Source organism: Microbacterium sp. K27 (genome assembly GCF_004794435.1).
Classification (GTDB): Bacteria; Actinomycetota; Actinomycetes; order Actinomycetales; family Microbacteriaceae; genus Microbacterium; species Microbacterium maritypicum_A.
Window position 1 is genome coordinate 56033 of sequence record NZ_SSDK01000026.1, and the last position, 48269, is coordinate 104301.

A 48269-nucleotide genomic window follows, 5' to 3' on the forward strand; every position below is an offset into this window, starting at 1 on the left:
CCGGATGTAGTCGATGGTCTTGTCGGCCAGATCGGGCATCAGGTGGTACCCCTCGTCCGTCGGCGGCTCGACCGCGGTGACTCCGTCGACGAGGGCCGGCGTCCACTGGTTCGTCTCACCGCCGATGAAACCGTAGAACCTCTCGAAGCCCGAGAAGGCAGGCCAGTGGTCGAACGGTCCCGTGGGGCCTGTCTCCCACACCGGCACCTCGTGGCACTTTCCGAACTGCGCGGTGTTGTAGCCGTTCTGGCGCAGGATCTCGGGCAGCGGGACGGCAGAGTTCGGACGCGTGGAACGGTAGCCGGGGGAAGGGGTCGCGGTCTCGGTGATGTGGCCCATGCCGACGGCGTGGTGGTTGCGTCCGGAGAGCAGCGCGGCACGGGTGGGGGAGCACAGCGCGGTCGTGTGGAATCGGGTGTACTTCAGCCCGGCGTTCCCGAGGCGTTCGGCCGTGGGCGTGTGGATCGGGCCGCCGAATGCGCTCGACGCGCCGAAGCCCACATCGTCGAGGAGGATCACCAGGACGTTCGGTGCGCTCTTGGGCGGGCGCTTGGCGACGAGGGGAGGGAAGTCGGCCTCCGACTTCTTCGCGTCGAAGACGACGGGCCCCTGATACTCACGGTCAGGAAGCGGCAGGATCGATCCGGGCAGTTCCGCGGCCATGGAAGTTCCTTCTTCTCATACATGGGGTGTATCGCGAGTACCTGGGGGTGTATCGCGAGCTGGACACCGAGCGCGGCGGGTCGGGCGGAGCCGGCCGTCGTGCTCGGTGTCCGCGTGGATCGACTACTGGGCGCCGCCGAGGTCGTGGATGAGCTCCTTCTCGTCCTCGGCGGAGAGGGAGGTCTGGACGACCGTGCCGTGGAACGGCGCGAGCGCGGCGGCGAACTTGTCCTCGGTGATCTTCGTCGCGTATACGACGACGGCGGACTTGCCGGCGGAGACCGTGCTCTTCACCCGGTCGCGGAACTCCGCATCGATCCCGGTCTTGTCGAGGCCGGCGAACAGCGCGCCGAAGAGGCCGCCGAAGAGCAGTCCGGCGATCGGCACGAAGAACAGGAGGCCGATGAGCATGCCGAAGAGTGCACCGCCTGCGGCTCCGACACCGACGTTGCCGGCAGCGCCCGGATACTCGACCTTGGTCTTGCCCTTCTCGTCGACCTTCACGAGCGCGAGGCCCGCGAGCTCGACGACCAGGTCGTTCTGCAACGACAGGATCTCGTCGTAGGCGCCTTCCGCCTGGGGCTCGGAGTCGAAGGAGATGACGATCAGTTCGGCCATGGGTGAGTTCCCTTGTTCAGGGCTGAGTCGACCACCCTCAGCCGTTGACGACAGGAGGCCACTCCGCGGTGGCTCCCGCTCGAGGCCAGGCTAACCGTGCTGCACCCGCGAAACGCGGGCGTCATCGCGAATTCACCCGGGGGACCTTCGGCGATGACAGGGGATACGCAGGGAACTGATCACGCTCTGTAATGATTGCCCGCCGTCGTGGGAGGTCGGTCGAAAAATACTGGGCACACCGAAGCGAAAGGTGTTCCCCGTGTCCGCTCCTGCTCCTCCTGTCGTATCCCCGTCCGCTCCGTCCGCCCGCCGCACGATCCTCGACATGCTCAGCCGGTGGATGTGCGAACAACCGCTGGCCGTCGCGGCACGGCACGCAGGGCGGGAGCTGACATACGGAGAGCTCGATCAGCTGTCCGGCATGCTGGCGGCGGATCTCCGACGGAGAGGCGTCGGGAGAGGTGATCGGATCGGGATCTTCGTGGAGCGCGGATTCGAGATGGTGGTCGCCATCGTGGCCGCACTGCGGCTCGGGGCGGCGTACGTGCCCGTGGATCCGCGAATCGCCACCGAGGTCCATATGGCGCATGTGGTCGCCGTGACGGGCATGCGTGTCGTGCTCACCCAGGCGCGGTTCGCGGACCGCGTGACGTCGGCGACGGGCATCCTGGTCGTGCCGATCGAGCGCGCCCGCACCGCGGACGCGGATGCCTCTTCGCAGGAGACCGTCGCGCCACGCGCCGGAGATGAATGCGTGATCATCTTCACGTCCGGAACGACGGGTACGCCCAACGGCGTGCGGGTGACCCACCGCAACCTCGAGAACTTCCTGTTCGGAGGGCCCGGAGCGCTCGGCATGAAGCCCGGGACCGTGGTCGCCCAGATCCTCAACATCGCTTTCGACATGGCGGTCTGGGAGATCCTCGGCGCGCTCACCCACGGTGCCACGCTGCACATCCGCGGACGGGACTTCGCCGAGGCTCTGCGTGCCGCAGACGTCGTGATCGCGACCCCGTCGATCCTCACCCCGCACGACCCGCGACGGCTGGGCCGGTTCACCGCCGTGGCCGTCGCCGGGGAACGGTGCCCTCGTGCCCTCGCCAACCGCTGGGCTGCCGTGACGGATTTCTACAACTCGTGCGGTCCGACCGAGATCACGATCGTGAACACGATGCATCTGTGCACCCCCGATGAGGCGGATCCGCCGATCGGGCGTCCGATCCCGGGAACGACCGCCTACATCCTGGATGAGGGTGGCGCTCCGGTCGCCGACGGCGAGGTCGGGGAGATGTGGGTCGGGGGAGCGGGGGTCACCGCCGGGTACCTGGGAAACCCGCGTCTGACCCGCGACCGTTACCGACTCGACCCGTTCTCCGACGACGGCAGTCTCATGTTCCGCACCCGCGACCTCGCCCGATGGAATGCGGACGGAGATCTCGAGCACCTCGGACGCACGGACGACCAGGTCAAGATCCGGGGCTTCAGAGTCGAACCCGACGCCGTGAGCGCACTGCTCGAGCGGGAAGACTCCGTGCAGCACGCGGCCGTCCTCCCCACCGATGACCGCACCGCGCTGGTCGCTTTCGTGACTCCGGAGGACGCCGACGTGGAGGCTGCGCTCGCCCATGTGCGCAAAGCGCTGCCGTACTACTGCGTCCCCAAGATCGTCCATCTCGAACCGACTCTTCCGATGACGACGCGCGGCAAGGTCGACCAGACGGTGCTGAGGAGCCACGCATGGCGAGCAGCGTGACTCCCGAGACTCACGTGCGCCCCGCGGCGCTCACCGGGTGGCGGCTTCTTCTCACGCGTCCTGCACTGATGCCCTATAACAGGCTGGTGGTGCTGGTTCTCGCGCTCAACGCCGTCGTCGCCGGGATCATCGCCACGACCTCGGCCTCGATGTCGTCCGACGACGCCGCCACCCTCCTCATCACCATGAGCGGCGTGAACCTCACGGCCGCGGTGCTGATCCGCCAGCAGTACGTGATCAACCTCCTGTTCCGGCTCGCGACGAGCGTGCCGAAATCGGCGCCGCTGGCGGTCCGTCGACGTCTCGCGAAGGTCTACCACTTCGGTGGGATCCACGTCGGAGCCGCGGTCGCGGCCGTGGGCTGGTTCCTGGGGGGAGCCGCCACCGTCGTCTTCAGCGATTCCTTCTCCGTGTTCTCGAAGAGCGTGGCCGTCGCCCTCGTCGCGTGCCTGGTCGGAATCCTCGTACCGGCGCTGCCTCCGATCCGCCAACGCCGCCATGACCTGTTCGAGATGACCCATCGCTTCGGAGGATGGTCCGCTCTCACCCTCTTCACCGTACTCACCGTGGCGCTCGCCGCCGATGCCGCCGACTCCGCCGGCGCTGCGGGGATCGGACGAGTCCTCGCCGCGTCGCCGTCGTTCTGGCTGCTGCTGGTCATCGTGCTCAGCGTCGTCGCACCGTGGCTGCGGCTGAGGAAAGTGCCTGTCCGCATCGCGACGCCGTCGTCTCACGTCGCACTCGCGGACTTCGATCACGGCGTGCGTCCCTTCGCCGGTTCGTCCACCACCCTGGCGCGGCATCCGCTCGGCCAGTGGCACTCGTTCGCGAATGTCGTCACCCGCGACGAGACCGGTTTCCGGCTCACCATCTCGCGGGCGGGGGACTGGACCGGAAGACTCATCGACGACGCGCCCTCGCATGTGTGGACACGAGGGATTCCGACGGCGGGCGTGGGAAACGTGGACAAGCTCTTCGAGCGCGTCGTGTGGGTCGCGACCGGAAGCGGGATCGGCCCGTGCCTGCCGCACCTCTTCGCCGACACCACGCCCTCGAAGCTCGTGTGGGCAACCAGAGAACCGGAAGCCACCTACGGCGACGATCTCGTCGAGTCCATCCGTGCCTCGCACCCCGATGCCGTGATCTGGAACACCAGCGAACAGGGGCGCCCCGACCTCGTGGCACTGGCGCTCGAAGAGTTCACCTCGTTCGACGCCGAAGCGGTGATCTGCATCTCCAACCAATCGACCACCCGCCGGGTCGTCTCCGCGCTGGAAGCCCTCGGTGTCCCCGCGTACGGGGCGATCTGGGACTCCTGAAAGGCCTTACCGTGTCCACACTGCTCATCAGCTCCGAGGGGACCACCCTCACCGTCACCCTCGACCGCCCCGCTCAGCTCAACGCCATGGGCATCGACGAGCTCGATGCCATCCGGCAGGTGTTCACAGAGCTCGCCGAGACGGCGCCCGCGGATCGCCCCCGCGCCGTGGTCGTGCGTTCGACCGGAACACGCGCGTTCGTGGCCGGGGCCGACATCGCCGAGATGGCGGCCGCATCGTCCGACTCCGGTGAGCGCATCAGCCGCGCCGGACAGGCGGCCATGGACAGCATCGCCGCCTGCCCCGTGCCGGTCATCGCCGCCGTCGACGGTCACGCGCTCGGAGGTGGGTGCGAACTCGCGGCCGCCTGCGACCTCGTGTACGCCACGGCGAACTCGCTCTTCGCGCTGCCCGAGGTCGGGTTGGGCCTGATCCCGTGCTTCGGCGGCACGTATCGTGTTGCCGCCCGGATCGGCGACGGCCGGGCGCGACGCATGGCCCTGACGGGCGAGCGGGTGACGGCCGCGACGGCGGAGGAGTGGGGTCTCATCGACGCCGTGCTTCCCGACGCCGATGGGCTCGCCGCTGCGGTGGGCGGTCAGGCGCTCGCGTTCAGCCGTGCGTCGAGGAGCGCGCTCGCCGCCGTGAAGGCCGCTTTCGCGATGCCCGCGCCGCTGCGTGCGGTGGCGGAGCGCACACTGTTCCGGGACGCTCTGGCACACGCGGACGGCCAGGAGGGCATGGCGGCGTTCCTGTCGAAGCGCGCCCCGTCGTTCCGCTGAGAGTGCAGGACTCTGTCGGCAACGACGACGTATCTTCGGAAGGTGCGCAGAACCGTGGAAGTGCAGTTGGCCGACCTCGCGAACGGCCGGGTGCTGGTCGTCGAGGACGATGAGGAGCTGCGCAGCATCCTCGTGGCCTATCTGCGTCGTGCCGGGTTCTCCGTCGAAGCGGTCGCCGACGGCTTCGCGGCGTTGGAAGCCGCGACGCTCAGTCCTCCGGATGTGGTGCTCCTCGACCGTATGATCCCCGGCGTCGACGGCGTGGAGATCTGCCGTCGTCTGCGCACCACGTCGAACGCTCCGATTCTCCTGCTCACGGCGATGGGGCAGCCGCATGAACGCATCGACGGCCTGGAAGCCGGCGCGGATGACTACGTCGTCAAGCCCGTCGCACCGCGCGAGATCGTGCTCCGCGTGATCCGGCTGTTGCAGCGGACCGCGCACCAGGGCGCCGGCGAGTCGCCGATCACCCTCGGACGGTTCCGCTTGACGCCGGCGATGCGGGTGATCCAGAGCGATGGCGTCGACCTGGAGCTGACAGTCCGGGAGTTCGAGCTGTTCGCTTTCCTCCTCCGCCACCCCGATCGGGTGCACTCGCGCGAGGAGATCGCCGGTGGAGCGTGGGGATGGGAGGCCGGGGACACCTCGGCTGTGGCCGTCAACATCCGTCGCCTCCGCCTGAAGGTCGAGTCCGATGCCTCCCGGCCGGTCGTCATCCGCTCGGTGTGGGGGCACGGCTATCTGCTCGACAGCGAAGCGACGAGATGAACGCGATGCTCCTCGAAACGCTCGGAGTCGTCGTGGCGGCGGTGATCCTGACCGGAGTCTTCGGGGCGGTCGCGCTTCGGCTGACCCGCAGGTACTCGATGCGCTGTCAGATGATGATCGTCGTGATGACGGTGGTCGTGGGGATGTCGGCATCCTTCGCCTTCGCGGCCTCGCGGATGCAGATCGAGGAGGACGATCTGCCGCTCATCCTCGGAGCGACGATCCTCGCCGGCTCGGGCACGATGCTGCTGGCGTGGCGCCTGGGAAACCGGCTGGTCGAGGAGAGCAGACGGATAAGCCTGCACACCCGGCAACTGGCATCGGGTCGTCCCCTCGACGACCACACGGTGGTGTCGAACTGGGAGTATCGGCAGATCGATCGAGAGCTCCACAACGCTGCGCGCGCGCTCCACGAGGCTCGGGAGACGAATCTCCGGCAGGAGGAGGCGAGACGGCACCTCATCACCGGGATCTCCCATGATCTGAGGACACCGTTGGCCGCCATCGACGCGATCATCCGCGCTCACGAGGACGGGATCATCGAGGACCGTGTCGAGTTCACGACGAGGCTTCGCGCGCAGAGCAGCCGTCTCGGGGCGCTGGTCGAGGACTTCTTCGCGTTCTCGCTCATCGAGATCGATCGGGTGCCGCTGAGCCCGGAGCACCTCGATGTCGCCGATCTGGTCGGCGATGCCGTGGGAACAGCCCGTAATCTCGGCGCGACGGTGCACCTGGAAGTCGACGAGTCAGGCGACGTCACGGCCTTCGCCGATCCTCTCAGCATCGAGCGCATCTTGATGAACCTGCTCGCCAATGCGGTGCAGCACACCCCTGAGGGGACCGCGGCGACGGTCTTCCTGGAGGCCGATGCCGACGCGGTCAGGATCAGCGTGGAGGACCACGGCTCCGGCATGACCCCTGAGGCTCTCGAGCAGGCGTTCGATGCCGGATGGCGTGGCGACCTCGCCCGCACCCGGAGCATGGCCCCCTTGGCGACGAGCGGAGCCGGGCTGGGGTTGGCGATCGCGCGCGGACTCGCGGTGGCGAACGGCGGAACGCTGGAAGGTCGTTCGCCGAGTGGGGCCGGCTGCAGGTTCACCCTCACGCTGCCGCAGCGAAACCGTCCACATGGATGATCCGCCTCCGTCGGGTCGGTCGTCGTACGCGCAGGTCGTGACTCCTCACTCCTTGCGCTGCGGTGCCGGTGTCTCGGTCTTCACCTGCGGACGGGCGGGCGCGGAGGCGAGCACCGTCGAGGGGCCGCTCAGCGCCCGCAGCGCGTACAGGATCGTCGCGAGATCGACGAGCTCCTGGACGAGTGCTCCGACCACCGCGGGGATGAGGCCGGTCATCGCGACGATCATGAGCCCGACGCTCAAGCCGATCCCGATCCAGATCGCGGTCAGGGCGACCCGCAGAGTGTGGCGACCGATCGACACCGCATCGACGAGCTTCGCCAGCGAGTCGACGAGGATCACGACATCAGCGGCATCGCCGGCAGCGGTCGCTCCCTTCGCGCCCATGGCGACGCCGATATCGGCGGCGGCGAGCACAGGGGCGTCGTTCACGCCGTCGCCGACCATCATGATCGGCCGCGGTTGGAGTTCGCCGGCGAGAGCGACCTTCTCGGGCGGAAGCAGCTCGGCGTGGATCTCCGAGATGCCCACCTGATGAGCCACTGATTCCGCAGTCGGCCCGACGTCGCCCGTGAGCATGACCACGCGATCCACCTCGTGCGTCCGCAACCACGAGACGACGGCCGCTGCTTCGGGCCTCGGGTGGTCGGCGAGTACGAGCACCCCGGCGAAACGGCCGTCGACGGCCACGTAGGCTGCGGCCTGACTCAGCTCCAACGTCGCCCGCACGGTGTCGGGCGCGAGAGCGGCCACGTAGGCGGGCTTGCCGACGACGACAGCTCGACCATCGATCTCGGCGACGACACCGTTCGTGGCCTCCTCCCTGGCCTCTGTCGCGACACGCAGCGCGAGTCCGCGCGCGTCCGCGGCGCGACGGATGCCCTCGGCGAGCACGTGCGTCGAGTACTGCTCCGCCGAGGCGGCGAGTTGCAGGACCTCGTCCGCGCCGAAGCCGTTCGCCGGCCGGACATCGACGAGTTCCGGTCGGCCCTGCGTGAGCGTTCCCGTCTTGTCGAAGGCCGCCGATCGCACGCGCGCGATCTGTTCGATGACGGCGCCGCCCTTCATGATCACGCCTGTCTTCGCCGCGCGTGAGAGGCCTCCCAGGAACGCGACCGGGGCGGCGATCAGGAGAGGACAGGGCGTCGCGAGCACGAGGACCTCGGCGAAGCGCGTCGCGTCGCCCGAGATGGCCCAGGCTGTGCCGGCCAGGACGAGCGACACCGCGGTGAAGGGGATCGCGAAGCGGTCGGCGAGCCGCACCACCGGCGCGTGGGAGTCCTCTGCGGCGTGCACGAGTGCGACGATCTGCTGGTACTGGCTGTCTGCGCTCGAGCGAACGGCCTGGATCCGCACAGCGCGACTGCCGTTGATCGCTCCGGAGAGCACCTCCCCTCCGGACTCGCGGGCCACGGGCATGCTCTCGCCGGTCAGCGACGACTCATCGAAGGTTCCGGTCTCGGTGAGCAGCACGCCGTCGACGGGCACCACCTCCGACGGGCGCACGAGGAGCACATCGCCGATCGCGACCTCGTCGACGGGGAGATCCCTCACCTCGTCCGAATCCGCGGCCTGTGCGTGCACGAGCACGTGGGCGATGCGCGGAGAACGATCCAGCAACGCGGACAGGTCGCGCTTCGCGCGACGGCCGGCGAAGTCTTCGAGCGCCTCTCCGCCCGACAGCATGAGCACGATGATGAGGGATGCGATGTACTCGCCGACGGCGAGCGTCGCCACCATCGCGACCACCGCGAGGATGTCGAGACCCACGTGGCCGCGAAGCACATCCCGCACCATGCCGACGAGGGTCCAGACGACGAACGCGGCCACGTAACCGGTGGCGATCCACCGTCCGATGACGGCCGCGTCGACTGCGTGCAGGATGAGCACGCCGACGAACACGAGGACGGTGGTCGTGATCGCCGGATAGCGCCATAGCAAGCGGAGAAACCTCATGCTCCAGCTTCCCGCGAATCGGTGCGGAGTGCCACCGACGGGCGGCGGGGCGGCCGGCCTTTCGAGCAACCGCCGTGCGTCAGCGCACCTGACCGGCGTCGTGAACCTCACGACGTCCCCGTGCATTGCTGCGCGCCAGGATGATCCCGCCGAGCAGGGCGGCGATGAACGATCCGACCAGTACCCCGATCTTCACGTGTTCGTCTGCAACCGAGCTCGATCCGTAGGCGAGTTCGCCCACCAGGAGGGACACCGTGAACCCGATACCGGCGAGGAACGCCATTCCGGTCAGATCGGGCCAGCGCAGCGACTCGTCCAGGCGCAGCGCAGGGAGGCGACTCAGCAGGAAGGTCGTGGCGAGGATGCCGATCGGCTTCCCGATCACGAGGCCGACGACGATTCCGATGGTGATCGGGTCCGTGAGCGCCGACGTGAGGCCTGCCCACCCGCCGACGGTGACCCCGGCGGCGAAGAAGGCGAAGACCGGGACCGCGAACAGCGTGGCCACGATGCTCCAACGGTCGGCGAAGTGCGCGGCCATACCGTCGTAGACCGGTCGGCCGGCATCGTCCGTGCCGACCCGCACGCGGGCGCGCTCCGTCGCCGTGACGGGCACGACGAAGCCGAGAAGCACGCCGGCGACGGTCGCGTGCACACCGGATGCGTGGATGCACACCCAGACGGCGATGGCGAGGGGGAGCAGGATCCACCACGCCCGCACCCCCTTCGCCACCAGGGCGGCGAATCCCGCCAGCGGCAGCAGCGCCAGGATCAGCCACGGAAAGCTGATGGTGTCGGTGTAGAACGTCGCGATGATGGTGATCGCGATGAGGTCGTCGATGATCGCCAGCGTGAGCAGGAACACCCGAAGGGCGGGAGGCAGGAACTTGCCGACCACGGCGATCACGGCCACGGCGAACGCGATGTCGGTGGCCGTGGGGATCGCCCAGCCGCGCAGGGCATCCGAACCGCCGGCGGCGTTGATCACGACGAAGATGAGAGCGGGAACCACCACGCCGCCGATCGCGGCCGCGATCGGCAGGGCGGCTCGACGTGGATCGCGCAGGCGTCCGGCGACGAACTCCTCCTTCAGCTCGAGACCGACGACGAAGAAGAAGATCGCCAGCAGGCCGTCGGACGCCCAGGCGCCGACGCTGAGTTCGAGATGCAGTTCCGGGATGCCGAACGTGAAGTCGCGCACGGACTCGTACCAGGGGGCGGCGGGACTGTTGGCGAGGACGAGCGCGGCGAACGTCGCCGCGAGCAGGAGCGACCCGCCGAGGACGTCGCTGCGGGCGTTGGAGCGGATGCCGTTCCACAGCGCATGCGGGGCGAGGGAGAAACGGGCAGGGGAAGAATTCGGGGACACGGAAAATACCTCACGCGAGAGAAGGGGGGAATGGCGCAGAAGACCAGCGCCCCGTTCGAGGCGTGGTCTAGTTCCGTGGCGGCGGGCAGCCGGCGATCTCGCCGTGCGAGAGGGTGCCCCAGACACTGGTCCACCCGTTCGTGCCCGGGTGCAGGATGACCCGCATCCATTCCCTCATCGGGGTCGCCGAACGGAGACGGTGCGGGGCACGCGTCGAACCGGCGATCGAGAGGAGGGGCACGTATCGAGCCTATCGTCGTCCCGCTGGGACACCGCCTACCGCGATCGAATTTCGCTAACTAGGCTAGCGATCATGGAAAGATACGTGCGCTTGCGTTGGCTCGGGCTCGTCTTCATCAGCATCGCGGTCTCGCTGATCATCGTCGATTCGACGATCGTCAACGTGGCGATCCCCGCGATCGTGGAGGACCTCGGCATCACCTCGACCGAGGTCCAGTGGGTGCAGGAGTCGTACACGCTCGTCTTCGCGTCGCTGCTGCTCGTCTTCGGCAGCCTCGCCGACCGTTTCGGTCGACGCCGGGTGATGATCATCGGCGTCGTCGTCTTCGGAGCCTCGTCGGTGTTCGCCGCCCTGTCGCCGGACGGCGGCATGCTCATCCTGGCCCGACTGGCGCAGGGCGTCGGCGGTGCGATGATCCTCCCCACCACCCTCTCGATCATCAACGCGACCTTCCGAGGCAGGGAGCGCGGAATCGCGTTCGCCGTATGGGGTTCCACGATCGGTGGCATGGCGGCCGTCGGTCCGCTCCTCGGCGGGTGGCTCACGACCGCCTACTCGTGGCGCTGGGCTTTCGGCATCAACATCCCCCTCGGCATCATCATCGTGATCGGCGTGCTCCTGACCGTTGCGGAATCCCGCAGCGATCGCGTCTCCCGCGTCGACATCGTCGGAGCATTGCTGTCGATAGCGGCGATGGGAAGCCTCGTGTTCGGCCTGATCGAGGGACGGACCTACGGCTGGTGGCTCGTCGATACGCGGCCGCAGTTCGGAGACTGGGCCTGGCCGTGGGAGCTGTCGCCGATCCCGCTGTTCTTCGCTGTCGCCGTCCTCGCCGTCATCGCGTTCATCCTGTGGGGACGGCACCGCGAACGGGTGGGGAAGTCGACGCTGCTGGCGCTGCGGCTGTTCTCGATCTCCTCGTTCCGCAACGGGAACATCGCCGCAGCGGTGGTGTCGTTGGGGGAGTTCGGCATCATCCTCGCGCTTCCGCTCTGGCTGCAGTTCGTGCTCGGTTTCGAAGCCGTGCAGACAGGGCTGCTCCTGCTCGCGCTGGCGGGCGGATCGTTCCTCGCCAGCGGTGTCGCCGGAGCCTCGAGCGGAAAGGTCGCCCCGGTCTGGGTGGTGCGTGCCGGCCTCATCGCCGAGATCATCGGTGTCGCGGGAGTCGGCTTCGTCATCGGCCCTGACGCATCCTGGGGACCACTCATCCCGTTCCTCTTCGTCTACGGACTCGGTGTCGGCCTCGCCACGGCGCAGCTGACCGGGGTCGTGCTCGCCGAGGTGCCGGTCGCGGACAGCGGGGCGGCCTCGGGCACGCAGTCCACGTCTCGGCAGATCGGCGCCGCCCTCGGCGTCGCTGTTCTTGGCACTGTTCTCTTCACCAGCACCGCCGGGATCCTCGCGTCTTCGCTCGACGAGCGCGGTGTCCCCGCCGCCCAGCGCGACCAGATCGTGTCGGCCGTGGTCGACAGCGCAGGGGCGGCGATCAGCGGGCTGGAATCGAATGCCGCGACCGCTGATGTGGCCGATGATGCCAAGGCCGCCTTCTCCGAAGGGACCCGCTACGCCGCCTGGACAGCGGCAGGGTTCCTCGCCCTCGGCCTGCTCGCCACCGTGTCCCTCGGATCGACCACGGTGCGCACCCGACCGGAGGACGAGGACGGGCGGACGGAGGAAGAAGAAGGCCGCCAGCAAGACGACGAAAGAGCAATCTGACGGAGGGCGTCGCCACTCCCGCCCTACTGTCGCGAATCAGGATCTCCGTTCCGCCGGTCGAAGCGCCCCGCGTAATCGTCGTCGGTGATGTGCTCTTTCCACGCCGTGGTCTCCGCAGGGTCGTCCGCGTTCTCGAGCATGGCGATGTGCTCCATGAACGAGTCGCCGGCGGCGGCGTGCCAGTGATCCTGTCCGGGCGGCGTGTACAGCGTCTCTCCGGGGTGCACGTCGATGATCTGCCCGTCGCGCGTCCCGAAGCGGGCGACGCCCTGGGTGACACGAAGGTACTGACCTCTGGCGTGCGAGTGCCACGCGGAGCGCGCACCGGGGGCGAACTTGACGATGGCCACGGTCATCCGTTGGTCCCCATCGTGCGGTGCGGCGATTCGGTCCACCCAGACGTCTCCCACGAACTGGTCTGCAGTGTTCTTGGTGGTCGGTGTGGTCGGTTCGAGGTTCACAGTGGCGTTCCCATCGCAGTGAAGGAGAAGGGGGGCAGAGGAGGCGGGGAGTCGAGTCAGCGGAGGGCATTCTCGCGGATGTCGGCGAGCGCGTTCATGAACCCTTCCGAACATCCGCTGGATCCCGCGAGTCGGTCGACCACGATGTCGTCGAGCGGCGTGCCCACCACCTCTCTCGGGAGGGCATCAGCGAACCGCTGTTGATACCCCAGCGATATCTCGTCATCTGCCGGCGTGGTGATGTCGACGTCTGTGACGATGCCGTTCTCGATGGTGAGAGTCACGTCGTGATGGGACGGGAGCGAGCCATACCAGCCGCGTGCGGAGTACTCTCCGTCACGATAGGTGTCCGTGGTCACGGCGTCTCCCTCGACCCTCGGTGGTGCTGATGGTGCCGAGACGTCGGGCCGTGCATCGTCTGATCCGGCGCATCCGGCGATCGAGACGGCCGATGCCACGATGCCGACAGCAGCGGCGACCCGGCGCCCGACTTTCGTGGGGCGTTGCGGGGAAGCGGTGCGGGCCATGTTTCGACGGTACGCCCGTACCTCATCGCCTGGGGTGCTCTGCTGTTACCTGGATAGGTGGCCCCTGGTGCTGCGTTGCGGCGGGCGGGACTGACCGCTTATCCGTGTAACGACAGTCACTCCCAGGTGCTGATGGATGGTCATAGTGTCGATCCCATGACGAACACTCACCTCACCCTGAACAACGGCGTCGAGATGCCCGCATTGGGTTTCGGCGTCTTCCAGACACCGCCGGACGAAACGGTCGAGGCTGTCTCTTCCGCCCTCTCCACGGGGTACCGTCTCATCGATACCGCCGCCGCATACGCCAACGAGCGAGGAGTGGGCGACGCCATCAAGGCGTCCGGTCTTTCCCGCGACGACGTGTTCATCGAGTCGAAGGTCTGGATCAGCGACTACGGCTACGACCAGACGCTGCACGCATTCGAGAAGAGCGCCCGCAAGCTCCAGGTCGACGTCATCGACCTCTTCATCCTCCACCAGGCCCTCCCCGGTGAGTTCGACAAGACCATCGCCGCCTACACGGCGCTGGAGACTCTCCTCGCCGAGGGCAAGGTCCGCGCCATCGGCGTGAGCAACTTCATGGTCGACCACCTCACGACGCTGCTCGCGCAGACCGAGATCGTGCCGGCGGTGAACCAGATCGAGGTGCACCCGTACTTCCAGCAGCGCGAGCTGCAGGCGTTCGGCAAGGACCGCGGCATCCTCACACAGGCCTGGTCGCCCATCGGCGGCATCACGTCCTACCGAGGGGACGATTCCCAGAGCACGTTCAACGACCCCGTCATCGTCGCCATCGCCGACGCGCATGGAAAGTCGGCAGCGCAGGTGATGCTCCGCTGGCACATCCAGAACGGCGTCCAGGCCATCCCCAAGTCGGTGAAGCCTGCTCGTATTGCGGAGAACTTCGATGTGTTCGACTTCGAACTCACCGACGACGAGATCGCTCGCATTGACGCTCTCGATACCGGCGTTCGCGGGGGCCCGGAGCCCGAGGTCATCACGCTCGAGGCGTTCGGTCGCGATATCCCGGAGAACTGACATGACCGCGACGTCCACGGTTCTCGTCGTGGGGGCGACCGGAAGCATCGGCGTGCACGTCGTCCGCGAGGCTCTCACGAGAGGACGACACGTGCGCGCGTTGGTGCGTGACGCATCTCGCGCCGCGCGGGTCCCGGAGGGCGCGGAGATCGTCATCGGCGATCTCACCTCGGCCGAGACGCTGGCGGACGCTGTCGCCGGGGTCGGCTCCGTGGTCTTCGTCCACGGCTCCCATGGTGGCCGTGGTGTCGCAGAGAAGGTCGACTACGGAGCAGTGGCCAACGTGCTCACTGTGCTCGACGGACGCCCTGTGCGCATCGCCCTGATGACCGCTGTCGGCACGACGGATCGGGCGAACGAAGGTCACGACTGGAAACGGAGGGCCGAGCGGCTCGTCCGCGCGTCCGGCAACCGGTACACGGTCGTCCGCCCCGGCTGGTTCGACTACAACGCACCGGACGAGCGCCACATCGTCTTCCGCCAAGGGGACCAGTACAGCACGGCCTCGCCGGCAGACGGGGTCATCGCCCGCGACCAGATCGCGCGCGTGCTGCTCGACTGTCTGGAGATCGACGCGGCGGACCACCGAACCCTTGAATTGGTCGCGGAGCGAGGGGCAGCGCAGGAGGACCTGGCCCCCGAGTTCGAGGCGCTCGTCCGAGATACTGGAATCGACGGCGCACTCGACATGCCGAACATGCCTCTCACCGACGAACCGGCCACCGTGCGGGACGACCTGAGCCGGCTCGGCCGGTAGCTCGTCGACCGGCGGCTCGTGAGCGCCGCCGGTCGGTACGTATCCGCACACGACACCCATCCACACACGACGGGAAGGCACGACGTGGCAGGCATGACACAACGAGCCGAGGTGAGTGAGTTCCTCTCCACGCGGCGAGCACGACTCACCCCGGAGCAGGCCGGCATCATCGGCGGAGGCCGACGACGTGTCACCGGTCTCCGCCGCGAAGAGGTGGCCATGTTGGCCGGGATGAGCGTCGACTATTACGCCAGGATGGAGCGCGGCAACCTGTCCGGCGTCTCCCCGGAAGTGCTCGAGTCGCTCGGGCGCGCACTCCACCTCGACGACGCCGAGCTCGCCCACCTCCATGACCTCGCCCGAAACGCCGCCCCGACCCGTTCTGCACGCGCACGTCCGCGGGCTGCGACGCCCGTCATCCGGCCCGCGCTTCAGCGACTCCTGGACAGCATCAGCGTTCCCGCCTACATCTCGAACGCACGCAAGGACTTCCTCGCCGTGAACGTCATCGGTCGGGCCGTCTTCGCGCCGATTCTGGACGACGCCGCCAATCAGCGCAACAACGCCCGCTACACGTTCTTCAACCCCGCTGCGCAGAACTTCTACGTCGATTGGGAGTCCGGGGCCAACAGCATCGTCGCCTCACTCAGAATCGAAGCGGGACGCAACCCGCACGACAAGGACCTCACCGATCTGATCGGCGAACTCGTCACGCGTAGTGACGTCTTCCGTACGCGCTGGGCAGCCCACGATGTTCGCTTCCACCGCACCGGAAGCAAACGGATCCACCATCCGGACGTCGGGGCGCTCCTCTTCGACTACGAGGGTTTCGAGCTGCCTGCGGATCCCGGGCTCGGCATGTTCACCATGACCCCCTCGCCGGGCGGCCCCACCGAAGAGCGTCTCCGATTGCTGGGGAGTCTGTCCGCCATGGAGAGCGCTCAGTCGGAGTGATCCACCGACGTCGAGCGGGCCCGGTGCTCGCCATGACGCGGGTCCGAAGCCCCACTAGTGCTCGCCGGTCCTGTGTACGAGAAAAGCCGCCTGAAACCAGGCGGCTTTCTCATACTCGGATGGACTTCGTATGGATTGACGTTCCATTCGCGTACAACGTGTGTGCCCCCGACAGGAGTCGAACCTGCGACCTACGGTACCGGAAACCGGCGCTCTATCCACTGAGCTACGGAGGCGTACCGATCGACAATATCACTCGTCGGGGGTGGTCTCCGACCCACCGGCCACGGTGACGGGCGCGGCGCGCAGTTCGTCCAGCGCCGCAGCGAGCTTCTCGGCCAGATAACGGTGGCCGTCCGTGGAGGGATGCTGGCGTCCCGCGTCCACGTCGATCACGTCGAGGTAGTTCTGCGGGGTGATCCAGTCCTGGGCGATGGGGGAGATGTACCACCAGCCGCGTGCGGCGGCGAGCTCGGAGAGATCCGCGTCGATACGCGCGGTGGCCGTGCCCACGGGGAGCTCGTGCGGCGCCGGACCGAGCACCACGATCGTCGCCTCCGGGTAGGTGGCGGCCATCGCGTCCCACGCGGCGTTGACGGCCTCGCGGTACCCGGCGACACCCTGTGCGCGGTCGTTGATGGACCCCTGGATGATGACGAGATCCGGCGAGAGGGACGGGTCGAGGGCGGCGATCCGCTCGCCGAAGGAGGGGCCGTCGATCCCGGGCTTCAGGTATCCGCTCCCGCGGACTCCGTTCACGACGGTTTCGCCGTCGAGCAGGTCCGCCAACAGGTAGGCGTAGCCGAGGGTCGGGACGGTCGCCGCCGAACCGTAGGTCCAGGAGTCGCCGAACACCAGCACGGTCGGATGCTCCGGCAGGACGAGCGGCGCCGGAGCGATGACCGCCGAGGGGCCGGATGCCGCATCGGCGGGTGCGCTGATCGGAGTCGTGGAGGGCGCCGGGATCCATGGCCGCCACACGCCGAGGACCACTGCCGCGACGGCGATGAGCAGGCCGGCGGCGATACCGGCGGCGCCCACTCGGCGACGGGTGGCGGGCGGCTTCATGGCATGAGAGTAGATCACCGGAGGCCGAACGCAAATTCGGGGAGCCCCGCGCCGTCGGTCGTGACCTTCCGGCCCCGTAAACTGGGGAGGCTATGAACCCCGAAACCCTCGCCGCAGCCCTCCTCGCCGTCCTCGCACCGATCGCCGAGGAACGACGTCCCGGCGAGCCGCTGGAGCTCTCCGCATCCGACATCGTGCTCGAGCGCCCCCGCAACCGCGACCACGGCGACTGGTCCTCGAACATCGCCATGCGCATGGCCAAGCCGTTCGGCACGAACCCGCGCGAGCTCGCGCAGCAGATCGTCGACGGCCTCGCCGACGTCGACGGCATCGCCAGCGCCGAGGTCGCCGGCCCCGGGTTCATCAACATCCGTCTCGATGCCGCAGCGGCGGGTGCGCTGGCGAAGGTCATCGTCGATGCCGGTAGCGCTTATGGCACGAACGCGTCGCAGGCGGGAGTGAGCGTGAACGTCGAGTTTGTCTCCGCGAACCCGACCGGTCCGCTGCACATCGCCCATACGCGCTGGGCTGCTCTCGGCGACTCGATCGTGCGTCTGCTCCTCGCGAGCGGTGCGAACGCCGTGCGTGAGTACTACATCAACGACGCCGGTGCGCAGATGGAGCGCTTCGCGAGCTCGGTGCTCGCGGCGGCGAAGGGCGAGCCCACCCCCGAGGGCGGCTACCCGGGCGCGTACATCACGACCCTCGCCGGCCGTGTTCTCGAGGCGCGACCCGACCTGCTGCAGCTGCCGGATGCCGAGCAGTCCGCCGTCGCGATGGAACTCGCGTACGAATCCCAGCTCGCCGAGATCAAGAGCTCGCTGGACCGCTTCAACGTGCCGTTCGACGTCTGGTTCTCGGAGCGCACGCTGCACGCCAAGGATGCGTCCGGCACGAGCCTGATCGACCAGGCCGTCGACCGTCTGCGCGAACAGGGACACGTGTTCGACGACGAGGGCGCCGTGTGGGTGCGCACGACCGACTTCGGTGACGACAAGGATCGTGTCATCCGCCGGTCGAACGGCGAGTACACGTACTTCGCCGCCGACGCCGCCTACTACCTGAACAAGGGCGACCGCGGCTTCCAGAACAAGATCTACCTTCTCGGCGCCGACCACCACGGTTACGTGCACCGCCTCAAGGCCGTCGCCGGAGCGGCAGGAGAGGACCCGGAGAAGAACGTCCAGGTGCTCATCGGCCAGATGGTGTCGATCAACGGTGCGCGCCTCAGCAAGCGTGCGGGAAACATCATCGAGATGGATGATCTGCTCGACTGGCTCGGTAGCGATGCGCTGCGATACTCGCTGGAGCGCTCGCCTGCCGACTCGCCGCTCGACCTCGACCCCGAGCTTCTGCAGAAGCGCACGAACGACAATCCGGTGTTCTACGTGCAGTACGCCCACGCGCGTACCCACAACGTCGCACGCAACGCCGGCCAGTCCGGTGTGGATCGCTCGGAGTTCGCTCCCGAGACCCTCACGCACGAGACCGAGGCGGCGCTGCTCGGTGCGCTGCAGGAGTTCCCGCGCATCGTGGCGTTCGCCGCCGAGGTGCGCGAACCGCACCGTGTCGCCCGCTACCTCGAGGAGCTCGCCGGCCTGTACCACCGCTGGTACGACAACTGCCGCGTGATCCCGCTGAGCGAAGACCCGATCGAGAGCGTCCACCGCACCCGGCTGTGGCTCAACGACGCCACCGGTCAGGTGCTGCGCAACGGACTCGAGCTCCTCGGCGTCTCCGCACCAGAGCGGATGTAGTGCGGCTCGGCGTCCTTCTCGGTACGGCAGGATGGCAGGCATGAGCGACGACAACCACACCCTGCCGTACCCCGACGCCGCCGCGGAGCATCCGACGCTCGTGATCCCCGGTTCCGCCTCCGATCAGGAGGCGGCCGCGCCGCGCACACGGCGCCGCTGGCCCTGGGCGCTGCTGATCGTGGTCGTCGTGCTCGCAGTGCTCGTGGTCGCTGCGGAACTCATCGCTCGCGCCGTGCTCCCCGGCGTCGTGCGGTCGATCGTCGTGGAACAGCTCGACCTGCCCGCCGACCAGCAGCTCGACGTCGAGACGCAGGGGCTCCTGCTGCCGCAGCTGATCGGCGGCACCCTCGACACGCTGCGTCTGTCGACGGATTCGGTGACGTTGGAGGGCATCACGGGCGCCGTCGATGTGACAGCGACGGACGTCCCGCTGCACGGCGGCGATCTGGGCGGCGCCTCCGGGACCATCCGCATCGGCCAGGAGCAGTTCACGTCTCTGCTCGCCGGGACAGACCTGCCCGTCGACTCCGTGGAGTTCGCCGCCCCGAACGCCACGGTGAGCGGGTCGATCAGCGTGCTGGGGGCCGCCGTTCCGCTGTCGCTCACGCTCACGCCGGGCACGGTCGACGGCGACCTCGAGCTGACACCGGTGGCCGCGAGCATCGGCGGACTCGACATCGATCTCGACCGGGTCGCTTCCACTCTCGGATCCCTCGGCGAAGGCCTGACCCAGCCGCAACGGGTGTGCATCGCCGATCAGCTACCCGCGGGCCTCGCCCTCACCGGTCTCGAGGTCGTCGACGGTGCGGCCGTGATCGATATCGATGTGGACGGGGCGATCGTCACCGACACCACGCTCCAGGACAAGGGCGTCTGCCCGAGCTGACCCCGAGTCGTCTTCCGGCGGCGCTCTGACCCGGCGTCCCGGGCTACGCGGGGTGAGGGGGCTCGTCGAGCGTCGCCTCGATGTGTCGGGCGAGCCACGAGGGACGCTGCAGGGGGATGCCGTGTCCGCAGTCGTCGACGACGCGCAGATCGCTGTGGGGGAGTGAAACGTGGAGCAGAGCCGCTGAGCGCTTCATGAGCGACCTCTCCTTCCCCCCGACGAGGATCGACGCCGCTCCGGGATACGACCGCCATGCTGGCGGTGGTGAGAATCGAAGGTTCTCCTCGACGGAGCGCAGCAGACTCGCCCGTGAGATGCCGGCCGACGTACGCACGTAGTCGTCCAGGAGCTTGTCCGGGATGAACAGCTCCCGGGCCTGCATCCGGGCGAACCACTGCTTCTTCGCGAGGCCGGCGGTCGCGCCGAGAAGGGCGAGTGTGGGACGGGTCGCCCACATCGGAGCGGCCTGTGCGCTGACCACGACGACGTTCCGCACCCTCTCTGCGTGCCGAGCTGCGAGCTGCACGGTCAGCTGGGCGCCGAGTGAGAAGCCGACGACCGTGGCGGGTCTCCCTAGGTCGTCCAGCAGGCGGGCGAGGGCCGTGGTCGTGACCGCGTGAGACACATATGCCTCGTCGGTGCTGTGACCATGTCCGGGAAGATCGGGGACGACGATGCGTAGACCCTCGCCGAGGTGCGCGCGCAGCGGCTCCCACATCCACCCGGCGACACCTCCACCGTGCAGGAGCAGCAGGGGATGTCCGTCGCGTGCTCCGAAGCTCTCCACGTGCATGGTCAGGTCCTCTCGAAGGTCTCGGCCATGCGGCCGATCGTGTCGATCGCGCGTTCGAGTTGCGCGGAGTCGAACGGCCCGAGCAGTCGTGCCGCCGAGAGGAGGCCGATCGACGCGCTCGAGAGCGCGAGGGCGAGCGCCTCGACGTCCACGTCCGCCACGATCTCGCCGCGCCGTTGCAGGCCGTGCAGCCACTCGACGACGCGTCGCTGCCGATCGCGATACCGGCTGTCCGTGATCTCCGCCACGTGCGCACCGAGGATGCCACGGTCGTCGAGGAACGCCGCCGTCATGAGCGCATCGGCACTCAGCGCGCGTGCGGAGGCGCGATACGCAGAACTCAGGCGGGGTCGGTCGCCCAGTTCGCGGCTCACGCGCTCATTCATGCGCGCCGTCCCGCGCTGCAGGAGTGCATCGAGGATCTCCCGCTTGCCGCTGAATTCCAGATAGACCGCACCCTTGCCGATCCCGGCGCCGTCGGCGATCGACGACACGCTCACGCTGTCGAAGCCTTGCGCGAGCACCAGTCGTTCGGCCGCGTCGAGGATGCGCTCGCGACGGTCAGGGACGCGGGGTCTGGGCATCGCCGCTCCTTTCCAGGTGTTCCCGCATGGCCGGGATGACGAGGTCGGGGCGGTCGCGCTGCACCCAGTGTCCGGCACCGGGTACGGTCACCAGCGACCCCACCGGCAGCTGCTCGGCGGCGATCCGGATGCGCGCGAGGGGAACGCCGGAGTCACGATCGCCGTGCACGAGGAGCGTGGGCGTCGTGATCGAAGGCAGCTGCTCGACGTACACGGTGCGCAGTCGATTCCAGAGCACCTGATCGCGCTGCCATTCCCCGAACGTCTCCAGGCCGGTGCCGGTGGCGGCCTCGGCGAGCACCGCATCCACGAGTTCAGGCGTGCGCGCTGTCGGGTTCCGCACCAGCTCTCGCAGCCCTCGTTCCATCGCTGAACGGTTGTGCGCGTACGCGCGGGTCATCCGGGCGAGCAGACCCGAACGCAGCAGGAGGAATGTGCCGAAGTGCGTGAGCCGACCGGAGAAGCCGTCGGCCAGACGGGGCATCAGACCGTAGCATCCGAGCAGTATCGCTGATCGCGCGCGGCCGGGTCGATCCAGGAGATGCCCGACCGCCATGCCGCCGCCGAGTGAGAGGCCGGCGACGGCGTAGTCGGCGAGACCGATCCTGTCGACGAGCTCGCCCACGTATCGCACGAGCCGTTCCTGAGTGAGCGGCCGGTCCGGACGTGGACTCTGCCCGAAGCCCGGATGGTCGGGCGCGATCACGCGATGCCCCGCCTCGGCGAGAGCATGTCCGACCGCACTCCACGAGAGTTCGGCGTTATCGGCACCGCCGCCGTGCAGGAGCAGGACGGGCATACCGGACTCGCATGCCGGTCGCCACTCCAGAGCGGAGACCGTGGCACGGGGGAGGACGATGCTCGTGCGTCGGGGATCCATGGCATCCTCTCGTTGTGACCAATCTACTAGATTTGGTCACAACGAGGGCGCACCGTCACGAAGTGGTGTCAGGACTCGCGGCCTTCTGCGCCGCTCGCAGTTCGGCCGTGGCGATCTGCACGTCGACCTCCGCGCGCTGCAGTCTTCGCTGCGGAAACGTGGTCGCCGCGAACTTCGCGTGCACGCGATCGGACTTCTCCTCTTCGGCAGTCACGATGTAGGCGCAGGCGAAAAGCATCACCTGTGCGGAGAAGTTCAGCCAGATCAGCAGCGCGAGCAGCGAGGCGAACGAGGCCAGCAGCGGATTGCTCGTGGCGCCACCCACGAAGAGGCCAGACAGCTCCTGCAGTGCCAGGAGTCCCAGCGCGCCCAGCAGCGCACCGGACCAGAGCGATCGAGGCGACGGGCGGACTCCGGACAGCAGGCGGAACACACCGATGATGATCACCGCGTCCAGGGCGAAGACGACCACGAGCGACACCAGGCGCACCGTCCAGGCCGCGACGGGTGAGTCCTCGGGAAGGCCGAGCATTCCGGCGATCCATGTGACGCCGAGCTGGCCGGCGAAGGTGAGGAAGGCCGAGGCGACGAACGCGACACCGATGCCGAGCGCGAGCGCGAGGTTGCGCAGGATCACCCAGATCCAGAGGATGTCGTCCTGCACGGTCCCGGCGAGCACGCGCACGGCCGTGCGCAGTGAGCCGATGGCGCCGAGCGCGGACCCCACGAGGGCGACGAGGGAGATGATCCCGGCGATCGACAGCGAGGCGGGCGCACGCAGATCCTCGGTCTTGATCACGCCATCCTCGCCGATGAGCCCCGGTACCGCCGCCTGCACGGAGTCGATGATCGCCTGCCAGGCCACGGGATTCCCGGCGAGCCACAGCGCCGCGATGGAGAAGCCCAGCAGCACGCCGGCGAACACGCTGAAGAGCGCCCGGTACGTGACGCTGTCGGCGAGCATCGGTCCGCGACGCTCGGTGTAGAGCAACGCGGCGCGCACCGGTCGGCGCGCGAGAGCCCAGGCGATCACCGGCCCGGTGATGCGCGCGATGAGTCCCGGCTCTGCGGGGGAGTCTGATCTCGTTTCGCTGTTCGTCACGCCCCCACACTATGAGGCGACGCCGGTCGCCCGCAGGGGCTTGACGCCGCGCGTCACCCTGACCAAGGGCGACCGGGCGGTGCCCTAGAATCGGGTCAGCCTCGATGTGCGTGCCCCGCCCGAGATCCTTCCCACGATTGGTGATCAGTGCTTCTCCCTGCCGATTCGCTCGCTCCGGAATGGCTCGCCGTCCCCGAAGACGCGAACGACCTCGCCGACGGCGTCTGGCCCGCCTCCGCGGTGCGCGATCCCGACGGCGTTCTCGACATCGCGGGCGTCAGCGCCACCACGCTCGCCCGCACCTACGGCACCCCGCTGCTGGTGCTCGACGAAGACGAGGTGCGGGGGCGTGCACGGCGGTTCCGGCTCGCCTTCGACCAGGCGGCGGCCGAGAACGGCACCACGGCTCAGGTCTATTACGCGGGCAAGGCGTTCCTCTGCACCACGGTCGCGCGGTGGGTGGTCGACGAGGGACTTCGCGTCGACGTGTGCACCGGGGGAGAGCTGGCGGTGGCTCTCGCGGCCGGTGTCGTGCCGGCATCCATCGGCTTCCACGGCAACAACAAGTCGGTCGCCGAGCTGGAGAGAGCCGTCGAGGTCGGCGTCGGCACGATCATCGTCGACAGCGCCGTCGAGATCGAGCGCCTCGCGGCGATCACCGCTCGCACCGGAGCCACGCAGCGTGTGCTGGTGCGCGTGATCAGCGGGGTCCATGCCGAGACCCATGATTTCCTCGCGACCGCTCACGAGGACCAGAAGTTCGGCTTCCCGCTCCCGGATGCGGAGAAGGCCGTCGCGCGCATCCGTGAGATCCCCGGCCTGGTCTTCGCCGGTCTGCACTGCCACATCGGATCGCAGATCTTCGGCGTCGCCGGGTTCCGCGAATCGGCGTCCCGCGTGCTCGACCTGCATGCGGCGCTGCTCGAGAGCGGCCCCGTGCCGCAGCTCAACCTCGGCGGCGGCTTCGGCATCGCCTACACGCGCGTCGACGACCCGACGCCCATCGAGGAACTCGCAGGCGCGATCATCACCGCCGTCGCCGAGGACTGCGCCGCTCGGGGCATCCCCGTCCCTGCGCTCTCTTTCGAGCCGGGCCGTGCCATCGTCGGTACGGCGGGCGTCACGATCTACGAGGTCGGCACGACCAAGGACGTCACGATCGATTCCGGAGCCGTACGCCGCTACATCAGCGTCGACGGCGGCATGAGCGACAACGCGCGTCCCGCTCTGTACGGGGCCCAGTACTCCGCACGGCTCGCCTCCCGCGTGGGCGAGGGCGGGCCCCGCCTCAGCCGCGTGGTCGGCAAGCACTGCGAGTCCGGCGACATCGTCGTCGACCACGAGTACCTGCCCGACGACCTCGTGCCGGGCGATCTGCTCGCGGTTCCGGCGACCGGCGCGTACTGCGTCTCGCTCGCGAGCAACTACAACCATGTGCCGCGTCCGCCGGTCGTCGCCGTGCGCGATGGACGTTCTACGGTCATCGTCCGCGGCGAGACCATCGACGACGTGCTGGCCCGCGACGCGGGCATCGACGGGGCGAGCGCCCCCGAGGGAGACCAATGACCCACCTCCGAAGGAGTAACCATGACTGACTACCGACGACTTCGCGTGGCGCTGCTGGGTGCCGGAGCGGTCGGCTCTCAGGTGGCGGCACTCCTGCTGCGACACGGCGACGAGCTCGCCGACCGTGCCGGCGCCGAACTGGAGCTCGCCGGCATCGCCGTGCGCGACATCGACGCTCCCCGTGACGTCGACCTGCCCAAAGAGCTCTTCACCACCGACGCCGAGTCGCTGATCCTGGGTGCCGACATCGTGATCGAGCTCATCGGCGGAATCGAGCCGGCCCGCACGAGCATCCTGCAGGCGATCGGATCCGGAGCCGACGTCGTGACAGCCAACAAGGCGCTGCTGGCGACGCACGGGCCCGAACTCTTCGAGGCGGCCGACCGCGTGGGCGCCTCCGTGTACTACGAGGCCGCGGCCGCGGGAGCGATCCCGATCATCCGTCCGCTGCGCGACTCGCTCGCCGGCGACCGTGTGGTGCGCATCATGGGCATCGTGAACGGCACCACCAACTACATCCTCGACCGGATGGACACCGAGGGTGCCGACTTCGCCGACGTGCTCGCCGATGCGCAGCGCCTGGGCTACGCAGAGGCCGATCCCACGGCCGACGTCGAGGGGTACGACGCCGCGCAGAAGGCCGCCATCCTCGCGAGTCTCGCGTTCCACACCGCGGTCCCGCTCGACGCCGTCTACCGCGAGGGCATCACCTCGATCACGGCCTCCATGATCGAAGAGGCTCGCGCCGCCGGCTTCGTGATCAAGCTGCTCGCCGTCTGCGAGCGCATCGAGGCGAACGGCGCCGAGTCCATCTCGGTGCGGGTCTACCCGGCCCTGGTGCCCACCTCGCATCCGCTCGCCTCCGTGCACGGCGCGAACAACGCGGTGTTCGTCGAGGCCGAGGCCGCCGGCTCGCTGATGTTCTACGGTGCAGGTGCCGGCGGTGTGCAGACCGCGTCCGCGGTGCTCGGCGACGTCGTCTCGGCCGCCCGTCGCCACATCGCCGGCGGGGTCGGGGTGGGGGAGTCCACTCGCGCCAACCTTCCCGTCGTGCCGATCGGCCACGTCACCACCCGTTACCAGATCACGCTCGAGGTCGCGGATGCGCCCGGCGTGCTGGCCACCGTCGCGAGCATCCTCAGCGACGGCGACGTCTCGGTGGCGACGGTCGTGCAGACCGTCGAGGGGGAGGACGAACCGACCGCCCGTCTGATCATCGGCACGCATCGCGCGACCGAGCAGGCCCTCAGCGCCACCGTCGACGCTCTCGCCGACAGCGAGGTCGTGGCCCGCGTGGTCTCGGTGCTCCGGGTGGAAGGCGAGTGACGATGGCGGCAGCCCTCGCGCCGGCCGCAGGCGACGCGGTGCCGGGGCGCACCGTCGAGGTGCGGGTTCCCGCGACGAGCGCCAACCTCGGCCCCGGCTTCGACACGCTGGGCCTGGCGCTCAGCATCTACGACACCCTCGAGGTGACGGCCCTGCCTCCGGGGCAGTTGGAGATCGAGGTGACGGGATCCGGCGCGACCGAGATCCCCCGCGACGAGTCGAACCTGATCGTCCGCACCATCGCGTACGTCTTCGCCGACGCTGGCCGCCCGGTACCCGGGCTGCGGATCGTCGCCGAGAACGGCGTGCCGCACGGTCGCGGCCTCGGGTCCTCCGGAGCCGCCGTCGCCGCGGGAGTCCTCGCCGCGAAGGGGCTGCTCGCGGGCGACGTCGAGATCGGCGACACCGACCTCCTCCGCCTCGCGACCGAGCTGGAGGGCCACCCCGACAACGTGGCTCCGGCGCTGTTCGGCGGGCTGACGATCGCGTGGATGTCCGAGCGCGGACCACAGCACAAGAAGCTGCTCGTGCATCGCGGCGTGTCGCCTCTCGTGCTCGTCCCCGCGTACACGATGTCGACGTCGCAGGCGCGATCGCTGCAGCCCCCGCAGGTGTCCACCGCCGATGCCGTGTTCAACGTCTCGCGCTCGGCGTTGCTGATCGCCGCTCTGATGCAGAGCCCCGAACTCCTCCTGGACGCGACCGCCGACCGCCTGCACCAGGACTACCGGGCCGGAGCCATGCCCGAGACGCAGCGTCTCGTGCAGGCATTGCGGGCCGCAGGCTTCGCGGCCGTCGTCTCCGGAGCCGGCCCGAGCGTCCTCGTGCTTGCCGACGGTCCCGGCAGCCGCCAGGATGCGGTCGAGCTGGCCGATCGAGTCACCGACACCCCGTGGGAGGCGCTCCTGCTCGCAGTCGACGTCCGTGGTGGTACAGTGGGGACTCGAGCGGAGGGCTCCACGTAACTGCGTGAATCTGGCCCCATTGCATCTCTTGCAAGACCCGCACGCAAACCCCTGTGGTAGAGCTCATTCCAGAGCCGCCTGCCGAGGCTGGCTGGCGCCGAGCGTCAGCCCGTGCGATCGCGCGCAGCACCCGTTGTGTGCGTTCAACGCTCATTCCCCATGACATATAAGGGAGTACTCGTGGAGAACCTCTCCGAGACCCAGAACGATCAGTCGGCGCCCACCGCCGAGGCACCCGCGGCATCCGCGGAGTCGACGACCGAGTCCGCGCCTGCCCGCAAGCGCGCACCGCGTCGTGCGAGCACTGCGACGGCTGCGGCCAAGGCCGAGAAGGCCGAGGCGGCGAAGGCCGAGAAGGCAGCGAAGACGGATGCCGCACCGGAGGCGGCTGCAGCCGATTCCGCATCCGCCGGCGCAGATGCCGCAGAAGCCGCGCCGAAGGCGAAGCGCCCGAGCCGCAGCCGTGCGAAGAAGGCGGATGCCGAGGCTCCTGCCGCGGATACCACTGCCGCCGAAGCGCCTGCTGCCGATGCCGCAGCTACTGCCACGGCCGAGGCTCCGGCCGAGCCCGCACCCAAGACGACCGGGCGCGGACGCCGCGGAGCACAGAAGCCCGCTGCCGACGCCGAGGCGCCCGCTGCCGAGCCGACGGCGGAAACCGGTTCCGACGCCGCGCCTGCGGAGAACTCGCAGAACGGCGACTCGGACTCGTCCGACGGTGGCGAGGAGCAGGGTGGCCGCGGTCGCAACCGCAACCGCAGCCGCAACCGCGGACGTGGCCAGAACGGCGCGGCGCAGGAGCAGCAGGCACAGCCCGCTGCCGATGACGACCAGGCCGGTGGCAACAACCGCAACCGTCAGCGCAACAAGCGCCGCAGCGGTGTGCCGACCGACGAGTTCGACACCGAGATCGGCGAGGACGATGTCCTGATCCCGATCGCCGGCATCCTCGACGTGCTCGACAACTACGCGTTCGTCCGTACGACCGGATACCTCGCCGGTCCGAGCGACGTGTACGTGTCGCTCGGTCAGGTGAAGAAGTACAACCTGCGCAAGGGCGACGCGGTCGTCGGTTCGATCAAGCAGCCGCGTGAGGGCGAGCAGCAGGGGCGCCAGAAGTACAACGCCCTCGTCAAGGTCGACTCGATCAACGGCCTCTCGATCGACGACGCGGCCACCCGCGTGGAGTTCGGCAAGCTCACCCCGCTGTACCCGCAGGAGCGCCTGCGCATGGAGACGGCTCCGGAGAAGCTGACCCAGCGCATCATCGACCTGGTCGCCCCGGTCGGCAAGGGCCAGCGTGGCCTGATCGTCGCGCCGCCCAAGGCCGGAAAGACCATCGTCCTGCAGCAGATCGCGAACGCGATCGCGCAGAACAACCCGGAGGTCCACCTCATGGTCGTGCTCGTCGACGAGCGCCCCGAAGAGGTCACCGACATGGAGCGCTCGGTCAAGGGCGAGGTCATCGCCTCGACGTTCGACCGTCCGGCCGAAGACCACACGACCGTCGCCGAACTCGCGATCGAACGCGCGAAGCGCCTGGTCGAGCTCGGCCGCGACGTCGTGGTGCTGCTCGACTCGATCACCCGCCTCGGCCGGGCCTACAACCTGGCGGCCCCGGCATCGGGTCGTGTGCTCAGCGGTGGTGTCGACGCGTCGGCGCTGTACCCGCCCAAGCGCTTCTTCGGCGCTGCGCGCAACATCGAGAACGGCGGATCCCTCACGATCCTCGCCACGGCGCTGGTCGAGACCGGCTCCAAGATGGACGAGGTCATCTTCGAGGAGTTCAAGGGCACCGGCAACAGCGAGCTGCGTCTGTCCCGCCAGCTGGCCGACAAGCGCATCTTCCCGGCGGTCGACGTGAACGCATCGAGCACTCGTCGCGAGGAGATGCTGCTCTCGGCCGACGAGGTCAAGATCACCTGGAAGCTGCGTCGCGCCCTCGCCGGCCTCGACCAGCAGCAGGCCCTCGAGGTCGTGCTCGGCAAGCTCAAGGAGACCAACTCGAACGTCGAGTTCCTCGTGCAGATGCAGAAGTCGATCCCGACGCTCCCCTCGGGTGCGCACGGGCACGACAACAACATCCGCTGAGCGGCTGAGCCGTGTTCGAGTCCGTCCAGACTCTGATCGATGAGCATCGCCGGGTGCAGGAGGAGCTCTCCGACCCGGCGGTGCACGCCGACGCCGCCCGGGCCAAGCGCGTCAACCGCCGCTACGCCGAGCTGTCGCGCATCGTCGCCGCGTACGAGGCCTGGGTCGCTGCCACCGACGATCTGGAGACCGCTCGCGAGTTCGCCCGCGAGGACGAGTCCATCGCCGCGGAGATCCCGGCGATGGAGGAGGAGCTTCAGCTCTCGCAGGAGCGCCTCCGACGTCTGCTGATCCCGCGCGACCCGGACGACGCCCGTGACGTGATCATGGAGATCAAGGCGGGGGAGGGCGGCGCGGAATCCGCGCTGTTCGCCGCCGACCTGCTGCGCATGTACATCCAGTACGCGGCCTCCAAGGGCTGGAAGACGGAGCTGCTCGAGCGCAACGAATCCGACCTCGGCGGCTATAAGGACGTCCAGGTCGCGATCAAGGGCTCGTCCTCCGATCCCGCACAGGGCGTCTGGGCGCACCTGAAGTACGAGGGCGGAGTTCATCGGGTGCAGCGTGTGCCGGCGACCGAATCGCAGGGGCGCATCCACACCTCCACCACCGGTGTGCTCGTGTTCCCCGAGGTCGATGAGCCGGAGGAGATCCACATCGAACAGAACGACCTGAAGATCGACGTCTTCCGGTCGTCCGGCCCCGGCGGCCAGTCCGTGAACACGACGGACTCCGCCGTGCGCATCACGCACGTGCCGACCGGCATCGTCGTCTCGATGCAGAACGAGAAGTCCCAGCTGCAGAACCGCGAGGCCGGCATGCGTGTGCTGCGCGCCCGTCTGCTCGCGCGACAGCAGGAGGAACTCGACGCCGCGGCTTCCGACGCCCGCCGATCGCAGATCCGGGGCATGGACCGCTCGGAGCGCATCCGCACCTACAACTTCCCCGAGAACCGCATCGCGGATCATCGCACCGGGTTCAAGGCGTACAACCTCGATCAGGTGATGGACGGCGCGCTCGATCCGCTGATCGAGAGCGCCATCACCGCCGACGAGGAAGCCCGGCTCGCCGCGGTCGGCTCCGAGTCCTGAGCGAGGGGCACGCGCCCCGAGTCAGGTCCGTGCGATGTACCGATGCTCGGGACGTCCTGTCGTGCCGTAGTTGAGTCGAACCTCGACGACGGTCCTGGCGGCCAGCGCCGCCAGATGCCGTTGTGCGGTCGCGCGGGAGATCCCGACGCGTTCGCCGATCTCGGCGGCTGAGGCTTCGCCGTCGCCGAGTGCCGCGAGCACGAGCTGCTCCGTCGCCGAGCGCGAGATCGACACCGGCTCACCTGCACCGTGCAGGATCGCCGCGGCGCGATCGATGTCTTCCTGGCGCAGCGCACGGTCACCGCTGAGGAGGTTCCGATAACGGATGTAGCGGTCGAGGAGGCTCGACAGCGCTCGTCGCTCGAACGGCTTCACGAGGTAGCCCACCGCCCCCGACCGAAGCGCCCTGCGCACGGTGGAGGCGTCGTCGGCCGCGGAGATGAGGATGGCGTCGACCCCGGACTCCCGTACGAGCGCGATGCCGTCGCCGTCCGGGAGGAAGACGTCGGCGATGAGGAGGTCAGGGCACGATGAGCGGATGCTGTCGCGTGCCTCTGCGAGGGAGCGGACGGTCTCGGTGACGGTGCAGCCGGGGTGCTCCTCGACGATGCCCTGATGCAGCTGGGCCACTCGGAAGTCGTCGTCGAGGATGAGCACGCGCAGAGGCTCGGTCATGTGTTCTCCTTCTCATCGTGGCGGGCTCTGTCGACGGCACCGCCGATGCGTGCGGCGAACACCGCGCCGCTGTCGGGCCCGCCCGGATCGATCACCCAGAGGTCTCCACCGCTCCGACGGGCGATCTCCGTCGAGAGGGGCAGCCCGATCCCGTGCCCGTGCACGTCTCCGGCGGCATCCTGCTCCCGCGACCGCGGCGTCGACGGGTCGCTGCTCCCGAGGCCGGACCCCGAATCGGAGACGGTGAACACGAGGGCGTCGCCGTCGTCCAGCACGGCGACCTCGACCCAGCGTGGTCTCCGCTCACCTGCGACGGCGGCGGTGACGGCGTTGTCGATGAGGTTGCCGAGCACGGCGGCGACGTCTTCCGCCTCGCGGACGGTCCCGAGCAGCTGGGTGTCGTCCGCGATTCGAAGGGCCACCCCGCGCTCGCCGGCCTCGACGCCCTTGGCGCCGAGGAACGAGTGCAGGAAGGGATCACCGAGGAGTTCCAATCCCTCGACGGGGAACACCACCGGACCCCGCTCCACGAGTTCGCCGAGGAACGCGCGCGCCTCTCGCACCCGATCGGCGTCGATGAGCCCGGCCACCACATGCATGCGGTTGGCGAACTCGTGCCGCTGTACGCGCAACGCCGCCGTCATCGTCCTGACGGTCTCCAGGCGCTCGGTCAGGGCGACCAGATCCGTGCGATCACGCACGATCAGCACGTCGCCGAGCGCGTGGCCGTCGCGCACCACGGGGCGCGAGTCGAGGTAGAGCATCCGGTCGCCGACGATGGCACGGGAACGGGTGCGTGCGCCTGTCGCCGCCTCGAGGACGGCTGTCGCCAGGCCGAGTTCCTCGATGGGCCTTCCGATGGGATCGTCGAGCCCCAGCAGGCGATCGGCGGCGGCATTGCTCACGCGCACCACTCCTCGGGGGTCGACGGCGACGACGCCGTCGACCACGCCGTCCAGCACCGCCGTCTGGTTCTGGACGAGTGCCACGAGTTCTTCCGGCTGGACTCCGAAGGTCAGACGCTCCCAGCGCCGGCGGAGCAGCAGGAATGCGAGGCCGGCCAGGGCGAGCGCGCCCGCCGCCGTGAATCCGATCACCGTCAGCAGGGGAGGGAGATCATCGAACACCCCGGCACGCTCGAACCCCACGCTGACCTCGCCCACCGGCGTGCCGGCGTCGTCGCGGACGGGGACTTTCGCCCGTGCGGATTCGCCGAGTGTGCCCGTCTGCCAGTCGACCACCTCCGCGCCGGCGAGCACCTCCTCGTAGGGAGTGCTGACCTCTTCGCCTATGCGCGAGGGAGTGGGGTGCGCGAGTCGGATGCCGTTGTCATCGGTGAGCACGACGAACAGCGCTCCGGTGCGGCTCGTCACGTCGGAGGCGATGCGCTGCAGGTCGCCGTCGCGCAGCTCCGCCGCGTCGGGAGTGCCCTCCGAGAGGGAGATGCGCGTGACCTCTGCACGCACCTGCGGGTCCTCGGCGAGGGTGCGGGCGATGCCCATCGCGGTCGACTCGGCCTCTGCGCGCAACTGCTGCACGGTGAGCAGCAGATACACGCCCGTGCAGAGGGCGACGACGAGGGTCACCGTGGCGAGCTGGAGCAGCAGGGCGCGCGTGGCGAACCGCGGTCTGGTCGACATCGTCCTCGGCACCGTGCTTCTCCTACGCTCATACCGCGCAATATGCGCAGAACCCACGATACGCGCACAACGTCAGGGAATGCGGGATACCGCACCCGGACGTCGTCGATTGCTTAGTCTCGACGGGATCCGTCGCCGATGACGGAGCCACGACGAAGGAGTCAACGCATGCCAGACGCACTCACCGGCCTGTTCGCGGCCGCCGAAGAGGCGCCGACCTACGACGTGGCGTTCGTACCGCCCGAGTGGGTGCTGGTGCTCCTCGGATTCACCATGGTGCTCGCGTTCATGACGCTCATCATGACCAAGCGCCTCACACCCATGGTGGCCCTGATCCTCGTACCGACCGCGTTCGGACTCTTCGCGGGAGCGGGCCTCGGCCTCGGCGACATGATCCTCGACGCGATCGGCGCGATGGCCCCGACCGCGGCGCTGCTCATGTTCGCGATCATGTTCTTCGGCATCATGATCGACGTGGGGCTCTTCGATCCCCTCATCCGGCTGATCACCCGCCTGCTCGGAGACGATCCCGCCAAGGTGGTGCTCGGCACCGCGATCCTCGCCGGTGCGGTGTCCCTCGACGGCGACGGCTCGACGACCTTTATCATCACGACCTCGGCGATGCTGCCGATATACCTCCGACTGGGGATGAGCCCGGTCGTGCTGACGTGCGTCGCCGGACTCATGAACGGCACCCTGAACATCGTGCCGTGGGGAGGGCCCACGGTCCGGGCGGCGACCGCTCTGGGACTGCAGCCGACCGACATCTTCGTCCCGATGCTTCCCGCGCTGGGCGCCGGGATCGTCGTGACGCTCGGCTTCGCGTGGATCCTGGGGCTGCAGGAACGCCGTCGACTCGGACGGCTGGACTCCGAGGGGCTGCTGGTCGGGGCCGACGGGGGATCGCTCTCGACGGTGCCGAAGATCTTCCGCGGAGCCGAGCCGAAGCCGGGTGCACGTGCGTCGCTGCGCACCGGGAACCTGGTGGTCGTCGCCGGTGGACACGCCCCTGTCTCGGCCGCGAACGTCGATCCCGCCGATACGGCCATGGCCGACACGATGCTGGATCCTGCACGCCCCACCCTCCGGCCGAAGCTCATCTGGTTCAACCTGGTGCTCACCGTCGCGGTGATGGTGCTGCTGGTGCTCGACATCCTGCCGCTGCCGTACGTGTTCATGGTGGGTGCCGGGCTGGCCCTCGTCATCAACTTCCGCGGCATCAAGGAACAGGCGTCGGAGATCGTGGCGCACGCTCCGAGCATCGTGGGGGTCGTCTCCATGGTCATCGCGGCCGGGGTCCTGGTCGGCGTGCTCACCGGCACCGGGATGGTCGATGCGATGGCCACCTGGATCACGAACGTGCTGCCGCCGGCCCTCGGACCGTTCCTGGCGCCGATCACCGGCGTCCTCTCGATCCCGTTCACGTTCTTCATGTCGAACGATGCGTTCTACTTCGGCATCCTCCCGGTGCTCGCCCAGAGCGCGGCGAACTTCGGCATCGATCCTGTCGAGATGGCGAGGGCGTCCATCACGGGGCAGCCCGTGCACCTGCAGAGCCCGCTCGTGCCGGCGATCCTGCTGCTCGTGTCGCTCGCGAGCGTCAACCTCGGCGATCACCACCGCAAGGTGCTGTGGCGTGCGACGATCGTCTCGCTGGTCATGCTCGGTGTCGGCATCCTGACCGGCGCCGTCCCGTTCTTCGTGGCGCAGTGACGACCCGCCGACGGGGAGCGCGGATGCCGCGTTCCCCGTCGGCCGGCGTGCGGAGCGCTATGCTCGGCGCGTGATCACATTCCTCTTCCGCGGCCTGCTCTACGTGGTGTCGGCCGGTCTCGGCCTGATCGCCGCCGACCTCCTGCTCGACGGCTTCGAGATCGAATGGGACAAGTGGTGGGGCTTCGTCATCTGCATCCTGATCTTCGCGATCCTGCAGAGCGTGCTCGCGCCGTGGGTCGCCAAGGTCGCCAATCGCTACGCGCCGGTGCTGATGGGAGGCATCGGGATCTTCTCGACGCTGATCTCCCTCATCGTGGTCGTCCTGCTCCCCATCGGCGGGCTCCGCATCACGGACCTCACCGGATGGCTGCTCGGTTCGGTCATCGTGTGGCTGATCACCGCGGTGGGCAGCGTGGTGCTCCCTCTCATCTTCCTGCGCAAGAAGGTCGCGTCCGTGAAGTCCGCACGCCGCTGACGGGCCCACGCGGCAGCGGGTTCAGATCGCGTAGTGGTCGGGAGCGGTGAGGAGGGCCCTGGTGTCTTCTCCGAGCGTGCGGTGGCGCGGCTTCGCCGGCACCCCGACGAGCACGCTGTCGGCCGGGGCATCGCGGGTGACGACGGCGTTGGCACCGACCACGGATCCCGCGCCGATCGTGACGGGCCCCAGGATCTTGGCACCGGCGCCCACGGCGACGCCGTCTCCGAGCGTGGGGTGACGCTTGCCCGACGTCCGCGTGCGTCCGCCGAGCGTGACGCCGTGGTAGAGCATCACGTCATCGCCCACCACGGCGGTCTCCCCGATCACGACGCCCATTCCGTGATCGATGAAGAACCGCCGGCCGATCCTCGCACCGGGGTGGATCTCGATCCCCGTGAGCCAGCGCGAGACCTGCGAACCGGCGCGCGCGAGCAGGCGCAGCCGTCGCCGCCAGAGCGCGTGCGAGACGCGGTGCGCCCAGATGGCATGCAGGCCGGGGTACAGCAGAGCGACTTCGACGGCGCTGCGCGCGGCTGGATCGCGGAGGCGCGCTGCCGCGATGTCCTCGCGCATCCGCCCGAAAATGCCCATCGACAGCCTCAGTCTTCGCGCAGGTCCTCGAACAGCGCGGTGGAGAGATAGCGCTCACCGGTGTCCGGGATCACGACGACGATCGTCTTGCCGGCGTTCTCCGGACGGGCGGCGACCTTGAGCGCCGCGGCGACGGCAGCACCCGACGACATGCCGACGAGGAGACCCTCCTTGGCCGCGAGCTCACGCGCGACGCGGATGGACTCGTCGAACTCCGCCGTGAGGATCTCGTCGAGCACGTCGCGGTCGAGCACGTCGGGGACGAAGTTCGGGCCGATCCCCTGGATCTTGTGGGGGCCGGGGCGTCCCTCGGTCAGCACGGGGGAGTCCTTGGGCTCGACGGCGATCACCTGGACGCCGGGCTTGGCGGCCTTGAGCGCCTGGCCGGTTCCGGTGACGGTCCCACCGGTACCGACGCCCGCGACGAGGATGTCGACGGCGCCGTCGGTGTCGCGCAGGATCTCCTGCGCCGTGGTCTCGCGGTGGATCTGGGGGTTCGCGGCGTTCTCGAACTGCCGGATCCAGATCGCGCCGGGGGTCTCGGCGACGATGCGCTTGGTCTCCTCGATCGCACCGCTCATGCCCTTGGTGGGATCGGTGAGCACGATCTCCGCGCCGAACGCCTTGAGCAGGACCCGGCGCTCCTTCGACATGGAGGCAGGCATCGTGAGGATCACCCGGTAGCCGCGCGCGGCACCCACCATCGCGAGGGCGATGCCGGTGTTGCCGCTGGTCGACTCGACGATCGTGCCGCCCGGCTTCAGCTCGCCCGATGCCTCGGCGGCGTTGATCATGGCGATGCCGATCCGATCCTTCACGCTCGACGCGGGGTTGTAGTACTCGAGCTTGGCGAGGACGGTGGCGCCCAGTCCCTCGGTCACCCTGTTCAGCCGGACGAGCGGGGTGTTGCCGAAAGCGGTCGTGATGTCGGAGTGGATACCGGGCATGGTGAGCCTTCCTGTGCGGGGGTCGCTGCCGCACCAGCCTAGGGGAGCGTCCCTATGGGCGAGGCTTTGTGACGTCAGCGCGCGCTCTACGCTGGAAGACATGTCCGACACCTCCCTCGCCGCCGTGGTCCGCACGGCTGCCCAGCGTCTCGCCGACGTCGGGGTCCCCGATCCGCTGGTCGACGCCGAGCTCCTCGCCGGTCACGTGCTCGGCCGTCGGCGCGGCGAGGTGCAGGCGGCGATCGTTCGCGGAGACGACGTCGACGACGAGACGGCAGCGGCTCTCGACGTCCTCATCACGCGTCGGGCTGCCCGTGAGCCGCTGCAGCACATCACCGGTACCGCGCCGTTCCGCCACCTCGAGCTCGCCGTCGGTCCCGGCGTCTTCGTGCCGCGTCCGGAGACCGAGACCGTCGTCCAGTACGCCATCGACGCCCTGCTGAACTCGGCGGAGACCGCCCCGATCGGGATCGATCTCGGAACCGGGAGTGGCGCGATCGCCCTCGCGATGGCCACCGAGGTGCCGCACGCCCGCATCTTCGCGGCCGAGCTCTCCGCGGATGCCCACGCCTGGGCGCGTCGAAACGTCGCAGGGATCGACAACCTGACACTCGTCCTGTCCGACCTGGGCGAGGCGTTCCCGGAACTCGAGGGCACGGCGTCCGTGGTCATCTCGAATCCGCCGTACGTGCCCGACGCCGCGATCCCGCGCGATCCGGAGGTGCGACTCTTCGATCCGGCGATGGCGTTGTACGGGGGAGAGGACGGGCTCGACATCGTGCGCGTACTCAGCTCGCGGGCGCTGCGATTGCTTCGTCCCGGGGGCCTGCTGGTCATCGAGCACGGCGAACTGCAGGGCGAATCGATCAGGGAGATCCTCACCCTCGACGGCTGGCGCGCGGCGGCGACACATCGCGATCTGACACTGCGCGATCGCACCACCACCGCACTCCGACCCTGATCAGCAACCTCGGAGCGTGCTCACCGGCCGCGCCGCATAGAATCGAGTCGTCATGTCAACCATCTTCGACTGCAGCGACGAGTCGCAGCTCCTCGCCGGCATGCGCCATGCGCGCCAGGCGATCGGCCGTGGCGACCTCATCGTCATCCCCACAGACACGGTGTACGGCGTCGGCGCCGATGCCTTCTCGCCGGCCGCCGTCCAGCGACTCCTCGACGCGAAGGGGCGGGGCCGCGACCAGCCGCCGCCCGTGCTGATCGGCACGAAGGAGACACTCGCCGCCCTCGCCGAATCGGTCCCCGAACCGGTGGAGCGGCTGGTCGAGGCGTTCTGGCCCGGTGGCCTCACGATCGTGCTGCCCGCGCAGCCGTCGCTGGTCTGGGACCTCGGTGAGACGCTCGGCACCGTCGCCGTCCGCATGCCGGAGGGGCGGGTCGCACTCGAACTGCTCGCGGAGACCGGTCCACTGGCCGTCTCCAGCGCGAACCTGACGGGAGAGGCCGCCGCCATCTCCGCGTACGACGCCGAGAAGATGCTGGGTGACAGCGTCGCGGTCTACCTGGCGGACGGACTGAGCAAGAACGGCATCGCGTCGACCATCGTCGATGCGACCTCGTTGGTCCGCCGCGGTGCGGACTCCGAGACGGGAGGCGTGCGCATCCTCCGCGACGGCGCCGTGACACGGGCGCAGCTGCAGGAGGTGCTCGGAGATCTCCTCGAGCCCGAGGACGATGCCGAGCACGAGCATCACCACCAGCATGCGCCGGACCAGGACGGGGATTCGTGAAGCAGTATCTCTTCACGATCATCCTCACCGCCGCGATCACGTTCGTACTGACCTGGGCGGTGTGGAAGCTGAGCCTCCGGTTCAAGCTGTACCCCGCCATCCGCGACCGTGACGTGCACACCACGCCCAAGCCCCGTCTGGGCGGCGTCGCGATCTTCCTCGCCATCGCCGCGGCGTTCGGGTTCTCCGCGATCAATCCCTTCTTCCAGAGCATCTGGATCCCCCCGCAGACCATGTGGTCGATCCTCGGCGCCTCGCTGCTGATCGCGATCATCGGGGTCGTCGACGACCTGTGGGACATCGACTGGATGATCAAGCTGGGCGCGCAGTTCCTGGCGGCGGGCGTCATCACCGTCGGTGGCGGCCTGCAGATCCTCTCGTTGCCGTTCGGTGACCTCATCGTGGTATCGAGCTGGCTGAGCATCACCATCACGATGTTCGCGATCGTCATCGTGATGAACGCGGTGAACTTCATCGACGGGCTCGACGGGCTCGTCGCGGGCGTGTGCCTGATCTCGAACGGTGTGTTCTTCGCCTATTCCTACATCTTCACGCGCGACTCGGGCGCGTCCAGCTACTTCAACCTCTCGACCTTCATCGCGGCGGTGCTCATCGGCGCCTGCCTCGGCTTCCTGCCGTTGAACTGGAGTCCGGCGAAGATCTTCATGGGCGATTCCGGGGCGCTGGTGATCGGCCTGCTGATGGCCACATCGGCGATCGCGATCACCGGGCAGATGGACCCGTCCGCCCTCGACCCCGAGCGTCTCGGGCGTTCCCAGCTGGTCGGCGCGTTCCTGCCCATCCTGCTGCCACTGCTGGTCGTGCTGCTCCCGCTGCTCGACTTCGGGCTCGCCGTGCTCCGCCGGATGAGCGCCGGTCGCTCGCCGTTCTCGCCCGACCGGAAGCACCTGCATCACCGCATGCTCGATCTCGGTCACCGCGACCGCGACGCCGTGCTCATCTTCTATGCCTGGACGGCCGTCGTCTCGCTCGCCGTCCTCCTGATGTACGTCGGTGCCCGGGAGGACTGGCCCGGCCAGTATCTGCCGGGCGTCGGCTTCGGCATCGTGGGCATCGCCGCCTGCCTCGTCGTCACGCTGAGTCCCACCCGCCGCAGGAAGAGCGCAGCGGGCGCCGAACCCGAACCGACACCCGTGGAGTCCTGATGAGCCCGAGCCCCGTTTCCAGCACGCCGATCCTGCGCCGGACCCTGATCTGGTCGGCGATCGCCACCGCGGTGCTCGCGATCGTGGCGGGCGGAGTCGGTTATCTCGTCGCCCAGGGGGAGGGGCTCGTCAGCGGCCTGCTCGGTGTCGTCCTGGCTGCCGTCTTCCTCGGGATCACCGGACTCAGCATCCTGATCGCCAACCGCTGGTTCGGGGATCCGCTGTACGTGCAGCTGTTCTTCGCGATCGTCCTGGGCGGCTGGCTGCTGAAGCTCGGCCTGTTCGTTGTCGTGATGATCCTCCTCGCCGGTCAGCCGTGGCTGCAGCCGATGGTCTTCTTCCTCTCGATCGTCGCCGGTGTGCTCATGTCGCTCGTCATCGACGTCGTCGTGCTCACCCAGATGCGGCTCCCGAACGTCAGCGACACCACGCTGCCGACCGAGGTGCCCGAGGATCGTGCCCCCGGCGCGGCCAATCACATCGACGGCGGGCCGGTCGAGGGTGGCCAGCGGTCTTAGGGGACCCTCAGATTCTGATAGTGTTGAGACGTGCCCGCCGCTCGCCCGCGAGCGCTTGCGCTGTGAAGCACACCGACCATCGTCGCCCCGGTTCTGACCGGTGCCCCGAAGCTGGAGCCCGCGCTGTTTAATATCGCTGCGACCCTGACCCCCCGACTTGCCACCGACGGCGAGTTCCACGGCCCTTCGATCGATGAGTTCTTTCCGGAGATCCTCTTCCACGTAGGACCCATCCCGGTGAACCGGATCCACCTGATCCAGTTGCTCTCGGTGATCGCCGTGGTCCTCATCCTCTGGCTCGGCACCCGACGCATGAAGGTCGTCCCCGGACGTTTCCAGAGCGTCGTCGAGATGGGCCTCGGCTTCGTCCGTGGCGGCATCGCCCACGACCTGCTCGGTCGCAAGGACGGTGACCGGTTCCTCCCGATCCTGATGACCATCTTCTTCATGACGCTGTTCATGAACATCACCGGCATCATCCCGTTCCTGAACATGCCGGGTACGGCGATCATCGCGGTGCCGCTCACGCTCGCGGTGGTCAGCTACGTCACCTTCATCTACGCCGGCATCAAGAAGAGCCCCAAGAACTTCTTCAAGAACTCGCTCTTCCCCTCCGGTGTGCCGTGGCCCGTGTACTTCATCGTCACGCCCATCGAGCTGATCTCGACCTTCATCATCCGCCCGGTGACCCTCACCCTGCGACTGCTGATGAACCTGGTCGTCGGTCACATGATCCTGGTCCTCTGCTTCGCAGCGACCCAGTTCTTCTTCTTCACCGCGGGTGGCGGCTGGGCCGCTCTCGGTATCGGAACCCTCGCCTTCGGCGGCGCCTTCACTCTCTTCGAGATTCTGGTCGCCGTCCTCCAGGCATACGTCTTCACCGTCCTCACCGCGGTCTACATCCAGCTCGCGGTCGCAGAAGAGCACTGAGCGGGCGGGCAACAGCCCTCCCACCCAACGAAAGGAAAAACCCCGTGGACGCAACTACGGTTCTCGCTGACATCAACGGCAACCTCGCGGTGATCGGCTACGGCCTCGCAGCCATCGGCCCGGCCATCGGTGTGGGCATCGTCGTGGGCAAGACCATCGAGGGCGTCGCTCGTCAGCCCGAGCTGGCCGGCCGTCTCCAGGTCCTCATGTGGATCGGTATCGCCTTCACCGAGGCGCTTGCATTCGTCGGCATCGCCGTCGGATTCATCCCCTTCCCGTAATCCGAACCGACTTCTGAAGGAGACAGGATGCTGAACGCTCTTGTCACGAACCTCGCAGCAGAGGAGGGCGCGGTTAACAACCCGCTCATCCCGGCGTGGTACGACATCATCTGGTCGGGCCTCTGGTTCCTCATCATCCTCATCGTCGTGTGGAAGGTCGCCCTTCCCAAGCTGACGAAGATGCTCGACGAGCGGTCCGCCGCCATCGAGGGCAACATCGCCAAGGCCGACGAGGCGCAGAAGCAGGCGGAGGCGGCACTCGAGGAGTACACGCGTCAGCTCGCCGAGGCGCGTACCGAGGCCGGCGAGATCCGCGAGGCCGCCCGCGAGGACGGCAAGAAGATCGTCGCCGAGGCGAAGGACGCCGCGACCGCCGAGGCCGCACGCATCACCGCCACCGCGCACACGCAGATCGAAGCAGAGCGTCAGACCGCTCTCGTCTCGCTGCGCAGCGAGGTCGGATCGCTCGCTCTCGACCTCGCCGGTGGCGTGGTCGGCGAGACGCTCTCCGACGACGCACGTGCGACGGCTGTCGTCGATCGCTTCCTCGCCGAGCTCGAGGCATCCGAGAAGGCGGCTCAGTAATGGGCAGCGCGACCACTCAGGCACTCGCGGCATCCATCAAGACGCTTGCCGCAGCGAAGGACGTCACTCTCGACACCGCGCGGGAGCTGTTCGCTGCCGCGCATGCCGTGAGCGAGTCGTCCCAGCTGAGCGGCGCGCTTGCTGATCCTTCCGCTCCCGCCGCGGCACGACAGAACGTCGTCGCCGCGGTGTTCGGCGGGTTCTCCGCAGGCGCCCAAGGCGTCTTGAAGACCGCCGTCGCCGAGCGCTGGTCCCACGCGGGTGAGCTCGTCGACGGTATCGAGGAGCTCGCGATCCGCGCCGCAGCGATCGCCGAGCCCGGCACGGACATCGAGGGGGAGCTCTTCGGATTCTCCCGGGTGATCGCGGCGAACCCCGAGCTCGAACTCGCTCTGGGCAGCCGCGTCGGTGGAGAAGACGCCAAGAGTGCACTCGTCGAGCGCCTCCTGGCCGAAGGCTCCACCAGCGCCGCGACGACGCTGATCATCACGTCGCTCGTGCGCGAGCCGCGCGGGCGACGGGTCCGACGGCTGCTGAACCGGGCGATGAGCGTCGTCTCGAGCCAGCGTGGTCGAGTGGTCGCCACGGTGCACACCGCGGCCCCTCTCAGCGACGCGCAGCGCGCCCGTCTCAGCGACTCGCTCTCGCGTCGCTACGACGGCCAGGTATCGCTCAACGTCGTCATCGACCCTGCCGTCGTCGGAGGCCTGCGCGTGCAGATCGCCGATGACGTCATCGACGGCAGCATCTCCGCACGACTCGCCGACCTTCGCCAGAAGCTCGCGGGCTAACACGACTTCGCGCGGGGAACCGCGCACCCAGATACAAAGGGAAGACAATGGCAGAACTATCGATCAGCCCCGACGTCATCCGTGACGCGCTGAAGGACTTCGCCGCAGCATACGAGCCCTCCGGGGCCGGGGCGACCGAGGTCGGCACCGTCATCGACGCCGCAGACGGCATCGCGCACGTCGAGGGACTGCCCGGCGTCATGGCGAACGAGCTCGTCATCTTCGCCGACGGCACCAAGGGTCTCGCACAGAGCCTGAACGAGCACGAGATCGGTGTCGTCGTCCTCGGCGAGTTCACCGGCGTCGAGGCCGGTCAGGAAGTCACCCGCACCGGCGAGGTCCTCTCGGTCCCGGTCGGCGACGGCTACCTCGGCCGCGTGGTCGACCCGCTCGGCAACCCGATCGACGGACTCGGTGCCATCGAGACCGAGAGCGTCCGCGCCCTCGAGCTCCAGGCTCCCGGCGTCATGCAGCGCAAGTCGGTGCACGAGCCGATGCAGACCGGCATCAAGGCCATCGACGCGATGATCCCCGTGGGCCGTGGCCAGCGTCAGCTGATCATCGGCGACCGCCAGACCGGCAAGACGGCCATCGCGATCGACACGATCATCAACCAGAAGGCCAACTGGGAGTCTGGCGACGTCAACAAGCAGGTCCGCTGCATCTACGTCGCCATCGGCCAGAAGGGCTCGACCATCGCTTCGGTGAAGGGCGCGCTCGAAGAGGCCGGCGCTCTGGAGTACACCACGATCGTGGCGGCTCCGGCGTCCGACCCCGCCGGCTTCAAGTACCTGGCTCCCTACACGGGTTCCGCCATCGGTCAGCACTGGATGTACGGCGGCAAGCACGTCCTCATCATCTTCGACGACCTGTCGAAGCAGGCTGAGGCCTACCGTGCCGTCTCCCTCCTCCTGCGCCGCCCGCCGGGCCGTGAGGCCTACCCGGGTGACGTCTTCTACCTGCACTCGCGTCTGCTCGAGCGTTGCGCGAAGCTGTCCGACGAGCTCGGTGCCGGTTCCATGACGGGTCTCCCGATCATCGAGACCAAGGCGAACGACGTCTCGGCCTACATCCCGACCAACGTGATCTCGATCACCGACGGCCAGATCTTCCTCCAGTCCGACCTCTTCAACGCGAACCAGCGTCCTGCGGTCGACGTGGGTATCTCGGTCTCGCGAGTCGGTGGTGACGCTCAGGTCAAGTCGATCAAGAAGGTCTCCGGAACGTTGAAGCTGGAGCTCGCGCAGTACCGCTCCCTCGAGGCGTTCGCGATGTTCGCATCCGACCTCGACGCGGCTTCGCGTCGTCAGCTCTCCCGTGGTGCGCGTCTGACCGAGCTGCTCAAGCAGCCGCAGTACTCGCCGTACCCCGTCGAAGAGCAGGTCGTCTCGATCTGGGCCGGTACCAACGGCAAGCTCGACACGATCGAGGTCTCCGATGTGCTGCGCTTCGAGCGCGAGCTCCTGGACTACCTTCGTCGCAACACCCAGGTCCTCGAGACCCTCCGCGACACCAACGTCCTCGACGACGCCACGGTCGCCGAGCTCGACAAGCAGACGGATGCCTTCATCCTGGAGTTCCAGGGTGGCAAGGGACACGCCATCGGCGCCCCGGGTCACGAAGAGCACGCTGCGGCCGAGGCGGAAGACGTCAACCAGGAGAAGATCGTCAAGGGTCGTCGCGCGTAACCGCGTGAGGTACTGACATATGGGCGCTCAACTCAGGGTCTACAAGCAGAAGATCTCTTCTGCTCAGACGACCAAGAAGATCACGAAGGCGATGGAACTCATCGCGGCTTCGCGCATCCAGAAGGCGATGGCACGCGTCAAGGCGTCCACTCCCTTCGCGCGTGCCGTGACGAGGGCCGTGTCGGCCGTCGCGACGCACTCGAACGTGGATCACCCGCTGACCCGTGAGTCCGAGAACATCACCCGCTCCGCGGTCGTGATCTTCTCCTCGGACCGCGGTCTCGCCGGAGCCTTCAACTCGCAGATCCTCCGTGAGGGTCTCGAGGTTGCGGAGCTCCTGCGGGAGCAGGGCAAGGAGCCGGTCTTCTACCTCATCGGTCGCAAGGCCGTCGGATACTTCCAGTTCCGACGCCTTGCTGCCGCTGCGGAGTGGACGGGCGACACCGACACCCCGTCGTTCCACACCGCGGAGGAGATCTCCGCGACGCTGCTCGAGTCCTTCTCCCGCGGGGGACAGGACGGCGGCGTCGACGAGATCCACCTCGTGTACAACCGTTTCGTCAGCATGATGACGCAGTCGCCCGAATCCGTGCGTCTGCTCCCGCTGGAGATCACGGAAGCCGATGAGTCGGAGGCCGGTAACACCGTTTACCCGCTGTACGAGTTCGAGCCGGACGCCGAGACTGTTCTCGACGCGATCCTGCCGGTGTACATCCAGAGCCGAGTCTTCAACGCTCTCCTGCAGTCGTCTGCCGCAAAGCAGGCGGCGACGCAGAAGGCGATGAAGTCGGCCAGCGACAACGCCGACAAGCTCATCACCGACTACACCCGTCTGCGCAACAACGCGCGCCAGGCGGAGATCACGCAGCAGATCGCCGAGATCGTCGGCGGCGCCGACGCCCTCTCGAGCAAATAGACCATCAGGAAAGAGACGAAAATGACCCTCACCGCTCCGGCTGACCAGCCGGCGACCGCGGTCGTCGGGCGCGTCGCACGCGTCAACGGTCCGGTTGTCGACATCGAGTTCCCTCATGACTCGATCCCCGACATCTACAACGCGCTGAAGACCACGATCGCGATGGGCGAAGAGTCCACCGAGATCACGCTCGAGGTCGCTCAGCACCTCGGCGACGACCTCGTCCGCGCCATCGCGCTGAACCCGACCGACGGCATCGTCCGCGGCCAGGAAGTCCGCGACACCGGTGAGGCCATCTCGGTCCCCGTCGGCGACGTGACCAAGGGCAAGGTGTTCAACGTCATCGGCGAGGTGCTGAACCTCGAGCCCGGCGAGACCATCGAGGTCACCGAGCGCTGGCCGATCCACCGCAAGGCCCCGAACTTCGACCAGCTCGAGTCCAAGACTCAGATGTTCGAGACCGGCATCAAGTCGATCGACCTCCTCACCCCGTACGTGCTGGGTGGAAAGATCGGTCTGTTCGGTGGAGCCGGTGTCGGTAAGACCGTCCTCATCCAGGAGATGATCCAGCGCGTCGCGCAGGACCACGGTGGTGTGTCGGTGTTCGCCGGTGTCGGTGAGCGCACCCGTGAGGGCAACGACCTCATCCACGAGATGGAAGAGGCGGGCGTCTTCGACAAGACCGCCCTGGTGTTCGGCCAGATGGACGAGCCGCCGGGAACGCGTCTTCGCGTCGCCCTGTCGGCTCTGACGATGGCGGAGTACTTCCGTGACGTGCAGAAGCAGGACGTTCTGCTCTTCATCGACAACATCTTCCGCTTCACGCAGGCCGGTTCCGAGGTCTCCACGCTGCTGGGCCGTATGCCCTCCGCCGTGGGTTACCAGCCGAACCTCGCCGACGAGATGGGTGTGCTCCAGGAGCGCATCACCTCGACGCGTGGTCACTCGATCACCTCGCTGCAGGCGATCTACGTGCCCGCCGATGACTACACCGACCCGGCTCCGGCGACGACGTTCGCCCACCTCGACGCGACGACCGAGCTCTCTCGTGAGATCGCCTCGAAGGGTCTGTACCCGGCCATCGACCCGCTGACCTCGACGTCGCGCATCATGGACCCCCGCTACTTGGGCGAGGACCACTACCGCGTCGCGACGACCGTCAAGCAGATCCTCCAGAAGAACAAGGAGCTGCAGGAGATCATCGCCATCCTGGGTGTCGATGAGCTCTCCGAGGAAGACAAGATCGTCGTGTCGCGTGCACGTCGCATCCAGCAGTTCCTCTCGCAGAACACCTACATGGCCAAGAAGTTCACGGGCGTCGAAGGTTCGACCGTCCCGCTGAAGGAGACCATCGAGTCGTTCGACGCGATCACCCGCGGCGACTTCGACCACGTGGCCGAGCAGGCCTTCTTCAACGTCGGTGGCATCTCCGACGTCGAAGAGCAGTGGGCGAAGATCCAGAAGGAGAACGGCTGACCATGGCGCTGCATGTCAGCCTCGTCTCCGCTGATGCGGAGGTCTGGACGGGAGAGGCGAGCCTCGTGGTCGCCAAGACCGTCGAGGGCGAGATCGGCTTCATGACCGGCCACGAGCCGGTGCTGGCCATCCTCGCCGAGGGCCAGGTTCGCATCACCCAGTCGGATGGCACCAAGGTGCTGGCCAACGCGCAGGACGGGTTCCTCTCGATGGAGGGCGACACCCTGACGATCGTTGCCGGCAACGCGGCTCTGATCGCCTAGCAGTTCCTGTTTCACGCGTCCGCCTCGGCACCCGCACGGGTTCCGAGGCGGACGCGTCTGTATCCACCGAGGTTCCATGAAGATCCTGCTCCCTCCTTCGGAGACCAAGCATGAGGGCGGTGAGGGTTCCCCGCTCGACCTCGCGTCGCTGGCACTCCCGTCTCTGAACGAGCGGCGCGCCGCTGTCGTCGAGGCTCTGATCGACCTCGCTGCCGACGAAGAGGCTGCCCGTCGGGTGCTCAAGCTGAGTGCTCGGCAGAGCGGCGATGTCGCGCACAACAGGGCGCTTCGCTCCGCTCCCACGATGCCCGCGATCGACCGGTACACGGGGGTGCTGTTCGACGCGCTCGATGCCCGATCGCTCTCCGTCGCGTCCCGTCGATGGCTGGGTGCCCATGTCTGGATCCACAGCGCTCCGCTGGGACCGGTGGGCGCGCTCGACGCGGTCCCGACGTATCGGCTGGCCGCCGGCACCTCCGTCCCCGGGCTTCCCGCGCTTCGGCGGCATTGGGCGGAGGCCACCTCTGCAGCGATCGCGGAGGCGGATCCGTCGTTCGTGCTCGACCTGCGGAGTGAGGCGTACGTCGCGCTGGGACCCGTGCCGGACTCCGTCTCCTCCGCTTACGTGCGGGTCGTGACGGAGCACGGGAGGGCCCTCAATCACTTCAACAAGAAATCGAAGGGTGCACTCGTCCGGGCGATTGCCGAGGATCGACCACGGGTCGGTTCCCTTCGCGGTCTTCGGCTCTGGGCGGAGAAGCGAGGGATCATTCTCCGCGATGGCGCACAGCCGGGCGTGCTGGAGCTCGTCGTCGACGAGTGAGCACGGGATCGGCCGGGTGCGCCGTGCGTCCACGCGCGACCACGAGTCGAACGCGCCCGACGGCGTAAGAGACATGCGCGCGTACCCCGGGAAGCGCTAGTGTGTTCAGCGCATGATGCCGCATCATGACTTTCTGGAGGGAACCATGAACGACTACTACGGCTATGACGGCCTGTCAGGCGGAGCGATCCTCGCGCTGACCCTGGTCTACACGATCCTGCCACTCGCCATCTACGCACTCTACTCGTGGTTCTACATGAAGATCTTCGAGAAGGCGGGAGTGCAGGGGAAGTGGCGCGCGTGGGTGCCCGTCTACAGCACGATGATCTTCTACAAGCTCGGCGATCTGAGCCCCTGGCTCGTCCTCTACCTGATGGGTGCCGGTATCCTCGGCGCGATTATCCCGTTCCTCGGGTGGTTCCTGATCCTCCCGCTCGTCGGCATCGCGGGTCGCGTGGTCGACCTGATCGCCGCCTGGCGCGTCGGGCTGAAGCTGCAGAAGGACGCTGTCTGGGTCGTCCTCTACTTCTTCCTGCCTCCGGTGTGGCTCGGCATCAACGCGTTCGACAAGTCGCGCTGGAACCCGAGCATCCAGCCCGCTTCCTGGGCTGCCAACGGTCTGCTCGGCGACCGCACCGCGTGGGAGGGCATCCCCGCTCAGACGTCGGCCGCGGCGCCGCAGCCCGGTTACGGTGCTCCGCAGGGCTACGCGCAGCCCGGACCGCAGGGATACGCGCCTCCCGCGCAGCCGGGGTACGCACCGCCCGCGCAGCCCGGCTACGCACCTCCCGCAGGCCCTGCAGCTCCGGCGACCGGTGCCCCGGTTCCGCCGGTGCCGCCGACCACGCCGCCGGCGGAACCGGGGCA

At 68.2% G+C, this 48269-nt stretch carries 48 protein-coding genes and 1 tRNA gene (1 of these 49 cut by a window edge); 32 read left to right on the forward strand and 17 right to left on the reverse strand.

Features of this window, described 5'->3' with window-relative positions; all coding sequences use genetic code 11:
- Together DW307_RS01790 and DW307_RS01795 are read right to left on the reverse strand one after the other, a co-directional pair.
- Positions 1-663: the beginning of an arylsulfatase gene (locus DW307_RS01790; RefSeq protein WP_136023760.1), read on the reverse strand. 1692 nt of this gene lie to the left of the window's left edge; 663 of the gene's 2355 nt are visible here — the first part of the coding sequence; its start codon is at positions 661-663; the stop codon falls past the left edge of the window.
- Positions 664-786: 123 nt separating this feature from the next.
- Positions 787-1281, reverse strand: a complete 495-nt coding sequence (locus DW307_RS01795) for a DUF1269 domain-containing protein (protein WP_021198012.1) — start codon at positions 1279-1281, stop codon at positions 787-789.
- 259 nt (positions 1282-1540) lie between these two features.
- Between DW307_RS01795 and DW307_RS01800 the strand changes: the two genes are divergently transcribed.
- The 5 genes from DW307_RS01800 to DW307_RS01820 are packed head-to-tail and all read left to right on the forward strand — an operon-like array spanning position 1541 to position 7039.
- Positions 1541-3034: an amino acid adenylation domain-containing protein gene (locus DW307_RS01800; RefSeq protein ID WP_136023761.1), complete on the forward strand. Its 1494-nt coding sequence runs from the start codon at positions 1541-1543 to the stop codon at positions 3032-3034.
- Positions 3019-4353: a hypothetical protein gene (locus DW307_RS01805; protein WP_136023762.1), complete on the forward strand. Its 1335-nt coding sequence runs from the start codon at positions 3019-3021 to the stop codon at positions 4351-4353. Before DW307_RS01800 ends, DW307_RS01805 begins: the two co-directional genes overlap by 16 nt.
- An 11-nt stretch (positions 4354-4364) precedes the next feature.
- Positions 4365-5135, forward strand: a complete 771-nt coding sequence (locus DW307_RS01810; protein WP_136023763.1) for an enoyl-CoA hydratase/isomerase family protein — start codon at positions 4365-4367, stop codon at positions 5133-5135.
- Between the two features lie 42 nt (positions 5136-5177).
- A complete protein-coding gene (locus DW307_RS01815; protein ID WP_240750445.1) occupies positions 5178-5903 on the forward strand; it encodes a response regulator transcription factor in 726 nt (241 codons plus the stop codon).
- A 5-nt stretch (positions 5904-5908) separates the two neighbouring features.
- The gene (locus DW307_RS01820; RefSeq protein WP_168440969.1) at positions 5909-7039 is read left to right on the forward strand and encodes a sensor histidine kinase; all 1131 of its coding nucleotides are present in this window, start codon (positions 5909-5911) and stop codon (positions 7037-7039) included.
- A gap of 45 nt (positions 7040-7084) precedes the next feature.
- Here DW307_RS01820 and DW307_RS01825 read toward each other — a convergent pair whose 3' ends face one another.
- The 3 genes from DW307_RS01825 to DW307_RS18040 form a co-directional block, all read right to left on the reverse strand.
- On the reverse strand, positions 7085-8995 hold the full coding sequence (locus DW307_RS01825; protein WP_136023765.1) for a heavy metal translocating P-type ATPase: 1911 nt from the start codon (positions 8993-8995) through the stop codon (positions 7085-7087).
- Between the two features lie 79 nt (positions 8996-9074).
- Positions 9075-10364 (reverse strand): Na+/H+ antiporter NhaA, encoded by a 1290-nt coding sequence (gene nhaA, locus DW307_RS01830; RefSeq protein ID WP_136023766.1) that lies wholly within the window; start codon positions 10362-10364, stop codon positions 9075-9077.
- A 67-nt stretch (positions 10365-10431) separates the two neighbouring features.
- Positions 10432-10605 carry a hypothetical protein gene (locus DW307_RS18040; protein WP_017831028.1) on the reverse strand — a complete coding sequence of 58 codons (174 nt, stop codon included), beginning with the start codon at positions 10603-10605 and terminating at the stop codon, positions 10432-10434.
- Between the two features lie 72 nt (positions 10606-10677).
- On the opposite strand from DW307_RS18040, the gene DW307_RS01835 reads away from it, so the two are divergent.
- On the forward strand, positions 10678-12321 hold the full coding sequence (locus DW307_RS01835; RefSeq protein ID WP_136023767.1) for an MFS transporter: 1644 nt from the start codon (positions 10678-10680) through the stop codon (positions 12319-12321).
- Positions 12322-12344: 23 nt separating this feature from the next.
- On the opposite strand, the gene DW307_RS01840 is transcribed toward DW307_RS01835, so the two are convergent.
- Together DW307_RS01840 and DW307_RS01845 are read right to left on the reverse strand one after the other, a co-directional pair.
- On the reverse strand, positions 12345-12782 hold the full coding sequence (locus tag DW307_RS01840) for a (R)-mandelonitrile lyase (RefSeq protein ID WP_136023768.1): 438 nt from the start codon (positions 12780-12782) through the stop codon (positions 12345-12347).
- A 56-nt stretch (positions 12783-12838) separates the two neighbouring features.
- Positions 12839-13309 (reverse strand): hypothetical protein, encoded by a 471-nt coding sequence (locus tag DW307_RS01845; RefSeq protein ID WP_136023769.1) that lies wholly within the window; start codon positions 13307-13309, stop codon positions 12839-12841.
- Between the two features lie 156 nt (positions 13310-13465).
- Here DW307_RS01845 and DW307_RS01850 point away from each other — a divergent pair, with 156 nt between their 5' ends.
- The 3 genes from DW307_RS01850 (at position 13466) to DW307_RS01860 (ending at position 16061) form a co-directional block, all read left to right on the forward strand.
- Positions 13466-14350 carry an aldo/keto reductase gene (locus tag DW307_RS01850; RefSeq protein ID WP_029258423.1) on the forward strand — a complete coding sequence of 295 codons (885 nt, stop codon included), beginning with the start codon at positions 13466-13468 and terminating at the stop codon, positions 14348-14350.
- Position 14351: 1 nt separating this feature from the next.
- The gene (locus DW307_RS01855) at positions 14352-15107 is read left to right on the forward strand and encodes an SDR family oxidoreductase (RefSeq protein ID WP_021199348.1); all 756 of its coding nucleotides are present in this window, start codon (positions 14352-14354) and stop codon (positions 15105-15107) included.
- A 93-nt stretch (positions 15108-15200) separates the two neighbouring features.
- Positions 15201-16061, forward strand: coding sequence for a helix-turn-helix transcriptional regulator (locus DW307_RS01860; RefSeq protein WP_136023770.1), 861 nt, complete (start codon positions 15201-15203; stop codon positions 16059-16061).
- A gap of 163 nt (positions 16062-16224) precedes the next feature.
- Here the strand turns inward: DW307_RS01860 and DW307_RS01865 are convergent.
- Positions 16225-16297, reverse strand: a tRNA-Arg gene (locus DW307_RS01865).
- Between the two features lie 16 nt (positions 16298-16313).
- On the reverse strand, positions 16314-17129 hold the full coding sequence (locus tag DW307_RS01870) for an SGNH/GDSL hydrolase family protein (RefSeq protein WP_240750447.1): 816 nt from the start codon (positions 17127-17129) through the stop codon (positions 16314-16316).
- A gap of 92 nt (positions 17130-17221) precedes the next feature.
- On the opposite strand from DW307_RS01870, the gene argS reads away from it, so the two are divergent.
- Complete coding sequence (gene argS / locus DW307_RS01875) at positions 17222-18886, forward strand: arginine--tRNA ligase (protein WP_136023771.1); 1665 nt, start codon at positions 17222-17224, stop codon at positions 18884-18886.
- A gap of 40 nt (positions 18887-18926) precedes the next feature.
- Entirely contained in the window at positions 18927-19772 is an 846-nt protein-coding gene (locus tag DW307_RS01880; RefSeq protein ID WP_136023772.1) for an LmeA family phospholipid-binding protein, read from the forward strand.
- 43 nt (positions 19773-19815) lie between these two features.
- Here the strand turns inward: DW307_RS01880 and DW307_RS01885 are convergent, their stop codons facing one another.
- Genes DW307_RS01885 through DW307_RS01900 form a run of 4 tightly spaced genes read right to left on the reverse strand, consistent with a single transcriptional unit; the run spans position 19816 to position 23131 of the window.
- Entirely contained in the window at positions 19816-20565 is a 750-nt protein-coding gene (locus tag DW307_RS01885; RefSeq protein WP_136023773.1) for an alpha/beta fold hydrolase, read from the reverse strand.
- A gap of 2 nt (positions 20566-20567) precedes the next feature.
- Positions 20568-21149, reverse strand: coding sequence for a TetR/AcrR family transcriptional regulator (locus DW307_RS01890; protein ID WP_136023774.1), 582 nt, complete (start codon positions 21147-21149; stop codon positions 20568-20570).
- Positions 21127-22029 (reverse strand): alpha/beta fold hydrolase, encoded by a 903-nt coding sequence (locus tag DW307_RS01895; protein ID WP_136023775.1) that lies wholly within the window; start codon positions 22027-22029, stop codon positions 21127-21129. The genes DW307_RS01890 and DW307_RS01895 overlap by 23 nt, the downstream gene beginning before the upstream one ends.
- Positions 22030-22084: 55 nt before the next feature.
- Positions 22085-23131 (reverse strand): YihY/virulence factor BrkB family protein, encoded by a 1047-nt coding sequence (locus tag DW307_RS01900; protein WP_021199356.1) that lies wholly within the window; start codon positions 23129-23131, stop codon positions 22085-22087.
- A gap of 147 nt (positions 23132-23278) precedes the next feature.
- On the opposite strand from DW307_RS01900, the gene lysA reads away from it, so the two are divergent.
- The 5 genes from lysA (at position 23279) to prfA (ending at position 30170) form a co-directional block, all read left to right on the forward strand.
- Positions 23279-24697 (forward strand): diaminopimelate decarboxylase, encoded by a 1419-nt coding sequence (gene lysA, locus DW307_RS01905; protein WP_029266452.1) that lies wholly within the window; start codon positions 23279-23281, stop codon positions 24695-24697.
- Positions 24698-24718: 21 nt separating this feature from the next.
- Complete coding sequence (locus DW307_RS01910; protein ID WP_021199358.1) at positions 24719-26023, forward strand: homoserine dehydrogenase; 1305 nt, start codon at positions 24719-24721, stop codon at positions 26021-26023.
- A 2-nt stretch (positions 26024-26025) separates the two neighbouring features.
- The gene (gene thrB, locus DW307_RS01915) at positions 26026-26988 is read left to right on the forward strand and encodes a homoserine kinase (RefSeq protein ID WP_029258410.1); all 963 of its coding nucleotides are present in this window, start codon (positions 26026-26028) and stop codon (positions 26986-26988) included.
- A gap of 159 nt (positions 26989-27147) precedes the next feature.
- The gene (gene rho, locus DW307_RS01920; protein WP_240750448.1) at positions 27148-29079 is read left to right on the forward strand and encodes a transcription termination factor Rho; all 1932 of its coding nucleotides are present in this window, start codon (positions 27148-27150) and stop codon (positions 29077-29079) included.
- An 11-nt stretch (positions 29080-29090) separates the two neighbouring features.
- The gene (gene prfA / locus DW307_RS01925; protein WP_136023777.1) at positions 29091-30170 is read left to right on the forward strand and encodes a peptide chain release factor 1; all 1080 of its coding nucleotides are present in this window, start codon (positions 29091-29093) and stop codon (positions 30168-30170) included.
- A 21-nt stretch (positions 30171-30191) separates the two neighbouring features.
- Here the strand turns inward: prfA and DW307_RS01930 are convergent, their stop codons facing one another.
- Both DW307_RS01930 and DW307_RS01935 read right to left on the reverse strand, forming a co-directional pair.
- Entirely contained in the window at positions 30192-30845 is a 654-nt protein-coding gene (locus tag DW307_RS01930; RefSeq protein WP_136023778.1) for a response regulator, read from the reverse strand.
- Entirely contained in the window at positions 30842-32485 is a 1644-nt protein-coding gene (locus tag DW307_RS01935) for a sensor histidine kinase (RefSeq protein WP_136023779.1), read from the reverse strand. Before DW307_RS01935 ends, DW307_RS01930 begins: the two co-directional genes overlap by 4 nt.
- A 168-nt stretch (positions 32486-32653) precedes the next feature.
- Here DW307_RS01935 and DW307_RS01940 point away from each other — a divergent pair, with 168 nt between their 5' ends.
- Both DW307_RS01940 and DW307_RS01945 read left to right on the forward strand, forming a co-directional pair.
- Complete coding sequence (locus tag DW307_RS01940) at positions 32654-34198, forward strand: CitMHS family transporter (RefSeq protein WP_029258407.1); 1545 nt, start codon at positions 32654-32656, stop codon at positions 34196-34198.
- A gap of 70 nt (positions 34199-34268) precedes the next feature.
- On the forward strand, positions 34269-34676 hold the full coding sequence (locus tag DW307_RS01945) for a phage holin family protein (RefSeq protein ID WP_029258406.1): 408 nt from the start codon (positions 34269-34271) through the stop codon (positions 34674-34676).
- 21 nt (positions 34677-34697) lie between these two features.
- On the opposite strand, the gene epsC is transcribed toward DW307_RS01945, so the two are convergent.
- Both epsC and cysK read right to left on the reverse strand, forming a co-directional pair.
- The gene (epsC, locus tag DW307_RS01950) at positions 34698-35270 is read right to left on the reverse strand and encodes a serine O-acetyltransferase EpsC (protein ID WP_029258405.1); all 573 of its coding nucleotides are present in this window, start codon (positions 35268-35270) and stop codon (positions 34698-34700) included.
- A gap of 8 nt (positions 35271-35278) precedes the next feature.
- On the reverse strand, positions 35279-36217 hold the full coding sequence (gene cysK, locus DW307_RS01955; protein ID WP_029266468.1) for a cysteine synthase A: 939 nt from the start codon (positions 36215-36217) through the stop codon (positions 35279-35281).
- Positions 36218-36317: 100 nt separating this feature from the next.
- Here cysK and prmC point away from each other — a divergent pair, with 100 nt between their 5' ends.
- The 14 genes from prmC to DW307_RS02025 form a co-directional block, all read left to right on the forward strand.
- Entirely contained in the window at positions 36318-37178 is an 861-nt protein-coding gene (gene prmC / locus DW307_RS01960) for a peptide chain release factor N(5)-glutamine methyltransferase (protein ID WP_029266470.1), read from the forward strand.
- Between the two features lie 52 nt (positions 37179-37230).
- The gene (locus tag DW307_RS01965; RefSeq protein ID WP_029266472.1) at positions 37231-37965 is read left to right on the forward strand and encodes an L-threonylcarbamoyladenylate synthase; all 735 of its coding nucleotides are present in this window, start codon (positions 37231-37233) and stop codon (positions 37963-37965) included.
- Positions 37962-39131: an MraY family glycosyltransferase gene (locus DW307_RS01970; RefSeq protein ID WP_021199370.1), complete on the forward strand. Its 1170-nt coding sequence runs from the start codon at positions 37962-37964 to the stop codon at positions 39129-39131. The genes DW307_RS01965 and DW307_RS01970 overlap by 4 nt, the downstream gene beginning before the upstream one ends.
- Complete coding sequence (locus tag DW307_RS01975; protein ID WP_021199371.1) at positions 39131-39649, forward strand: hypothetical protein; 519 nt, start codon at positions 39131-39133, stop codon at positions 39647-39649. The genes DW307_RS01970 and DW307_RS01975 overlap by 1 nt, the downstream gene beginning before the upstream one ends.
- A 132-nt stretch (positions 39650-39781) precedes the next feature.
- Positions 39782-40579, forward strand: coding sequence for a F0F1 ATP synthase subunit A (gene atpB / locus DW307_RS01980; RefSeq protein ID WP_036271459.1), 798 nt, complete (start codon positions 39782-39784; stop codon positions 40577-40579).
- Positions 40580-40623: 44 nt separating this feature from the next.
- Positions 40624-40860, forward strand: coding sequence for an ATP synthase F0 subunit C (atpE, locus tag DW307_RS01985; protein ID WP_021199373.1), 237 nt, complete (start codon positions 40624-40626; stop codon positions 40858-40860).
- A gap of 27 nt (positions 40861-40887) precedes the next feature.
- Positions 40888-41445 carry a F0F1 ATP synthase subunit B gene (locus DW307_RS01990; RefSeq protein ID WP_021199374.1) on the forward strand — a complete coding sequence of 186 codons (558 nt, stop codon included), beginning with the start codon at positions 40888-40890 and terminating at the stop codon, positions 41443-41445.
- Complete coding sequence (locus DW307_RS01995; RefSeq protein WP_021199375.1) at positions 41445-42236, forward strand: F0F1 ATP synthase subunit delta; 792 nt, start codon at positions 41445-41447, stop codon at positions 42234-42236. The genes DW307_RS01990 and DW307_RS01995 overlap by 1 nt, the downstream gene beginning before the upstream one ends.
- Positions 42237-42283: 47 nt before the next feature.
- Positions 42284-43924 carry a F0F1 ATP synthase subunit alpha gene (gene atpA / locus DW307_RS02000; RefSeq protein ID WP_021199376.1) on the forward strand — a complete coding sequence of 547 codons (1641 nt, stop codon included), beginning with the start codon at positions 42284-42286 and terminating at the stop codon, positions 43922-43924.
- A gap of 19 nt (positions 43925-43943) precedes the next feature.
- On the forward strand, positions 43944-44840 hold the full coding sequence (locus tag DW307_RS02005; protein ID WP_017830990.1) for a F0F1 ATP synthase subunit gamma: 897 nt from the start codon (positions 43944-43946) through the stop codon (positions 44838-44840).
- 21 nt (positions 44841-44861) lie between these two features.
- Positions 44862-46316: a F0F1 ATP synthase subunit beta gene (gene atpD, locus DW307_RS02010; protein ID WP_017830989.1), complete on the forward strand. Its 1455-nt coding sequence runs from the start codon at positions 44862-44864 to the stop codon at positions 46314-46316.
- A gap of 2 nt (positions 46317-46318) precedes the next feature.
- Positions 46319-46579: a F0F1 ATP synthase subunit epsilon gene (locus tag DW307_RS02015; protein WP_017830988.1), complete on the forward strand. Its 261-nt coding sequence runs from the start codon at positions 46319-46321 to the stop codon at positions 46577-46579.
- Between the two features lie 76 nt (positions 46580-46655).
- Positions 46656-47402, forward strand: coding sequence for a YaaA family protein (locus tag DW307_RS02020; protein WP_029266479.1), 747 nt, complete (start codon positions 46656-46658; stop codon positions 47400-47402).
- 145 nt (positions 47403-47547) lie between these two features.
- Positions 47548-48269, forward strand: a 722-nt coding sequence (locus tag DW307_RS02025; RefSeq protein ID WP_136023780.1) for a DUF5684 domain-containing protein, incomplete at its 3' end; no start/stop codon positions are given.

Bases quoted from the DNA above. Each gene is read 5' to 3' on its own strand.
- DW307_RS01805 (WP_136023762.1), top strand. From the start codon at position 3,019: ATGGCGAGCAGCGTGACTCCCGAGACTCACGTGCGCCCCGCGGCGCTC.
- DW307_RS01820 (WP_168440969.1), top strand. From the start codon at position 5,909: ATGCTCCTCGAAACGCTCGGAGTCGTCGTGGCGGCGGTGATCCTGACC.
- DW307_RS01910 (WP_021199358.1), top strand. From the start codon at position 24,719: ATGACTGACTACCGACGACTTCGCGTGGCGCTGCTGGGTGCCGGAGCG.
- DW307_RS02005 (WP_017830990.1), top strand. From the start codon at position 43,944: ATGGGCGCTCAACTCAGGGTCTACAAGCAGAAGATCTCTTCTGCTCAG.
- DW307_RS01850 (WP_029258423.1), top strand. From the start codon at position 13,466: ATGACGAACACTCACCTCACCCTGAACAACGGCGTCGAGATGCCCGCA.
- rho (WP_240750448.1), top strand. From the start codon at position 27,148: ATGACATATAAGGGAGTACTCGTGGAGAACCTCTCCGAGACCCAGAAC.
- atpA (WP_021199376.1), top strand. From the start codon at position 42,284: ATGGCAGAACTATCGATCAGCCCCGACGTCATCCGTGACGCGCTGAAG.
- DW307_RS01885 (WP_136023773.1), bottom strand. From the start codon at position 20,565: ATGCACGTGGAGAGCTTCGGAGCACGCGACGGACATCCCCTGCTGCTC.
- DW307_RS01845 (WP_136023769.1), bottom strand. From the start codon at position 13,309: ATGGCCCGCACCGCTTCCCCGCAACGCCCCACGAAAGTCGGGCGCCGG.
- DW307_RS02015 (WP_017830988.1), top strand. From the start codon at position 46,319: ATGGCGCTGCATGTCAGCCTCGTCTCCGCTGATGCGGAGGTCTGGACG.
- atpD (WP_017830989.1), top strand. From the start codon at position 44,862: ATGACCCTCACCGCTCCGGCTGACCAGCCGGCGACCGCGGTCGTCGGG.
- prmC (WP_029266470.1), top strand. From the start codon at position 36,318: ATGTCCGACACCTCCCTCGCCGCCGTGGTCCGCACGGCTGCCCAGCGT.
- DW307_RS02020 (WP_029266479.1), top strand. From the start codon at position 46,656: ATGAAGATCCTGCTCCCTCCTTCGGAGACCAAGCATGAGGGCGGTGAG.
- DW307_RS01995 (WP_021199375.1), top strand. From the start codon at position 41,445: ATGGGCAGCGCGACCACTCAGGCACTCGCGGCATCCATCAAGACGCTT.
- cysK (WP_029266468.1), bottom strand. From the start codon at position 36,217: ATGCCCGGTATCCACTCCGACATCACGACCGCTTTCGGCAACACCCCG.
- DW307_RS01975 (WP_021199371.1), top strand. From the start codon at position 39,131: ATGAGCCCGAGCCCCGTTTCCAGCACGCCGATCCTGCGCCGGACCCTG.
- DW307_RS01825 (WP_136023765.1), bottom strand. From the start codon at position 8,995: ATGAGGTTTCTCCGCTTGCTATGGCGCTATCCGGCGATCACGACCACC.
- argS (WP_136023771.1), top strand. From the start codon at position 17,222: ATGAACCCCGAAACCCTCGCCGCAGCCCTCCTCGCCGTCCTCGCACCG.
- DW307_RS01855 (WP_021199348.1), top strand. From the start codon at position 14,352: ATGACCGCGACGTCCACGGTTCTCGTCGTGGGGGCGACCGGAAGCATC.
- DW307_RS01835 (WP_136023767.1), top strand. From the start codon at position 10,678: ATGGAAAGATACGTGCGCTTGCGTTGGCTCGGGCTCGTCTTCATCAGC.
- DW307_RS01870 (WP_240750447.1), bottom strand. From the start codon at position 17,129: ATGAAGCCGCCCGCCACCCGTCGCCGAGTGGGCGCCGCCGGTATCGCC.
- DW307_RS01895 (WP_136023775.1), bottom strand. From the start codon at position 22,029: ATGGATCCCCGACGCACGAGCATCGTCCTCCCCCGTGCCACGGTCTCC.
- DW307_RS01860 (WP_136023770.1), top strand. From the start codon at position 15,201: ATGACACAACGAGCCGAGGTGAGTGAGTTCCTCTCCACGCGGCGAGCA.
- DW307_RS01795 (WP_021198012.1), bottom strand. From the start codon at position 1,281: ATGGCCGAACTGATCGTCATCTCCTTCGACTCCGAGCCCCAGGCGGAA.
- DW307_RS01965 (WP_029266472.1), top strand. From the start codon at position 37,231: ATGTCAACCATCTTCGACTGCAGCGACGAGTCGCAGCTCCTCGCCGGC.
- DW307_RS01940 (WP_029258407.1), top strand. From the start codon at position 32,654: ATGCCAGACGCACTCACCGGCCTGTTCGCGGCCGCCGAAGAGGCGCCG.
- thrB (WP_029258410.1), top strand. From the start codon at position 26,026: ATGGCGGCAGCCCTCGCGCCGGCCGCAGGCGACGCGGTGCCGGGGCGC.
- epsC (WP_029258405.1), bottom strand. From the start codon at position 35,270: ATGGGCATTTTCGGGCGGATGCGCGAGGACATCGCGGCAGCGCGCCTC.
- DW307_RS01930 (WP_136023778.1), bottom strand. From the start codon at position 30,845: ATGACCGAGCCTCTGCGCGTGCTCATCCTCGACGACGACTTCCGAGTG.
- DW307_RS01990 (WP_021199374.1), top strand. From the start codon at position 40,888: ATGCTGAACGCTCTTGTCACGAACCTCGCAGCAGAGGAGGGCGCGGTT.
- DW307_RS01890 (WP_136023774.1), bottom strand. From the start codon at position 21,149: ATGCCCAGACCCCGCGTCCCTGACCGTCGCGAGCGCATCCTCGACGCG.
- DW307_RS01880 (WP_136023772.1), top strand. From the start codon at position 18,927: ATGAGCGACGACAACCACACCCTGCCGTACCCCGACGCCGCCGCGGAG.
- DW307_RS01935 (WP_136023779.1), bottom strand. From the start codon at position 32,485: ATGTCGACCAGACCGCGGTTCGCCACGCGCGCCCTGCTGCTCCAGCTC.